General features: G+C 60.5%; 43 protein-coding genes and 7 pseudogenes (2 of these 50 only partly in view). 23 read left to right on the top strand and 27 right to left on the bottom strand.

The genetic code is table 11. The annotated features are described in order from the left end of the window. Both L0U84_RS43750 and L0U84_RS43745 read left to right on the top strand, forming a co-directional pair. Window positions 1-75, top strand: the 3' end of a protein-coding gene (locus L0U84_RS43750; RefSeq protein ID WP_326491262.1) for a flavodoxin family protein. Its footprint begins 957 nt before the window's first position; only the last 75 of its 1032 coding nucleotides appear in the window; its start codon lies off the left edge, out of view; its stop codon occupies window positions 73-75. Between the two features lie 56 nt (window positions 76-131). Next, window positions 132-1409, top strand: a complete 1278-nt coding sequence (locus L0U84_RS43745) for a phosphatidylserine decarboxylase family protein (RefSeq protein WP_233860372.1) — start codon at window positions 132-134, stop codon at window positions 1407-1409. Window positions 1410-1528: 119 nt separating this feature from the next. Here the strand turns inward: L0U84_RS43745 and L0U84_RS43740 are convergent, their stop codons facing one another. The 8 genes from L0U84_RS43740 to L0U84_RS43705 all read right to left on the bottom strand — a co-directional run bounded on the left by L0U84_RS43740 (window position 1529) and on the right by L0U84_RS43705 (window position 10668). After that, window positions 1529-2665: a glutathione-independent formaldehyde dehydrogenase gene (locus tag L0U84_RS43740; protein ID WP_233860371.1), complete on the bottom strand. Its 1137-nt coding sequence runs from the start codon at window positions 2663-2665 to the stop codon at window positions 1529-1531. Window positions 2666-2768: 103 nt separating this feature from the next. Next, window positions 2769-3269 carry a flavin reductase family protein gene (locus tag L0U84_RS43735; protein WP_233860370.1) on the bottom strand — a complete coding sequence of 167 codons (501 nt, stop codon included), beginning with the start codon at window positions 3267-3269 and terminating at the stop codon, window positions 2769-2771. Window positions 3270-3389: 120 nt separating this feature from the next. Next, entirely contained in the window at window positions 3390-5147 is a 1758-nt protein-coding gene (locus tag L0U84_RS43730; RefSeq protein ID WP_233860369.1) for a glycoside hydrolase family 15 protein, read from the bottom strand. Between the two features lie 2 nt (window positions 5148-5149). Next, complete coding sequence (locus L0U84_RS43725) at window positions 5150-6154, bottom strand: SDR family oxidoreductase (protein WP_233860367.1); 1005 nt, start codon at window positions 6152-6154, stop codon at window positions 5150-5152. 46 nt (window positions 6155-6200) lie between these two features. Next, a complete protein-coding gene (locus L0U84_RS43720; RefSeq protein WP_233860366.1) occupies window positions 6201-7844 on the bottom strand; it encodes a GMC family oxidoreductase in 1644 nt (547 codons plus the stop codon). Continuing rightward, on the bottom strand, window positions 7834-8481 hold the full coding sequence (locus L0U84_RS43715) for a gluconate 2-dehydrogenase subunit 3 family protein (RefSeq protein WP_233860365.1): 648 nt from the start codon (window positions 8479-8481) through the stop codon (window positions 7834-7836). Before L0U84_RS43715 ends, L0U84_RS43720 begins: the two co-directional genes overlap by 11 nt. Next, window positions 8478-9440 carry a hypothetical protein gene (locus tag L0U84_RS43710; RefSeq protein ID WP_233860364.1) on the bottom strand — a complete coding sequence of 321 codons (963 nt, stop codon included), beginning with the start codon at window positions 9438-9440 and terminating at the stop codon, window positions 8478-8480. Before L0U84_RS43710 ends, L0U84_RS43715 begins: the two co-directional genes overlap by 4 nt. An 85-nt stretch (window positions 9441-9525) precedes the next feature. Further along, a complete protein-coding gene (locus tag L0U84_RS43705) occupies window positions 9526-10668 on the bottom strand; it encodes an enolase C-terminal domain-like protein (protein WP_233860363.1) in 1143 nt (380 codons plus the stop codon). Window positions 10669-10836: 168 nt separating this feature from the next. Here L0U84_RS43705 and L0U84_RS43700 point away from each other — a divergent pair, with 168 nt between their 5' ends. From L0U84_RS43700 to L0U84_RS43665, 8 genes and pseudogenes are all read left to right on the top strand, one after another. Continuing rightward, window positions 10837-12630, top strand: coding sequence for a thiamine pyrophosphate-requiring protein (locus L0U84_RS43700; protein WP_233860362.1), 1794 nt, complete (start codon window positions 10837-10839; stop codon window positions 12628-12630). 404 nt (window positions 12631-13034) lie between these two features. Further along, window positions 13035-14030 (top strand): cytochrome c oxidase subunit II, encoded by a 996-nt coding sequence (gene coxB, locus L0U84_RS43695; protein ID WP_326491261.1) that lies wholly within the window; start codon window positions 13035-13037, stop codon window positions 14028-14030. Window positions 14031-14069: 39 nt separating this feature from the next. Then, window positions 14070-16073, top strand: a complete 2004-nt coding sequence (ctaD, locus tag L0U84_RS43690) for a cytochrome c oxidase subunit I (RefSeq protein WP_233860359.1) — start codon at window positions 14070-14072, stop codon at window positions 16071-16073. A gap of 1 nt (window position 16074) precedes the next feature. Next, on the top strand, window positions 16075-16701 hold the full coding sequence (locus L0U84_RS43685; RefSeq protein WP_233860357.1) for a cytochrome c oxidase subunit 3: 627 nt from the start codon (window positions 16075-16077) through the stop codon (window positions 16699-16701). Continuing rightward, window positions 16698-17174 (top strand): hypothetical protein, encoded by a 477-nt coding sequence (locus L0U84_RS43680; protein WP_233860356.1) that lies wholly within the window; start codon window positions 16698-16700, stop codon window positions 17172-17174. Before L0U84_RS43685 ends, L0U84_RS43680 begins: the two co-directional genes overlap by 4 nt. A 5-nt stretch (window positions 17175-17179) precedes the next feature. Beyond that, entirely contained in the window at window positions 17180-18544 is a 1365-nt protein-coding gene (locus L0U84_RS43675; protein ID WP_233860355.1) for a c-type cytochrome, read from the top strand. A 149-nt stretch (window positions 18545-18693) separates the two neighbouring features. Continuing rightward, window positions 18694-19479: an SDR family oxidoreductase gene (locus L0U84_RS43670; protein WP_233860354.1), complete on the top strand. Its 786-nt coding sequence runs from the start codon at window positions 18694-18696 to the stop codon at window positions 19477-19479. A 465-nt stretch (window positions 19480-19944) separates the two neighbouring features. Next, a pseudogene (locus tag L0U84_RS43665) lies at window positions 19945-22292 on the top strand (PAS domain S-box protein). Between the two features lie 439 nt (window positions 22293-22731). Here L0U84_RS43665 and L0U84_RS43660 read toward each other — a convergent pair. From L0U84_RS43660 to L0U84_RS43650, 3 genes are all read right to left on the bottom strand, one after another. Continuing rightward, window positions 22732-23625: a CHAD domain-containing protein gene (locus L0U84_RS43660; protein WP_233860353.1), complete on the bottom strand. Its 894-nt coding sequence runs from the start codon at window positions 23623-23625 to the stop codon at window positions 22732-22734. A gap of 211 nt (window positions 23626-23836) precedes the next feature. Further along, window positions 23837-24160, bottom strand: coding sequence for an NIPSNAP family protein (locus L0U84_RS43655; protein ID WP_233860352.1), 324 nt, complete (start codon window positions 24158-24160; stop codon window positions 23837-23839). 11 nt (window positions 24161-24171) lie between these two features. Further along, entirely contained in the window at window positions 24172-25611 is a 1440-nt protein-coding gene (locus tag L0U84_RS43650; RefSeq protein WP_233860405.1) for an alpha/beta fold hydrolase, read from the bottom strand. A gap of 350 nt (window positions 25612-25961) precedes the next feature. Here L0U84_RS43650 and L0U84_RS43645 point away from each other — a divergent pair, with 350 nt between their 5' ends. Beyond that, window positions 25962-26822, top strand: coding sequence for a DMT family transporter (locus L0U84_RS43645; protein WP_233860351.1), 861 nt, complete (start codon window positions 25962-25964; stop codon window positions 26820-26822). A gap of 720 nt (window positions 26823-27542) precedes the next feature. Here L0U84_RS43645 and L0U84_RS44350 read toward each other — a convergent pair. Further along, window positions 27543-27750 (bottom strand): annotated as a pseudogene (locus tag L0U84_RS44350) (IS110 family transposase); the annotation flags it as partial. Between the two features lie 1047 nt (window positions 27751-28797). Between L0U84_RS44350 and L0U84_RS43635 the strand changes: the two are divergent. The 4 genes from L0U84_RS43635 (at window position 28798) to L0U84_RS43625 (ending at window position 30467) form a co-directional block, all read left to right on the top strand. Next, the gene (locus L0U84_RS43635) at window positions 28798-29085 is read left to right on the top strand and encodes a hypothetical protein (protein ID WP_233860403.1); all 288 of its coding nucleotides are present in this window, start codon (window positions 28798-28800) and stop codon (window positions 29083-29085) included. Between the two features lie 36 nt (window positions 29086-29121). Beyond that, window positions 29122-29355 (top strand): DUF6723 family protein, encoded by a 234-nt coding sequence (locus tag L0U84_RS43630; protein WP_233860349.1) that lies wholly within the window; start codon window positions 29122-29124, stop codon window positions 29353-29355. Between the two features lie 224 nt (window positions 29356-29579). Then, window positions 29580-29930, top strand: coding sequence for a response regulator (locus tag L0U84_RS44345; RefSeq protein ID WP_442794141.1), 351 nt, complete (start codon window positions 29580-29582; stop codon window positions 29928-29930). Between the two features lie 204 nt (window positions 29931-30134). Beyond that, complete coding sequence (locus L0U84_RS43625; RefSeq protein ID WP_326491260.1) at window positions 30135-30467, top strand: hypothetical protein; 333 nt, start codon at window positions 30135-30137, stop codon at window positions 30465-30467. An 11-nt stretch (window positions 30468-30478) separates the two neighbouring features. On the opposite strand, the pseudogene L0U84_RS43620 reads toward L0U84_RS43625, so the two are convergent. Further along, window positions 30479-30964 (bottom strand): annotated as a pseudogene (locus tag L0U84_RS43620) (ATP-binding protein); the annotation flags it as partial. A 300-nt stretch (window positions 30965-31264) separates the two neighbouring features. Here L0U84_RS43620 and L0U84_RS43615 point away from each other — a divergent pair. Both L0U84_RS43615 and L0U84_RS43610 read left to right on the top strand, forming a co-directional pair. Continuing rightward, the gene (locus L0U84_RS43615) at window positions 31265-31432 is read left to right on the top strand and encodes a hypothetical protein (RefSeq protein ID WP_011493047.1); all 168 of its coding nucleotides are present in this window, start codon (window positions 31265-31267) and stop codon (window positions 31430-31432) included. After that, complete coding sequence (locus tag L0U84_RS43610; protein ID WP_233845960.1) at window positions 31413-33470, top strand: recombinase family protein; 2058 nt, start codon at window positions 31413-31415, stop codon at window positions 33468-33470. The genes L0U84_RS43615 and L0U84_RS43610 overlap by 20 nt, the downstream gene beginning before the upstream one ends. Before the next feature lie 28 nt (window positions 33471-33498). Here L0U84_RS43610 and L0U84_RS43605 read toward each other — a convergent pair. Continuing rightward, window positions 33499-33840, bottom strand: a pseudogene (locus tag L0U84_RS43605) (ATP-binding protein); the annotation flags it as partial. Beyond that, entirely contained in the window at window positions 33837-35336 is a 1500-nt protein-coding gene (istA, locus tag L0U84_RS43600; protein ID WP_233856269.1) for an IS21 family transposase, read from the bottom strand. The pseudogene L0U84_RS43605 and the gene istA, both read right to left, overlap by 4 nt. Before the next feature lie 162 nt (window positions 35337-35498). On the opposite strand from istA, the pseudogene L0U84_RS43595 reads away from it, so the two are divergent. Next, window positions 35499-36035: pseudogene (locus L0U84_RS43595) on the top strand (transglutaminase-like domain-containing protein); the annotation flags it as partial. A gap of 336 nt (window positions 36036-36371) precedes the next feature. Here L0U84_RS43595 and rpsU read toward each other — a convergent pair. From rpsU to L0U84_RS43555, 8 genes are all read right to left on the bottom strand, one after another. After that, entirely contained in the window at window positions 36372-36584 is a 213-nt protein-coding gene (gene rpsU / locus L0U84_RS43590) for a 30S ribosomal protein S21 (RefSeq protein WP_233860347.1), read from the bottom strand. 185 nt (window positions 36585-36769) lie between these two features. After that, the gene (locus L0U84_RS43585) at window positions 36770-36985 is read right to left on the bottom strand and encodes a hypothetical protein (RefSeq protein ID WP_230561998.1); all 216 of its coding nucleotides are present in this window, start codon (window positions 36983-36985) and stop codon (window positions 36770-36772) included. 71 nt (window positions 36986-37056) lie between these two features. Further along, window positions 37057-37296, bottom strand: coding sequence for a hypothetical protein (locus tag L0U84_RS43580; protein WP_233860346.1), 240 nt, complete (start codon window positions 37294-37296; stop codon window positions 37057-37059). Window positions 37297-37372: 76 nt separating this feature from the next. Beyond that, a complete protein-coding gene (locus L0U84_RS43575; RefSeq protein ID WP_233860345.1) occupies window positions 37373-37663 on the bottom strand; it encodes a hypothetical protein in 291 nt (96 codons plus the stop codon). Window positions 37664-38169: 506 nt separating this feature from the next. Then, window positions 38170-38394 (bottom strand): hypothetical protein, encoded by a 225-nt coding sequence (locus L0U84_RS43570; protein ID WP_233860344.1) that lies wholly within the window; start codon window positions 38392-38394, stop codon window positions 38170-38172. Window positions 38395-38671: 277 nt separating this feature from the next. Further along, the gene (locus L0U84_RS43565) at window positions 38672-38875 is read right to left on the bottom strand and encodes a cold-shock protein (protein WP_233860343.1); all 204 of its coding nucleotides are present in this window, start codon (window positions 38873-38875) and stop codon (window positions 38672-38674) included. A gap of 1078 nt (window positions 38876-39953) precedes the next feature. Continuing rightward, window positions 39954-41954 (bottom strand): kelch repeat-containing protein, encoded by a 2001-nt coding sequence (locus tag L0U84_RS43560; protein ID WP_233860342.1) that lies wholly within the window; start codon window positions 41952-41954, stop codon window positions 39954-39956. Between the two features lie 1404 nt (window positions 41955-43358). Beyond that, window positions 43359-43739: a response regulator gene (locus L0U84_RS43555; RefSeq protein WP_233860341.1), complete on the bottom strand. Its 381-nt coding sequence runs from the start codon at window positions 43737-43739 to the stop codon at window positions 43359-43361. Between the two features lie 1085 nt (window positions 43740-44824). On the opposite strand from L0U84_RS43555, the gene L0U84_RS43550 reads away from it, so the two are divergent. Further along, window positions 44825-46035 (top strand): IS3 family transposase gene (locus L0U84_RS43550; RefSeq protein WP_233860401.1). Its coding sequence is split into 2 segments (ribosomal slippage): window positions 44825-45131 and window positions 45131-46035, totalling 1212 coding nucleotides; the frame shifts between segments, so codons are not numbered across the junction. Window positions 46036-46279: 244 nt separating this feature from the next. On the opposite strand, the gene L0U84_RS43545 is transcribed toward L0U84_RS43550, so the two are convergent. The 3 genes and pseudogenes from L0U84_RS43545 to L0U84_RS43535 all read right to left on the bottom strand — a co-directional run bounded on the left by L0U84_RS43545 (window position 46280) and on the right by L0U84_RS43535 (window position 48658). Further along, on the bottom strand, window positions 46280-46558 hold the full coding sequence (locus L0U84_RS43545) for a hypothetical protein (RefSeq protein WP_233860339.1): 279 nt from the start codon (window positions 46556-46558) through the stop codon (window positions 46280-46282). Window positions 46559-46693: 135 nt separating this feature from the next. Next, window positions 46694-47527 (bottom strand): SDR family NAD(P)-dependent oxidoreductase, encoded by an 834-nt coding sequence (locus L0U84_RS43540; protein ID WP_233860337.1) that lies wholly within the window; start codon window positions 47525-47527, stop codon window positions 46694-46696. 218 nt (window positions 47528-47745) lie between these two features. After that, window positions 47746-48658 (bottom strand): annotated as a pseudogene (locus L0U84_RS43535) (GDP-mannose 4,6-dehydratase). Between the two features lie 443 nt (window positions 48659-49101). Here L0U84_RS43535 and L0U84_RS43530 point away from each other — a divergent pair. Both L0U84_RS43530 and L0U84_RS43520 read left to right on the top strand, forming a co-directional pair. Then, window positions 49102-50038: pseudogene (locus L0U84_RS43530) on the top strand (two-partner secretion domain-containing protein); the annotation flags it as partial. A 724-nt stretch (window positions 50039-50762) separates the two neighbouring features. Further along, window positions 50763-51893, top strand: coding sequence for a sensor histidine kinase (locus L0U84_RS43520; RefSeq protein WP_233860335.1), 1131 nt, complete (start codon window positions 50763-50765; stop codon window positions 51891-51893). 810 nt (window positions 51894-52703) lie between these two features. On the opposite strand, the gene L0U84_RS43515 is transcribed toward L0U84_RS43520, so the two are convergent. After that, entirely contained in the window at window positions 52704-55445 is a 2742-nt protein-coding gene (locus tag L0U84_RS43515; RefSeq protein ID WP_233860333.1) for an ATP-binding protein, read from the bottom strand. 695 nt (window positions 55446-56140) lie between these two features. Here L0U84_RS43515 and L0U84_RS43510 point away from each other — a divergent pair. Together L0U84_RS43510 and L0U84_RS43505 are read left to right on the top strand one after the other, a co-directional pair. Next, a complete protein-coding gene (locus tag L0U84_RS43510; RefSeq protein WP_233860332.1) occupies window positions 56141-57004 on the top strand; it encodes a branched-chain amino acid ABC transporter permease in 864 nt (287 codons plus the stop codon). Then, a protein-coding gene (locus L0U84_RS43505) for a branched-chain amino acid ABC transporter permease (protein WP_233860331.1) crosses the window boundary here: on the top strand, window positions 57001-57671 show its 5' portion. The gene runs 307 nt beyond the window's last position; only the first 671 of its 978 coding nucleotides appear in the window; the start codon lies at window positions 57001-57003; its stop codon lies beyond the right edge, outside the window. The genes L0U84_RS43510 and L0U84_RS43505 overlap by 4 nt, the downstream gene beginning before the upstream one ends.

Genomic DNA, 57671 nt, shown 5'->3' with positions numbered 1-57671 from the left:
GCGACCTGTGTCGAACAGATCCGTAACGGCCGAAAAGAACCCGACGACGGTCTTGACCCGCCGCGCGCTAAATGACTTGCTTGACTTCTCAAGCCGCTATTCCCACTTCAACCAACCTGGAAAGGCAACGCATGGCAGACGACGCAGCGGATACCCAGACACAGCGGCGCAGGCTAGGGGAGTGGTTGCCGCGGGACGAAGCCCACCTCGCACGCTACCGGTGCGATCTCGCAGCAAAAGCGCGCGAGCGGGCGGACAATTCGCCGCGCACGCGTGCCGTCGACGAACTTGCTGCACTCGTGCAAGGTGATCCCGTGCTTAGGATGGATATGACGCGGGCCATTGCTCAGGCGCAGGAAGCGGGCTATGTGCTCGGCTATGCGTCGATCGACGAGTTGATGACGATCGTCGACTACTTGATGACGTACGCGCCGCCTTTTAGCGAATCAGGCCTGATTCATTGCCCCCTGAACGCGGTGCTCGATTGGCCAATGTGCATGCCATCCGGCTATGCGCTGTTTCGCGATCCGGCTCTGAACGCGCAACTCAAGCACGTGCTGAACTGCTGGTGCGGCTTTCTGAGCGGCCCGCATTCGCGCGAACACCTGAACACGTCGTCGCCGGACGGATGGTTTTGTGCCGAAGCCGATAGACGCATAGCGCTGTCGCAATTCGTCTGCGATCCTCGTCAACGCTATTGGGGATTCACTTCGTGGAACGACTTCTTCACGCGACGATTTCGCGCTGGAGAGCGGCCTGTTGACGAACCGGACGACGATAGGGTGATTGTCAGCGCGTGCGAAGCCGCGCCGTATAACATCCAGCACGACGTAAAACTCTCGGACACGTTCTGGATCAAATCGCAGCCGTATTCGCTGCAGGACATGCTGACGTTGCATCAGCCCGAACTGCCGCGGCGTTTTGCCGGCGGTTCCGTGTACCAGGCATTTCTGAGCGCATTCAATTATCACCGCTGGCATGCGCCGGTAAGTGGCGTGATTACGCACGCTTATGCAGTCGACGGTAGTTATTATTCGAATGCCGACAGCGAAGGCGAGGACCCAAGCGGTCTGAACGATTCACAAGGCTATATCACCGCGCTCGCCGCGCGCGCGGTAATCGTCATCGCTTGTGACGACCCGGCAGTCGGTCACGTGGCCTGCGTATTCGTGGGCATGGCGGACGTGTCGTCCTGCATGATCGAGACGCTGCCTGGCCAGCATGTCAGGAAAGGCGACGAACTGGGCTTCTTCCAGTATGGCGGCTCGACCTGCTGCCTGGTTTTCGAGCCCGGCGTGATAAGCCGCTTCGTTGTCGAACCGCCGTTTGACGACAACGGCCCGCCGGTCAGGGTGAATGCGACCATTGCCACCGCGGCCGGTACGCGCGATCCAAGCCGACAGGAATAGGGCGTATTGGGGCATCCCCAGTCGCGCGACCGGGCAAGGTTACGGTTTCTTGCCGTGAGCCGTTCCAGCCTGCGCCGAAACGGCGATGTCTGTTTGAGCGCAGGTCGTCATAGAGTCCCTTAAGCCGCGGGTTTGAGCACCACCTTCGTCCAGCCATCGTCCCGTTCGTCGAAGTGCTTATATCCATCAGGGGCGCTCGCGAGCGGTAACTCGTGAGAGATGATCTGCGACGGTTTCGCCTTGCCCGCCGCAATCAGGTCGCGTAGCTTGCGGTTGTAAGCCTTGACGTTCGCCTGGCCGGTCGCAATGCGCTGTCCCTTCATCCACAACTGCCCGAAGTCGAGCGCAAGTTGGCCTTTCTTCTGCAACGGATCTTCGGCGTGGGGATCTTCGGCGACGAACACGCCGACCACGCCGATTCCGCCTGTGGGACGCACCGCCTTGATGAGGTTGTTCATCGTCAGATTCGGCACTTCGTGGCCTTTGCAACTGCACTGATAGCCGACGCATTCGCAGCCGCGATCGGCGCCTTCTCCGCCGGTCATCTCGAGAATCCGGTCAGCCGACGATCCGTCGCTGTCATCCACGGGTATCGCGCCGATCTTCTCCGCGAGCTTCAACCGGTCCGGATGGCTGTCCACCACCATGATCTTGCTGGCCCCCTTGATCGATGCTGAGAGCGCGGCCATCAAACCCACCGGCCCTGCGCCGTAGATCACAACGCTATCGCCGGGTTCGACACCGGCAAGCACGGTTGCGTGATAACCCGTCGGAAAGATATCCGACAGCATCACATAGTCGTTTTCCTTTTCTTCGGCGTCGGGCGGCAGAACGAGGCAATTGAAGTCGCCGAACGGCACGCGCAGATATTCCGCCTGGCCGCCGCTATACGGCCCCATACCGGCAAATCCATACGCCGCGCCTGCGACACCGGGATTGGTCGTCAAGCAGAACCCGGTCAGACCCCGCTCGCAGTTCTTGCAAAAACCGCAGCCGATATTGAACGGCATGCACACCCGATCGCCTGTCTTGATGCGCTCGACAGCGTTGCCCACTTCGACGACGCCACCGAGATTCTCGTGCCCGAGAATCCGGCCCGATTCCATATTCGTGCGGCCTTCGTACATATGCAGGTCCGAACCGCAGATATTGGTGGTCGTGATCTTCACGAGCACATCCGTCGGTCGCTCGATTTTCGCATCCGGCATTTCCTTCACGACAACTTTGCGTGGACCTTCATAAACCAGTGCTTTCATGCTGAACTCCTCGAGAATGGCGCGGCTCGTCGGTTGACTACCGTGCTCGGGTTCGAGCAGCACGCATGCCCGGTGAGCGAGAAAAGCGAACGGCAGATCGCTCTCAGGAAAACGTTGCGGGGTAAAGGCCCTCGCTGCCGTCGAGATTACCTGTCTGCGCATAGACGAGCGGCTCGCCTTCGGGACTGACAATCGCGCCATTCAGCACGCGCCCAACGACCAGCCTGTGATCTCCCGCTTCGACGTCATTGACCACCCGGCAATCGAAATGCGCAAGCGCATCGAGCAGAAGGGGCGCCCCCGTCATACCTGGCTGCCAGCGCGTCGATGCGAGTTTGTCGACAGTGCGGCCCGACTGCGTTCCGAAGTGGCGCGCGAGATCCTGTTGCTCCGCTCGCAATACGCTGATGGCAAATCCCTGTCCGTGTTCAAGAAGCTTGTAGGACTCGTGAGTCGGGCTAGTCCCGATTGCAATAAGCAGTGGAGAGAACGAAACCTGCATGACCGCGCTTGCCGTGAACGCGTCGCGGCGATCGCCGTCTGAAACGCCAATCACGTACACGCCCGCCGTCAGGTGCCTGAAAAGATCGGCGATGCTGCTCATAGCTCCTCCTGTCTGTCGTGATAGGGCGGATCGCACCGGTGGTCGGCTTAGCGCGGGAAGCTGGAGAGATCAGGGCGCACTTTTATGGCTTGCCGGCAAAGCGTGGCGACGCTGCGGGTGTCAGCCCAACACGATCGCCGTATTGATCAGCGCGACATGGGACAGCGTTTGCGGAAAATTGCCGCATTGGCGCTTTGCCCGGATGTCATATTGTTCCGCGAGAAGCCCCACGTCATTGCGCAACCCCAGCACGCGTTCAAACAGTGTGCGCGCGTCATCGTGACGACCTTGCAAGTGCCGGACCTGCGCGAGCCACAGGCTGCATGCGAGAAACGCGCCTTCGTCCGGCTCATGCTGAGCCCTCCCGGATGGGCCGCTGCGATAGCGAAACACGAGCCCATCCGCCATCAGTTCCCGCTCGATGGCGCTCACCGTTGCCTGTATTCTCGGGTCCTCCGCAGGAAGAAAGCCGAACAAAGGCATCAGCAGCAGGCTCGCGTCGAGCGGTTCGCTGCCGTAGGACTGGGTGAACGCGTTCACGTGCTGATTGAAACCGTGCGCCAGCACGTCGTTGCGTATCGTAGCGGCAAGCCGTCGCCATCTGGCAACGGGGGCCCGGTGATGAAACTCTTCCGCGCAGCGAATCGCACGATCTACCGCGACCCATGCCATGACTTTCGACAACGTGAAGTGCCGCGGCGCGCCGCGAAACTCCCACAGGCCGCTATCGGCGGCGCGCCAGATGGCCGCGACATGATCGATCAGGCTGCGTTCGAGCAGCCATGCATCCTCATCGGGCGGCAAGCCATGCTGCCTCGCGACATATAGCGCATTCATCACTTCGCCGTAAATGTCATGTTGCGACTGGTTCACGGCTGCATTGCCGAAACGTACCGGGCGCGAACCTTCATATCCACGCAGCGATGAACATTCCCACTCGACAATGTGGCGCGCGCCATCCGTGGTGTACATGATCTGGGTCTGCGCCGGATGCCCCGCGATGGCACGCACCAGCCAGTCCCGCCATGCCTGCGCTTCTTCGCTGACACCGCTGGCGGCGAGTGCCAGCATCGTGAAGCTCGCGTCGCGCAGCCAGCAATAGCGATAATCCCAGTTCCGGTCGCCGCCTATGCGTTCCGGCAACGAGCCGGTTGGAGCCGCGACGATACCGCCAGTCTGGCGATTCATCAGTCCTTTGAGCGTGACCAGCGATCGTGTCACTGCATCGTTATAGCGCCCGTGTACAGGTTGCGCTGCGGACCATTGCTGCCAGAAGGCGAGCGCTCCATGTAGCGACTCGGATACGTGCAACCGTCTCGGTGGAGGTTCGTGAGACCGGGTGCAGGTGAGTACGAAATCGCAAACCTCGCCGGCCGCGAGTTCAAACGCGCTGTATATGCGCGCGTCGCGAATGGACGATGCCTGCTTCGTATCGAACCAGATCGTCCAGGGTCCGCTGACCGCAGCGATCCGGTCGTCCAATGGACGCAGCCAGGGAAGCGCCCGGCCGTAGTTGGAGCGTACAGCCAACTCGCTCGTGATCCGCACCCGGCCCGATACGCATCGCACGCGCCGGCAAATGCGCGGCGGCGCCGCGGCCCATTCCATCCAGTCGGTCAGTTCGAGCGTGCCATTTGCGGCTTCTTGGGTCGTCTCAAGGACCAGCGAAGCGTCGAGGTAGCGACGGCGCGCGGACACGACGCCAGCATCGGGCGCGATCCGCCAGAAACCGTTGTCGGGCTCGCCGATCAGCGCGGCGAAGCAGGGGCTCGAATCGAATGCGGGCCAGCATAGCCAGTCGATAGAACCATCGAGGCCGGCGAGGGCTGCGCTTTGACCGTCGCCGAGCATCGCGTAGTCTTCGAGGCGCAACGCCATGATCAGATCCGGCGGCGCAGCACGCCCACACACAGCGTCGCCAGTGTCGCGATGGCGAGCATCGCGAAGCCTCGATGCGTGTCCAGCCAGAGCGCGGGACTGGACGACGACGCATCGGCGTCGAACCTGCCATGCACGCGATGAAGAGCCGTGACAGGCTCCCACAGGTTCGACGCGTGCTGCGCTCCACGGGCTACCGAATCGTCCTGCTGGGCATCGACACCGGTACGCCCGAGATAGCGGTCGAGCCAACCCGGTATCCACTGGTTGGCCACGATCGCCTTGATCGACGACGCGCCGACCCACACTTCGCGGCGTCGGTGCGTCGCCGCCCAATAGACCGCGCGTGCTGCGACTTCCGGCTGAAAGATCGGCGCCACGGGACGCGGCGCGAGCGGCATGCCGTTTTCGGCCCACTCGAACTGGGGCGTGTTCAACGCGGGCATCTGCACCATCGTGACGTGCACACTGCTGTGGCGATGATGTAACTCGCAGCGCAACGCGTCCGTGAAGCCGCGTATAGCGTGCTTGGCGCCGCAATACGCAGATTGCAGCGGAATCGACCGATAGGCGAGAGCGGAGCCCACCTGAACGATCACACCGCGGTCGCGTTCGAGCATGCGTTTCAACGCTGCCATCGTGCCCCAGACGAAACCGTGATACGTGACGTCGGTCACCCGCGCAAAATCCTTGTGCGAAAGCGCGTCGACGGGGGCAAACACCGTCACCATCGCATTGTTGACCCAGACGTCGATGGGCCCGAGGCGCGACTCGACGGACGCCGCCGCGGCATCGACGGCTTCGGCATCGCTCACATCGACCTGGATCGACAGCACACGTACTCCAGCGGCGCGAACTTCCTGAGCGGTTTGCTGAAGTGCATCGACGTCGCGCGCGAGGAGTGCCACGTCGGCGCCATGCCGTGCGAATTCGAGCGCGGTGGCGCGGCCCAGGCCAGCCGTCGCACCGGTGATCACGACCGTTTGCGGTGTGTGGCTCTTCTTCATGGCTTATATCTCCCCGGCGTTCATGCGGCGGCGTGCGTGCGTGTGTCTACAGTTCGCCCCGCGATGCCAGCACGGCAATCCTGTCCGCCGTGCGACAGGCGATCGCCTGAATGGTTAGCGACGGATTCACACCGCCTACGGTCGGAAACACCGAACCGTCGCAGATCCATAGGTTCGGAATATCCCAGCTGCGGCAATCCGCATTGACGACGCTCGTATGCGGATCATCGCCCATGCGGGCTGTGCCGTTCAGATGGCAGGTATCGTCGTGCTGGGCCCAGATCCGCGTCGCGCCGGCCGCTTCGAGCGCCCGCGTCATGAACGCGAGGCTGTGCGAGATCAGCCTCCGGTCGTTGTCGCAATAGCTCCAGCTCACCCGCGCGATCGGCAGTCCGTACTGATCCTTTTCATCGGCGAGCGTCACGCGGTTGCGTTCCTGCGGTAGCGTTTCGCCGACGATCTTGAGCCCGGCCTGATGGTTGTACATCTGCATTTCGTCGAGCAGCGGCTGGCCCCACAGGCCACGTCCCAGTTGTGTCTGCGCCCAGACCACTGGCAGTGGCCCCTGGCTCATATACGCGTAGCCGCCGAAGAAGTCCTTGCCCTTGTCCGTGTAGTTCCAGTGCTCAGTGATGGACAGCGAAGGCGGCCCCTTGTACCAGCGTACCTCGTCCTCCATTACGCCCCACACCGCCTGATTCGACTGCACCATCAGGTTCTTGCCGACGAGGCCAGAACGGTTGGCGAGTCCGTCCGGAAACTGCGCGTTGGCTGACATCAGCAACAGCCGTGGCGTTTCGATCGCATAGCCCGCGACGACCACATGACGCGCGCGCTGGAATTGCCACTGGCCTTCGCGCAGATACTCGACACCGGTTGCACGACCCGCGGGGTTCACGTCGATGCGTCCGACCATCGCGAGGTCGCGGATTTCGGCGCCCGCTTTGACGGCGCGCGGAATCCACGTGACGAGTGCGCTCTGCTTCGCGTTGGTCGCGCAGCCTGACACGCAGAAGCCGCGATAGACGCACGGATGCGCGTTGCCGCGCGGCGCCGATACGGTGGCGAGGGGCGTCGGGCTCCAGGCGATACCAAGTGCCTCCGCCCCTTTTGCGAGCACCAGCGCGGCTGCATTCATTTCATGCGCGCGATACGGATAGCGTGGCCGCTTCGGGCCCCACGGATAGCTGACCGGTCCGGCGATCTTCAACGCGTCTTCGACGTACGCGTAGTAGTGCCACATTTCCCGCCAGTCGAGAGGCCAGTCCGCACCGTAGCCGAGCAACGTGCGCGCCTTGAACCATTCGGGCCTGAAGCGCAGCGAGACCATCGCGAAGTGCACCGTGCTGCCGCCGACTGCCTTGCCGCTGTTGTTCGCGCCGAGCACGAGCGGATCGTCGCCGTCGACGATCCGCTCGTCGGTCCAGTACAGCTTCGACTGATGCGTTTCGTCCGAGGCGAACTCTTCGAGCGGCCGCCACCACGCACCCGCATCGAAGGCGACGACCTTGAAGCCCTGTTCGGCAAGCCGGCAGGCGAGCGTGCCGCCGCCCGCTCCCGTGCCGACAATCGCGAAGTCGACTTCCTCATGGCGCGGATACTCGCGCATCGGCAGCCAGCCGCCGCGCGTGAAGACGTCCGGGGCGCGGCCGTCCTTGCCGCGGGGATGGCGAAGGGCTTCATCGAGCACGCGTGGTCTCCTGCGATCCGGTTGCCTGCGAGGCCTCGACGGCTTCCCACGGGTCGCGACGGTTGAAGTACATGCGCACGTAACCACGCGGATTCGCCGGGCCGCCGAAGCCGATCTCGCTCCACGTCGATGGATGCGAATAGTAGGTCGTGCAGATGTCGTGCAGTACCCGCTCCCTGAAGAACAGGTCGCAACGCATTGCCTGCCACGCGTCGCGAGTCAGCGTTCCATGCTCCATCGCCTGAATGAGGCTGATGCGCGTACGCTCGTCGAGGTCCGCGAATCCGGCGCGATAGTGACGCAGACCTTCGTCCTCGAGCGCCGCGAGGCCGATGCGCCAGGCCTGCTGCAACGGTGGAAGCTGCGCGTTGCGATAGCCATCGCTTCGGCCTTTCGCGATCTTACGGTCCACCAGCGCGGCAAGCGGCACGCGCGGCCGGCTTGCCGGCTGCGGGACGATTGCATCGCACAGCGCATGCAGCGTGCACCATTCAGCGGGACTGCACCATGCGGGCGCGTCGGGAGTGCCGATGCGATCGTCGATGACGGTACGCGTCGCCTCGTCCCATGACGGCGTATCGCGTTTGTCGAGAACGTCGTAGTCCGGATAAGCAGGGACAAAATCGCCGTGGCTCATTTTTCCGTCTCCCTCATGCGCAATGCCGCGAGACCGGCCATCGCCAATGCAGTGAAGCCCGGCGGTGCTGGCAACGGCGGACCGGCGAGCACGTTTTGCGACCAGTTGCGCCAGCCGCCCTGGCTGCGCGCGACGCCGCGCGCGTGGAACAGGGCGCCGACCAAACCGAGTGTCGCCGTCATGCGCAACCATGTGCGCGTGAGCCAGCGCGGCTGCGGCGTGCACAGCGCAGCGTGCGTAAGCAGCACCGCCGCGACCGGCGGGACCGTTACCGGTACATACATCGCGCGATGCTGGAATGCCCCACGAAAATGAAGCAACGCGACCTCGGCGACGGTGCCCACGAGGCCGATGCTCGCCGCGAGCGCAAGCGCTTTCCCCGCAGGCATGCCGAACAGCTGGGGATCTTCGGCAGGCTCGTTGCGCAGCCGTTCGCCGACCGCGCCCAGCGCGCCGGACAACAACAGTGTCAGTGGTGCGCCCAGTGGCGCGCCGTAAAACAGGTTGTGCCAACTCCATCCACCCGGACGTTTGGTGACGTTGTACAGATGGAATGCGGTACCCGCCACGCCCGTCGATACCGCCGCGAGATAGACCGCATGCCGGACCGCATGGGAGGCCTCGGTTCTGTCCACGCCGCCATGCAGACCGGCGAGCAACGCGCAGGTCGCGGTGGCGAGCGGCGCATACATGGCGTTGTTGTCGAACGAGCCTCGATAGTGTTCGACCGCGCTATCGGCCAGTGCGGAAAAAGCGAGCAGTGCCGAACTGTGGTTGAAGCCACGCGCGGCCCTGATGTGTTCGTGCTCCGCTCCAGGTATCGCCGGTGACGCGAAGGGCGGCCGTGCCCGTGGCCATGCGCCTTCGCGGACCTCGCCACGCTTCCTCGTTGCCGCCAGCGCGGCGGCGCCGGAAGCCGCACACAGCGCGCCAAGCATATATAAGGTTGTCTGTTTCATCGTCAGCGGATCGGTTTATCAATCACTTTGTGGGCAAGCGGCCGATGGGGCACTGGGGCACTGGGCGTCGCGGGTCAACGTTTGCTCATGGCACGCCGGTCGCAAAGCGTTTCGCGTCCTCGTGCTTGAAGTCGAGGCCGCAGCCAGAGCGGGATAGATCCGGCGAGATGCTGCCTTGCATGACGCACGGTGCCCCGTCGAACAGCATCGACTCGATGCGCACGTGGTCGTGAAACCACTCCTGATGACGCAGGCCAGGCACCGCAGCGGCCACGTGCAGATGCAGCGCGGGGGCGCAATGCGCAGACAGCGGGATGTGAAAGGCGGACGCCAGTTGCGCGGCTGCGATGAATCCCGTGATGCCGCCGCAACGGCTCGCATCGGCCTGCAGCACGTCCACCGCACCTCGTTCGAGCATGCGTCTGAAATAGTCCGTGGTGTAGCCATACTCGCCCGCGGCGATATCCATGGCGGCAGGCGCACGGCTTCGGATCGCGGACAAGCCTGTCAGGTCGTCGGAGCTCACAGGCTCTTCGAACCATTGCACGCCTTCGCTCACGAACTCTTCGGCGAAGTGTTGGGCGGCCGTGATGTCGAACGCGCCGTTCGCATCAACGAAAAGACCGGCTTCGGGACCGATTGCGCTACGCGCGCATCGCACGCGCGACGGATCGCGCGCCGCGTCGCTGCCGATCTTGATCTTGACCCAGCGGCATCCGTCGTTCTGCACCCAGCCGCTCAACTGCTCAGTCATCTGCGCGTCGGTGTACGTGGTGAAGCCACCACTGCCGTACACCGGCACCCGTTCGCGCGACTGACCCAGCAGCTTGACGAGAGGAACGTCGAGGCGCTTCGCGTGCAGATCCCACAACGCGCAGTCCAGCGCAGAAATAGCAGTAGCCGCGATGCCTTCGCGACCCAGATTGCGTACGCGGCGCTGCATCTTTCGCCACAGATACGGGAGCGCGGACGCTTCTTCGCCGAGCAGCACCTCCGCCAGCGTGTTCCGGATCAGCATCGCCGCACAGGTGTCGCTGTAGGTGTATCCGAGGCCGCGGATTCCGCCCGCCTCGACCTCCGTCACCACGAGTGCCGTCGCGTTCCATTCGAAGGTGCCGTCCGCCTCTGGCGCGTCGGTCGGAATCGTATACGCGTGCGCCGTGATTTCCGTGATCGGAGCCGCGGCGAAACGATCGGAGTTCGAGTGGGGGGCTGCGTGGTTTTGCATGGTCGTCGCGCGTTGGATTGATCGCGAGGTTGATCTGTTATCCGCTTTGCTCTGCTAACGACTGCCGCAGCAAGCGCTATGCCTTACGGCGGCATTTCATCCGTGACGGGGCGCGACTCTTGCTGATTGCCTTGCATCGCAGGCCACTTCTTATGGCGGGAGACTCTCATGGCGACGACGGTAGGCGACTTTATTGTGGACAGGCTGCATCACTGGGGCGTGAAGCGGATGTTCGGCTATCCAGGGGACGGCATCAACGGCGTATTCGGCGCGTTGAACCGTGCGGAAGGCAAGATCGAATTCGTGCAGGCGCGGCACGAGGAAATGGCCGCCTTCATGGCGAGCGCGCATGCGAAGTTCACCGGCGAACTTGGCGTCTGCATCGCGACGTCCGGGCCTGGCGCGTCGCATCTGATCACGGGCCTGTATGACGCGAGGATGGACCACATGCCCGTGCTGGCGATCGTCGGCCAGCAGGCGAGGGCAGCGTTGGGGGCGCATTATCAGCAGGAACTCGATCTCGCGGCGATGTTCAAGGACGTGGCCGGCGCGTTCGTTCAGCAGGCCAGTGTGCCCGCGCAGGTGCGCCACCTCGTCGATCGCGCGATTCGCATTGCACTGTCCGAGCGGCGCGTGACGGCGCTGATCCTGCCGAACGATCTGCAGGACCTCGAATACGAGTCGCCCGCGCGCAAACACGGCACCGCCCATTCCGGCATCGGCTATTCGCGGCCGAAAATCGTCCCCATGCAGGAAGACCTGCAACGGGCGGCGGACGTGCTGAACGCGGGACACAAGGTCGCGATGCTGGTGGGCGCGGGCGCATTGCAGGCCACCGACGAAGTGATCGAAGTGGCGAACCGGCTCGGCGCGGGCGTCGCAAAAGCGCTGCTCGGCAAAGCCGCGCTGCCGGACGACCTGCCATGGGTGACGGGGTCCATCGGTCTGCTGGGGACGAAGCCCAGCTATGAAATGATGAACACGTGCGACACGTTGCTGATGGTCGGCTCAGGCTTTCCCTACTCCGAATTTCTGCCTAAGGAGGGCGACGCGCGAGGCGTGCAGATCGACATCAAGGCGGACATGCTGAGCCTGCGTTATCCGATGGAAGTCAATCTGGTCGGTGACAGCGCGCAGACGTTGCGGGCACTGCTGCCTTTGCTGAAGCAGAAGGACAGCAATGCCTGGCGAGGCCGCATCGAGCGCTGGACCTCGCGCTGGTGGGAGACGCTCGACGAGCGCGCGCATCAGCCAGCCAGCAACGGCGTGAATCCGCAGCGCGCTTTTACGGAACTGTCACCGCGTCTGCCCGATAACGTGATCCTCACGAGCGATTCCGGCTCGTGCGCCAACTGGTATGCGCGCGACCTGAAAATCCGCCGCGGGATGATGGCGTCGCTTTCGGGCGGCCTCGCGTCGATGGGCGCGGCAGTTCCGTATGCGATCGCCGCCAAGTTTGCCTATCCGGGCCGCCCCGTGATCGCGATGGTCGGCGACGGCGCCATGCAGATGAACAATATGGCCGAACTGATCACGGTGGCCAAATACTGGCAGCAGTGGGCCGATCCCCGCTGGATCTGCATGGTGCTGAATAACGAGGACCTGAACCAGGTGACGTGGGAGCAACGCGTGATGGAAGGCGACCCGAAGTTCAATGCTTCGCAGCAGCTCCCGAACGTGCCTTATCACCGGTTCGCGGAATTGGTGGGACTTACCGGGATCTATGTCGACAAGGCGGAGCAGTTGCAGGACGCGTGGGAGGCCGCGCTGGCCGCGCGGCGACCCGTCGTGCTCGAAGTGAAAACCGACCCGGAAGTCCCGCCGTTGCCGCCGCATGTGACGCTCGCCCAGGCGAGGGCGTTTGCGCGGACGTTGATGGAAGGCGATCCGAAGGAGGGCAGCGTGATAGCGAATACCGCGCGGCAGGTGCTGGGGGCGGTCATTCCCAACGGAAAAGGTTGAACGCGCGACGTGGCTCTGCGAGAAGAATTTTGTAAATATCACATTGTGAGTAAAACCTACAGCCGGGCGAGCGCTCACTGAAAGAGTGCTGTGTCGTGCTCGTGCAGACGGAGCGGTCCCCGGGGGCACAACGTGTCGGTCCCTGAGTCGCCGCCAGACGGGCATGTCGCTTCTGGTCAGCGTTGGCTTACCGTTGACAGAATGTTCCCGGACCCGTCGGCGAGCGCGCTCGTTTCTTGCTATGAGACTTCTTGCTACGCGAGGTCGGAAGAGTGGCTGGCCAACACGCAAGCAATGGAACTGGGAGCACGCCGATGCAATACAGGCCGGTTGTCCTGGATCGGGACCGGACAAATACACGCGATCGCGTCACGCTTGCTCGTTCCATTGCGCTGCCGATTGGTTTGAGCGTCGTCCACGCCGATTCGCAAGGTGCGCCGCTCAATTATTTCCTGCATGCGGCGGGTCCTGCCGCGGGGCCGACGATGCATCTCGGTTGGGCACTCGCCGCATTATCGATGGCCGTAATCGTGATCGTCGCCGTGCTGCTAGGCATTGCAATGACGCGACGCGGTCATTGCGAGCATGCCGCGAGCCTCGTGACAGGCGAAAAGGGCGCGTTGCGCTGGGTCTATACGGGCACCGCAATCTCGTCGATCTGCCTGATCGCGGCACTTGCGTACACGCTGGTTACGCTCGAATCCGTCGCGGCACCGCCCCATGCGCCCTCGGTGGTCCTGACTGTCACCGTGTATGACTGGTGGTGGAAGATCGAGTACGGCGACGCAGATGGGGGCCCGGCGTTCGTCACAGCCAACGAGATTCACATTCCGGTCGGCGAGCCGGTGAAGGTCGTGCTCAAGAGCGCCGACGTCATTCACGCGTTCTGGGTACCGCAACTCGCGGGCAAAACGCAGACGATTCCCGGGCAGATCAACGAACAATGGATTCAGGCGGACGCAGCCGGCGTATATCGGGGGCAATGCTCGCAGTTTTGCGGCGCGCAGCACGCGCATATGGCATTCGAGGTTATCGCGCAGGACCGCGCTGCTTTCGATGCATGGCGCGTCGCGCAAGCGAAGGCCGCCGCGCCGGAAGCCGCAGCAGAAGCCGGCTCAGACAGCACCGCCGTCACGCACGGCGCGCAAGTCTTTCAGTCGCATTGCGCAGGCTGCCACACGGTACGCGGTACCTCAGCCGACGGTACGCAGGCGCCCGATCTCACTCATCTCGATTCGCGACGGCTGATTGCAGCGGGAGCGTTGACGAACACGCCTGAGCATCAACTCGACTGGATTCGTCACGCGCAGCAGATCAAACCCGATTCGCTGATGCCAGACATCGTGCTGACGACGAACGAGACGGCGGCGCTAACCGCCTATCTCGCGACGCTGCATTGACTCCTCCGATCATGTGACATTCGTGCGACACACCTGCCGATGACCGACACCACGACACCTCCTTCTTCTCAGGCGCGGTTGCGATTGGATCGGCCCCTGGAGTGGGGCGAAGTCCCACGCGACAGCGCAGCCGAAAAGCAGTTGCGCGAGCTATGGGAAACGCCGCCCGGCTGGCGCGGCTGGCTCTCGACGGTCGATCACAAACGCATCGGTCTGCGCTATCTGGTCACGGCATTCATCTTCCTGATCGCGGGTGGCGTCGAGGCGTTGATCATGCGCGTGCAACTCGCACAACCGAACGCGACACTGCTGACACCCGAGCAGTACAACCAGCTGTTCACGATGCATGGCGTGACGATGATCTTCCTGTATGCGTTACCTGTGTTGTCGGGCTTCTCGAACTATCTCTGGCCGCTGATACTCGGCGCGCGGGACATGGCGTTCCCGCGTCTGAACGCATTCTCGTACTGGATCTTTCTGTTTGCCGCGATCTTTCTCTATGCCAGTTTTCCGCTCGGCGAAGCGCCGAACGCCGGCTGGTTCAACTATGTTCCGTTGTCGAGCCTTCAATACGACACCGGGCCGAATATCGACGTATACGCGCTCGGCATGGTCCTGCTCGGTATTTCGACGACCGTCGGCGCGGTCAACTTTGTCGTGACGTTGTTGCGCATGCGCGCACCCGGCATGTCGCTCGACCGCGTCCCGGTGCTCGTCTGGGGCACGATGACCGCGTCCTGCGGCAATCTCGTCGCGGTGCCGTCTGTGAGTCTCGCGTTTCTGATGCTGTGGATGGACCGTCGCCTCGGCACGCATTTCTTCGACGTGTTGAATGGCGGCCGCGCGTTGATGTGGCAACACCTGTTCTGGATCTTCGCGCATCCATGGGTTTATGTCGTCGTGTTGCCCGCAATGGGCATCGTTTCCGACGCACTTCCGGTGTTTTGCCGCAGGCCGTTGGTCGGCTATGGACCGGTTGCATTGTCGACCGTCGCGACGATGCTGATCGGCTTCGTCGTGTGGATCCATCACATGTTCGCGACAGGCTTGCCTGTGCTCGCGTTGTCGCTGTTCGGCGCCGCCAGCATGGCAATTTCCATCCCGAGCGCGATCGCGACGTTCGCGTGGATCGCGACCATGTGGTGCGGGCGGCCCGTATTCCGCGTGCCCTTCTATTACTTCGCGGGCTTCGTGCTGCTGTTCGTGATCGGCGGCGTGTCGGGCGTGATGACCGCTGCCGTGCCGTTCGACTGGCAACTGACCGACACGTATTTCGTCGTCGCGCATCTGCACTACGTGCTGCTTGGCATCAACGTGTTCCCGGTCATCGGCGGCGTGTACTTCTGGTTTCCAAAGTTCACGGGACGCATGATGAGCGAGCGGATCGGCAAACTCGCTTTCTGGGTGATGTTCACCGGTTTCAACGTGGCGTTCTTTCCGATGCACATTGCGGGACTGCTCGGCATGCCCCGCCGCATCTACACGTATGCGCCCGATATGGGCTGGAGCACGGTGAACCTGATTACGTCCGCGGGTTCGTTCGTGCTTGCCATAGGTATTCTGATCTTCCTCTGCGATCTGCTGTACAGCGCGCGGCATGGCGCCCCTGCGGGTTCCAACCCGTGGGACGCCGGCACGCTCGAATGGTCGACGACGTCACCGCCTCCTCCGTACAACTTCGCTGTTGTGCCAACCATTGCGAGCCGGCATCCGCTGTGGGAAGGGCGGGGCGAACCGGAGGAGCAGCATGAGGCGCGATCGTCGCTGCAGGAAGGCCTCATACTCGATCAGGGTAGGGAGGCCCTCGGAACGACGATCATGGAAGCGCAACCCGATGTGATCCTGAAGATGCCGGAAGACACCTGTACACCCTTTGTACTGAGCGTGTTCGCGACGCTGTTCTTCGCGGGTCTCGCGTTGCTCGAATGGTGGTTCGCGGCGTCGATGCTGGTCGGCTGTGCGGCGTCGATCATCGTCTGGCTATGGCCTGAGCGCAGCCTGATCCAGCGCGAACCGCAGCATGTGCAGGACGCCGGGAGCTGACATGAGCGACGCGTTGCGAGACGAGGCTTATCGCAGTCCGGCGCGCCTGCCGGTGGGCAGTGCAGGGCAGCGCTCGGGCGGCTGGTTCGGCTGTCTAGCGTTGATCGTCACGGAAGGCTCATTGTTTGGATATCTGATCTTTTCATATCTGTATCTGGCATCGCAAAGCGGCAACATGTGGCCGCCCGAAGGTTTGCCGAAGCTGGGACTCGGCGGAGCCAACACGGCGATCCTGTTGTCGAGCAGTGTTTTCGTCTGGTTATGCGAGCGCTGCGTGAAACGGCGGCGCATTCACTGGGCCGTGATAGCGATGAGCGTCGCACTGGTGCTCGGCGTGACCTTCGTCGGCATTCAACTCAAGGAGTGGCGCAATCATCCGTATGGCCCAACCGCGCATCTGTACGGATCGCTGTACTTTACGATAACGGGTTTTCACATGGCGCATGTGATCGTTGGTCTGGTAGTGCTGACGCTGCTGCTGCTGTGGACTGCACTCGGCTACTTCGACGAGAAACGCTGCCTCGCGCTGACGATTGGCGGACTGTACTGGCACTTCGTCGATCTTGTCTGGCTGTTCATTTTCACCACGCTCTATCTGTCGCCTTTTCTGTTGAGGGGACGAGCATGACCGGCGCTCCGTCACGGGCAGAGCGCAACGGCGGCGGCGACGGACATCGCACGGAAAATGCCGACCGCAACGAGGCGCCGCGCTTTCAAGTGTGGCGGCTGCTGATTGCCACGTTCGCGACGCCGCTTGCATGGTTTGCGCAAATGCTCATCGGAGAAGTGCTGGCCGCGCAGTCCTGCGCGCTTTCCGATGCGAATCAGCCGGTGACGCAACCGTGGTGGGTAACGACCGCACTGATCGCGCTGAGTACCGTTTGTTTCGTAGTCGGCGTCGCGGGGACGGTGGCCGCGTGGAGGACCGTTGCTTTTACGCGCGCGCAATTGCAGCAGCCGTTGCAGGGTCGACCGCGCCGGGTTGCCGAACTCGAAGCGTTTCTCGCGCGAATCGGCGTGCTGTGCAGTGCGATTTTCATGTTCGGACTGGTCGTCACCTCGATTTCGGTGGTGATGGTCACGCGTTGTGGCCCATGGTGACGGCAATGAACCAGCGAATGTTTTTCGCCATTGGCATCGCCGCCATTGCAGGTGTGATGTTCGTTGCGGCCGATGAAATCCCGCGCCGTGCGAATGCTGCCGCTAATGCGCAAACACCTGGTCTCCCTCCCGATAGCGAGCAGAGTGTGCTGATCGCCAAAGGCGAGTATCTCGCGAAAGCCGCCGATTGCGCCGGTTGCCATACGGCGCCGCCAGGCGGACCGTCGGGCAAGGAACCCTTGCACGCGTCAGCGCCATTCGCGGGCGGCCTTGCGATCAATTCACCGTTCGGCACGATCTGGTCGTCGAACATTACGCCCGATCCCGGTGCGGGCATCGGACACTACAGTTATGACGATTTCCAGCGGGCCGTGCGAGAGGGCGTGGCACCCGGCAACCGCCGGCTCTATCCGGCGATGCCTTATCCATCGTTCGCGAAGATCAGCGACGACGATATGCACGCGCTCTACGCGTATTTCATGCACGGCGTCGCGCCCGTTGCGCAAGTGCCGCCGCGTACGGCGTTGCCGTTTCCGTTCAATCAACGTTGGGCGCTGGGCCTATGGAGTCTGACGTTTGCGCCTGACCGCAGGTTCGTACCGGAACGACGTCGCGACGCGCAATGGAATCGCGGTGCTTATCTGGTGCAGTCGCTCGGGCACTGTGGAGCGTGTCATACGCCGCGTGGGCCCGCTTATGAGGAGCGCGGTTACAGCGAGAATTCGCGCCTGTACCTGACAGGCGGCGAGAACGATCACTGGTTCGCGCCGAATCTGAGCGGCGATAACGCGTCGGGCCTTGGCCGCTTTTCAGAGGACGAGATTGCCGCTTTCCTGAAGCGCGGACATGGCGGCGGACTGGTGACGTTCGGCAGCATGGTTCAGGTCGTCGAGGACAGCACCCAGTATCTGTCCGACGACGATTTGCAGGCAATAGCACACTATCTGAAGAGTTTGCCTGCGCGCGAGCCGTCCGGACACTACGATGATGGGCGCACCGCGACGCAGATGGTGCGCGCAATCGATGCGGGAGAAGTTGAACTGCCTGGCGCGGGGATCTATCGGGGATTCTGCGCCCGCTGCCACCACGCGGACGGATCCGGCGAAGCGCTCCGGTATCCGCGTCTCGCGGGCAATCCAGCGGTGTTGAGCGCGAACACCGACTCGCTCGTCAGGCTGCTGGTCGAGGGTGGCGAAGCACCGCATACGGAATCCGGCCCCCAGCCGAAGAAAATGCCCTCTTTCGCGGGCGATTTGACCGATGCCGAAATGGCGCACGTGCTGACCTTTGTACGCAACGCATGGGGCAACACAGCAGCGCCTGTTACGACACGCGATGTGGCTAGTGTCAGGCGATCACTGGGCAAATAGAAGCGGGAAGTACGAATTTCCCGTTCGGATTTTCGCGGGTCTGGAGCTTGCTCGATCATGGACCAAGGAACTATACGGCGACGGACAGGGGAGAAGCGGCGATCAAATCGCAACATACCCTTGACCAAACTTATCAGCGGAGGAAGAAAGTGGACCTGCAAAACAGGACTGCGCTCGTCACGGGCGCGGGCTCCGGCATTGGCAAGGCGAGCGCGTTGCATCTCGCGGCTGCGGGCGCCAAGGTGATCGTGCACGCGCACAAAGACGACGAAACGAAGGCGACCGTCGACGAGATCGTTCAGCGTGGTGGTGCGGCGTTCGGCTTTACTGCCGACATACGCGACGAGCTCGGCTTCGGACAGGAACTCGATCGCGCGTTTTCTCAGACGGGTTCACTCGACATTGTCGTCGCGAACGCGGGGATCAATGGCGTCTGGGCGCCGATCGACGAACTGAAGCCGGCCGAGTGGGACAACACGATCAACACGAACCTGCGTGGCGCCTATCTGACGCTGCATCTAACCGTGCCGCATCTGAAGCGTGCGGGCGGCGGCTCGATCGTCATCATTTCGTCGATCAACGGCACGCGAATGTTCAGCCATGGCGGTGCTTCCGCTTATTCGACGACCAAGGCGGGACTGCTGGCGCTCGGCCAGATGACTGCGCTCGAACTCGCGAAGCACCGGATTCGTGTGAACATAATCTGCCCCGGCAAGATCGACACCGAAATCGACGCGAACACGCAAGCGCGATCGAACGATGAGGCGTCGGAGCCGGCCAATTATCCGCAAGGAAAGATCCCGCTCACTGACGGCAAGGCTGGTAGCGGCGACGATATCGCCGAGATGGTGGTGTTCCTCGCGTCCGATCGTGCGCGGTTTATTACCGGCACGCCGGTTTGGATCGATGGTGGGCAGTCGTTGCTGGTCGGATAGCGGGGATTTGACGCGATGGCGTTTTCGGCGTGAAAAACCATCGGCACCGCGATATGCGGAGCGCTGTCGAGGCGGCTGTCGTTGCACCTGACTCGCGGACTACAGAATGGCAACTGCCGTGCTTCAGTTTCTTCGGTTTCAAAACTGTCCTCTATGCTGCCCCTCATCGGGAGCAAGGGTTAGGTCGACTGACGCCTGACGCGGCGCCGACCTTCCTGGAACCCGCTGCGATCTGGAACTCCGTTCGGGCATAATCGGGTAATACAACGACAACGCGCGGCATGCAGGGCGGTCGCTACTGCAGATTATCAAGGCGCCGCACCTGCTGCCGCGCGGTCGCATGGAATGCCCAACCGAGTTGCGGACAGGCGCTGCCGGCTTGCCGGAGCGCACTACGTTCGACGGCAACGTCAATCGAGGGGTCTGATGGACGGCGAGCAGAACCAGAACATCGATTCATCGTGGATGCAGTCCCTGATTGCGAGGGTTTCGGAGTACGCGATCTTCAGGCTCACGGGGCAAGGGAAAATCGCCAGTTGGAACCCGGGCGCGAGGCGCATCAAGGGCTACGAAGCAGATGAAGTCATCGGGCGGCACTTCTCCCTGTTTTACACGGAGGATGACCGGCGCAAGGGCGTCCCGGAGGCGGCACTACGCGCCGCGCGCGAGCATGGGCAATACGACACGGAAGGCTGGCGCGTGCGCAAGGACGGCACATGCTTCTGGGCCAGCGTGCTCATTACCGCTCTTTGTGGCGCAGACGGCACCTGCACCGGCTTCGGGAAGATCGTACGCGACACGACTGACAAACGTCTCGCCTATGAAGCGATGACCGAAAGCGAGCGGCGGTTCAGGCTGCTGGTACAGGGCGTGACTGATTACTCCATCTTTATGTTGTCGCCCGAAGGGCACGTGACCAACTGGAACCTCGGGGCAGCACGTATCAAGGGCTATGAAGCGACCGAAATTATCGGAAGGCATTCCGGCGGTTCTATACGCCTGAGGATGCGGCAGAGGGACTGCCGGAGCGCAACCTGAATACGGCCGCCATGGAGGGGCGTTTCGAAACCGAGGGATGGCGGGTCAGGAAAGACGGCAGCCGGTTTTGGGCCAATGTCGTCATCGACGCAATCCGCGACGAACAGGGAGAACTGATCGGCTTCGCCAAGATCACCCGCGACGTGACGGAACGCAAGACCGCTCATGAAGAGCTCGAAAAGGCGCGCGCGGCGCTCCTTCAATCGCAGAAGATGGAAGCGCTCGGCAAACTGACCGGCGGGGTGGCGCACGATTTCAACAATGTACTGCAGGTTTTACGAGGTAACCTCGAACTGCTCGAAGGACGGCACGGTCGAGATGTCTGGACCAGAGAGCGTCTGAACAAGGCGATCGAAGCAGTCGAGCATGGGGCAAACCTCGCATCGCAGTTGCTAGCGTTTGGCCGCCGCCAGGCGTTGCAGCCGATCGTGGTGAACCTGGCCGTCATGCTGCGCAGCATGGACGACCTGCTCAGGCGGGCGTTGGGCGAAATCGTCAACGTGGAAACGGTCATTGCTGGTGGCCTATGGAACACGCTGGTTGACCCGAATCACCTCGAGAATGTCGTCCTGAACCTTGCCATCAACGCTCGCGACGCCATGCCGGAAGGCGGCAAACTGACGCTCGAGTTATCGAATGCAATGCTCGACGATCACTACAGTGCGCTCGCCGCGGATGTTCTCGAGGGGCAATACGTACTTCTGGCGATCACCGACACCGGGACGGGTATGCCTGCCGAGGTGCTTGAGCGCGCTTTTGAACCGTTCTTTACGACCAAGCCAGAAGGGCAAGGCACCGGGCTGGGGCTGAGCATGGCGTATGGCTTTATCAAGCAGAGCGGCGGTCACATCAGGATTTACAGCGAGCCTGGACACGGAACGACCGTGAAGATCTATCTGCCTCGTTCGATGGAGAGCGCTGCCGAATTCGAGCCCGTGCAGCCCGTCGCCCTCACGGGCGGGTCCGAAACCATTCTCGTCGTCGAGGACGACCGGCGCGTACAGGCAACGGTCGTCGAAACGCTCAGGCAGTTGGGCTATACGGTGCTGAAAGCCGAAGATGCACAAAGCGCACTTGCGATCGTGCGAAGCGGGGTGCATCTCGATCTGATGTTCACGGACGTCGTGATGCCCGGACCGATGCGCAGCACGGAACTCGCGAAAATCGTGACCCGGATGCTGCCACACATGAAAGTTCTTTTTACGTCGGGCTATACGCAGAATGCGATCGTACATGGTGGCCGGCTGGATCCGGGCGTTCACCTGCTGAGCAAGCCTTACAGCCGGGAGCAGTTGGCCTCGAAGATCCGCCGGTTGCTTGGGCCGGCTCGCACGAAGGACGCGGACACTTCGACGGGAGGACAACCGGTTGGTCGTGCGCCGTTGGGAGCGACTCAGGCGCCAGCAAGTCTCTCGATTCTTATCGTGGACGATGACGGCGCCTCGCGGGAGGCGGTCAGCGAACTTCTGGTCTGCATGGGCTATGACGTGCAACAGGCCGCCAACGCAGAAGAGGCGATGCCGATGCTGTCGACAAAAAGACCGGATGTGCTACTCACGGACATTCTGCTTCCGGGACAGTCGGGCGTTGAACTGGCAAGAGTTGCGCTCGAGTTACATCCGGGAATCAGAATCGTGTTCGCGTCGGGCAGTGAAGCTCCGGCTCCTGAAGAGATCGGATTCGAATGTACGTCAATCCGCAAGCCATTCAGTGCAGAACGATTGCATGCGCTTATCGCGTTGATGCACGGACAGGCCAAAATGAATAGACAATAGTGAGGGCGAAGCCAGGCCCGCTGCAAACCCTTGGCGATTGTCCTGTCCATTTTTTTTGATGGCGTCCGCTGTGCAACCGACAGTGACCCCTGACGCGCGATCAACCCGATGACTGCAATGGCCGAAATTTGCCTGTAGGTCCCCGGGCGGCATTCAGTTGATCACCAGCCGTCCGAGCGGAAGGTATCATTGGATCGCCAAAAGGCAACGGCTGGTCGGGTCGGGTGCGAATCCCGGTCAATTCCGCCCAAGGCGGGCATTGAGGTCGCGTACCACAAACGAACTCCCATCATCCCTGTGGGAGACTATGACGAAAACCGAACAATCATCAGAACGGTTTCAAGTTCATCTTTGAGTTCTCGACCGTTACAACTAAAGCGGGTCCACCTGAAGGGGCGAGGAAGCCGTCCAGACGACTGTTGACGAGTGGCCGGCATACTCAGAAAGGCGACGGTTGCGTCAGCATGTTTCCGTTTTCCTTCGCAGTAAATCGCTGTCCTGAATCAGCGCAGCAAGCTGGCGGCCGAGCGAAGTTTTTTTTGCGCTCCTTTTCCAACGCCTTAAGAGCCTGTCTTGCGGCACTGTCACTGGCGAACAGTGCCCGATTGTCATTGAGCAGTTCCTGACTCGCCACCACGTCGTTCAGCGCGCCAAAACGTTTCTGGATCTTCTTCAACGCTTTCACCGATTTCAGTTGCTTGTGACCAAGCATTGGTTCAAAGAAATCGAGCAGGTAGCGCACTTTCTTGCCCGCTTTCCGGACTTCGTGATAAGCCTCGTAATCGGAACCAGTGCTGCGGGAAGCCGCGCGCATGCGTTTGTGCAATGTCCTTTCCGCTGATTGGAGCCGCTTTTGTGCAAATTTCTTCAATGGCATATGCCGGTGTGCATGGCTCAATGCGACGTCGGAGCTTTTCAAGGCATCATCCAGCTTCGCGCTGATTTCGGCGTGGCACAACGTTGCCCGACTTCTGTCGGAGGCCGCCGCCCGCGCAGCACGCAGGTGATCGAGAGGAATATTTTTCTCGGCTGAGACCTTGCCCAACAAATCGATAAGGATATCCCAGTCGCGCGTCTGGCCGGCCGCTGCAGCGAGGTCTTTGAAAAGCGCTCGTTGCCGGTCGTCGACTTCCTTATCAAGCAAAGGACGATACGCCCAAAGAAGTGACCTCAGACGCCGAAGTGCGACCCGAAGTTTGTGCAGCACCTCTGCGTCGGGATGCGTCTGCAGGGTGGCTGCATGGGAGACAGCCTGATTGATCAAAGGCGTGGCAAATACGGCGAAATGCGCTTCGGCGGTATCGGGCAATTCGCTGTTCGCATAGGGGCACATCGCATGTCACCTCCGCTGTAACTCCAACGACGCAGCAAGCGCGATTCCCGCGCACCGGTAGATGGGAATTGCGATGGCGGAGACAGATCTCTGCGCCGTCAGGTGAGGCGTCGCGACTGCCGAGAAGTATCTAAAAAATGCTCTCGTGAAACCGCCCCTCGTCACGACTTTGGAACGCTTTCGTTCGGACCGTTCGGACGCTGGCCCACCCTTAGCCCTCTATTCCATCGGAAGTGCGCTCGATGATCGAGCGCTCCATGCTGAGGACGGCGCCGCTCGGGGTGAGTTCGTCTGCGTTACGCTGATGGAGCGGATCTTCGGCCAAGGCTTTGCGGTATTGCTCATAGGACGCAAGCGTCAGGAAATCGATCAGGCCATAAGCGATATTGGTTGGCCCGGCGAAATCGGTCGGCAGCCAGTATCCAATGATCTTGCCGCCGGCATTGCGGATTGCCTGAAGCTCATGCTCGACGTAATGGCGAAAATGCTTCAACCTGTTCGGATCGAGCGTATAGCGGATGCATAACGTGTACACGTTTGGCCTCCTCAGAAATCGCCCGGGTTCATGTAGGGTTGCGCCCAGAGCGTGACTTGCAAGATCATCGATTTCCACCAGGCGTCCTGCATGCGCTGTACGACTTCAGCAGAATGGCCACCATTCGCCAGAAAGGGCCGCATCGGCGCGACCGTCGCGGCGGCGAAGCCTAGAACGTCGCGGCCGCGGATGTGAGCGGCAGTATTGGCGTGATCCGTGACATTTTTCTTGGCTCGGTGATGGCGGAGGCCGATTTCAAACTGATAATCCAGCCATTCCTGGTCGTATTCGGCCCGCGCGGTATCGAGCACCCGTTGGGCGAAGCGTTTGCCGACGGCAGCGCCGTACTCTTTGTCAGGCTCACCGGTATCGCGGTCGAAGCTGTAGCTGGCAAGGTGCACATGTTGCGCGATGATGCCTCGCCACATGGTGACAAGATCCTCGGCCTGGTCCTTAAGTACCTCGTAGCTTAGCCGCAAATAAATAATGTCCTCGTCAGTGAAGAGGCAGGTCGCCTTGAGGTCTCTGAGTTCGTCGAGGGTGATCGGCGATCTGGCGACTTCGGGCGAGCCGGGGTTGTAGCCGGCGATGTCCTTGCTCTCATGGTGATCCTGCATGACAGTGTCTCCTTGGGTTGGCATTGCCGGAACGGTGAAGTTGTTGCCTGCGAGGAAGGCGATGCTTTCGCGCCAAAGCGCAGTACGCATTTCTTCGAGATGCATGAGGTGCGTGCCGCGAGCGATCGTGACAATCCGGCGTTCCGCGGCGCGGGTGAGACGGTCGAACAGCCAGCGCAGGTCGGACTCGCTTGAGACACGGTCCCAACTGCCGCGAATGATTGCGACCGGTGCGGTCACTGCCTCCGGCTCCCAGGCAAGTTCGCCGTGCCAGGCGCGAAGAATCTCAACCAGTGGGCCTGTCGGCGTTTTCACCGCGGGCGGGTCACGTTCGCGCGCACCGGGATCACTGTCGAGATAGGCCTCGCCCCAGGCAGCGAAATCGCCGCGCGCCAGAACGGGATGCTCGCCCGGTGGCACATCCTCGACAAACCGGGCGTATTGGTCTTCGTTGGTAACGAATTTCCAGGCTGGGAGTGAGGGACGCGGCATGTAGCGTGGCCCTTCGCGGCGCCCGAGCGGCGCGAACATGATCATGCGGTCGACCAGCGTCGGGTGCTGAGCGGCGAATAGTCCTGCGGGCATCGAGCCCCAGCTGTGGGTAATGAGGGACACGCGGCCGCATCGACCGGCATCCAGAATGAAGCGGACTGCCGCCTCAACCTGCCCAACCGCCTGCGCTGCGAGTCCCAGCGGCGCTTGGCCGGTCGCGGCGATCTGCATCTCACGATAACGGTCCGAACCGCCAAACCCGAGAAAGTCGAGCGTCCAGACGTCAAAGCCATCGGCGCATAGCGCGTCACGCCACGACTGGCCGTTAAAGCGATAGGCAATGGAGAGCGCCGACGGGTTGCGCCATGCAGATAGAGGACCGGCGGACGGCTGGAAGGATTTCGCGGTGCCAATCGTCGCAGGCAGTCGCCGTCGCTATCGACCAGGAAAGTCTCCTCTCGAGGATCGAGTTTGGCCCGGTGAGCGTCCATGGGCAAGATTACCTTTGAGTTTCGGGTTCGCTAAAGTCGCGTCCGCATGTTTTGTTCCCGGTCGGACCATCTTCGGCTGGGGGAGACAAACCGTGATTCGAGTTCAGCTGCGGCAGTTCGACGAAACGTTCGACCAGCGAATTACTGAGCAACCTCATACTGCGAGACCGTGTTAGGTTGATCGCCTATAGGGGGTGCCTTATGTCCGTACTGTTTGGCATCGGCGCGGCGATGTGCTGGGGTCTGGCTGACTTTCTCGCGAAATCGATGGCGGAGAAGGGCGGAGTTGCCGGGACGATGTTCCTGTCAAGCGCGATTGGGCTGACCACCGTTTCTGTATGGCTGGGCATTCAGCCCGGTGCGATGCGGCCGCTTGTCGACGCGAGCGGCTCATTATCCATTGCGGCAGCGACGGCAGCATCAGTTTCCGCATCGTTCTGCCTCACGAGCGGTCTCGCTATCGGTCAGAGCGCGGTCGTTGCCCCGATCGCGATGTGCTACGGCGCGGTGACTACAGTCCTTTCCCTGTGCTCGGGAGAGTCGCTCACCGTAAGAGCGACGACCGGAGTGCTCATTTGCCTTGGTGGGATACCCTTGGCAGCAGGCCTCAAGCTTCGAGGTTCGGAGTCGCGCACAGGACGGCGCGCATTGATGTTTGCGTGTGCAGCAGCCATTCTTTACGGCATCGCGTTCTGGTTGCAAGGGCACTATGCGATCCCTCGACTCGGAACCTTGACCGTATTGTTAGCTAACTATGGCGTCACGTTTTGCGTGTCGGCTCTCGGGTGTATTCGTAAGGTTTCACAGACTGGAGGGTTGGCCCGCTCTCCCGTATTCATACTGCAATCAAGCACAAATGTCTGCGCATTGTGCTTTTTGGTTCTTGGGATGAGGCATGGGGGAAGCGCCGTAGTGACCGTTCTTAGCGCGTTGTCAGGTGGTGTGACTGCGATGTTCGGTCTCGTGCTTCGTAGAGAACGCCTGAGCCGCACTCAATGGGCTGGCGTTTTCACAACCACTCTCGGCGCCGCGATGATCGCCGCGTCGTCCAGGGCTAGATGAGCCGATGACCCGACACCGTCGTCAGCAAAGGTCGAGCGCTGATTTTGGTACTCGAGTAACCGAGCGATCGCTGCATCTCGAAGCCGCTCAAGGAATCGACGCGACTCGACAGGCCGCCACGGGCGAAGTTCGCCATTTGTATCGCCGTTGGCGGCCGTATGGGCGCCCGACGTGGCAGCACGAGTGGCCGTTGCGCCTTTGGAAGCGGTCTTCGAGCGATAACAACCGCGTATGTCCGAAGAGGGTCGCGAAGACTCACTCGTCACGAGAGAGGAGACATTCGTTGGCACGGGTTTGCGAAGGTCCGTGAAGCGAACTTCAGCCGGCGCACAGGCGTTGATCGGCGACCGTCAGCTTCTATGGGGAGTTGTTTGTCAAGCCGTGTTCGATCGTCAGGTAGACGCATCAGATTTCACCCCGGCACCTTTGTGTTGCGAGTGATGTGAAACGGTCGTGTCGCACGGTGATTCGATCTTGATCTGAGGTCGGGGGTGGCGAGCGTTCCAGTCAGTGCCGAAACGAACTTCTATCCGTGCAGTGCAAAGATGGCCTGCACCTCATGCAGCATGCGCGCAAGGCGCACTGGCAAATCCCAGTTACCGGCGCGCCCCATCTTTGGCTTCGGTCACCGTGCGGTGACCCGCCGACGGTACGGGTGTGTCGACCTCTCATCATGATGCGTTCCTTGCCAGACTAGGCGAACGATGTTGACCCGGCACTTCAGGGGACAACAGGGTTGAGCGAGGCCCCGGCCGGGATCTCGGCGTGTTCCAGGTAGCGCCATAGCGCAAAGGCAAGGCGCCGTGCCAGCGCGACGATGCCCACCCGTCGTTCGGCTGCCGTTGCCCGCAAAGCGCCGGTTGAACCACTCAGTCAGGAGGCTGCCTGGCTGGAGGCGCAGCCAGCGCCATCCCAGTTCCACGAGCAGACCTGCGGCATGCTGCAGGGCAAGCGTCCTAGCGAGGCCCTGACTTCGGACTCCAAGGCAGTCGTGGCGCCCCAAAGGATCATGTCGTGAGCGCAGTGCATGGATAGCGCCGGGCTTGAACGCCTGTGTCGCCGTTCGCGCATCCGCTGGCTGCAGACGCGCCTGCCTTGGGGCCTCATGTGAGGGGTGCGGCAGATCGCAAACAGGTCATTCGCGCCATGACTCGGCTGGCAAGTTGTCGGCCATAGGAGACGCTCAGGTGTTGGCATTGGTCGGTCAGCTTCGGAACACTCTCCGGCCGTTCGCACCTCAGCGATCGTGAGTGACGCGTCTCGCCGTCGCCAACGCGTACTTGCGACCCGCTCCGGTCAGACAACGTTCTCCAAACCGGTCAGTCAGCCAAATTCGGGATCTGCAAACTGGAGTGCCAGTAGGCGGCCGTTGGCGACCTCACCCAATCGGCCACAATCGGTCATTCAACATCGACGGCCGGATCGCTGACAATCGTAAGCACTCGATTCATCCCGCCACAGGCATATAGATGTCCAACACCGCGGCGCCCAGACGGGGGGCTCATCGAAGTTATTCTTCAAACTCGAACAGATCATCCTAGATCACGCATGTGTTGCCGGAGCGCGGCGATGTCGTTGGCTATGTTGTGAAGGACCCGTGGCGGTCGAACTACGCATCCGGAAGCATACTCTGACAACCGGCCGACTGATCTGACGCTTCTCAAAAGAGCGGCCCACTACTGGGTTGGTGATACACTAGACGCATCGCTTCCAGCTTCCTCCCATCGCCTGTCGTCCATTGGAGTGCCCTTGGGCGTCACCCGGTCCCGCCTAGTCCTGGTTAGCTTTCTGCCTCCTCCAGAGGAAGCGATATTCCGTCTCCGGACGCCGATCCCGCACGCTTCGCCGCTGCGATAACTACATTGCGGCCAGCAGGACGCATTGCATCGCCTTTTCGTTTGCCGCACCGCCCATTTGCCGCATGCTGGGCGGTCCCGATTGCTTCCCATCATGACACACAGCCTTGGACTACATCATGAGCGAGTGCATCAGAACTTACAGGGGGTTGGAGATTTATCCCCTCGTCTATCCCCACAATCCCCGCGGAGCCGTGGGATCTTTCGACTACGGTGGGGGGGGCTTCGACGCTGCTGTCAGGATTTGTCGCCGAGGCACCAACCATACATTGACGGCCAGCCGCGTATTTCGCGTTCCACATCGGTTGCCGTTTGGTGAGGCGGGTGAGGCGCGCAAGGCGTCAAGCGAATATGCCGAGCAACTGATCGACGGTCAGGTCGACGGGCAGTCGCTGCGCGATCTATAGGCGTGCAGAACATCTCACGATCGCGAGGACACACGAATGCAGCAATTGAAGCGTGGAAGCCAGCACTATGAAGTCGCTGCATCGTTTCGTCGGACAACGGTTGGCGTTGTTCCGACGTTGAAGGTGATCCGTCTCTCCGACAAGCGGGTCATTTATCCGTTCGACGGGTGTGCAGACATGCCCGTATGCAAAGATCCCCAGAGCGCCAAGGACTTCGCCACGGCCTACGGTTGGAAACTGGTAAGCGGCGATATTGCCGTTCCAGAGTGATCTGATAGCCCGAGGAACGTCGCCGCATAACTGTTATGGGCTTGCATGGCGCTAGTTATTAGCTCAAGCGCCTATTTTATGCCCTGCTCGGGCACAGTAATTGCGGCGGTTGATGGCTGTATGGGGTGACGAGGTATCTGACCTCCCGCGTGCAATGAACATAACTCTGCACATCCGGAATAGGACTCTTTGTTGCGTCTTGACGCACGTTTTCCGGGCTAATTGTGCCAACTATCCTTATCGTCGACGACGATCCATCTTTGCGCTCCGCGCTTGGGACAATCCTACAGCAGGCAGGTTTCTCCATAGACATTGCAAATGATGGAGCGCTTGCACTGGCGTCGGTGCATGCGAAAGCTCCAGATATCATAGTTTCGGACAACATGATGCCTGTAATGGGAGGGATTGAGTTGTGGCGGTCGCTGGCGACACATCCGGTCTACTCGCGTATTCCTTTCCTGCTGCTATCGGCGATTGATATGTTTCCAAGTGATGTCCGGCCCACCGCATTTCTTCGGAAACCCTACTCGCCCACTAAGCTTCTCGCGCTTATGGCAGACTGGACGCACCACTAATCAGACGCGTTGTTTGCCGCTTACTGGTCGAACCCGGGACAAGTCCGTCGGTCATCGCGTCGCGCCGCGTCCGACCAGTAGCCGCCGTTTTCCGTGCTGCTGCTTTGAAATGCGCCGGATGCCATGAGCCGTGGAGTGAGCTTTCGATGCTCCTCCGCAATATCAGGCAAACGCCCCGGAAATCATGCGAGCCAAGGAGAAATCATGAAGCTTCGCGTCGGATATGATCTGTCATACGAGTGCCCGCAGGTTACGCCGATGATGCTGATGCTCAATACCCATTTTTCGCATGCCAAAGACATTATCCTGGCGGATTTGCTCCTTACCGACCCGCCGTTATCAATCAGCCAGTATCGCGATCTGTTCGGTAACCTGTGCAGCCGCATTGTCGCGCCCATCGGACGAGTGGCGTTGCGCACTACGGCGCTGCTGAACGTGCCAGATGCCATGGAAACGCGCCCCGACGATGGTTGGTGGATAGCGTCAAGCAGGAAGTCCGGTTTACCGACAAACATCTTGGCCGGTCGGCCGAGGTGATTGTCGCTGCGTCAGGGGGTCATGGTTGTCGCTCCGTTCGGGGTGTCAGTGGGTAATTGACGGCGGCGCTCTTTCTGTTTGTCGCTGGCTGTGCGGCGCCGATAGCTTTCGACATTCAGCTCAAAGATGGTCGAGTGATGGACGAGCCGGTCGATGGCGGCCACCGTCATGCCGGGGTCCGGGAAGACGTCGTTCCAGCCGGAGAACGGCTGGTTGGCCGTTATCAGAAGACTTTTCCGCTCATACCTCTCGGCGATCAACTCGAACAGCACGCTGGTTTCGGCCTGGTCTTTCCTCACGTACGACAGATCATCGAGGATGATCAGGTCGAACCGGTCAAGCTTCGCCAGCGCCGAAGGCAGCTGCAGACTCTGGCGCGCGACCTGGAGCTTCTGCACGATTTCGCCGGTGCGCGTGAACAATACGCGATAGCCGGCGTCGATTAACGCATGGCCGATGGCGGACCCCAAGTGACTTTTCCCGCTGCCGGGCGAACCCACTACACACTGCCCATCATCATTGCGATGATGTGATCATCCGCTATCCGTTTCACCCTCGCTGCGGTGAACGGATAACCGTCATCGGGATGAACAATTACCGGGGCGAGTCGTATCTGACTATCAGGCAGCCCGATGGCACTCTGACGCATCTTCCGCCGTGGATGGCAGGCGAGGATGCTGCCCGCATGTCTGTCGTCGTCCAGCCGGAGTTGCCTCATGCGGTGCTGATCGAACTTCTGCGCCTGGTCGACACGGCGTTATCGTGCTTTGCGGCGGTAACACCTGAGGGAGGCAAAGATGCGCAACCAGATGACGAGGCAGAAGGATCTGTTCGAGGAAACTGTGCCGGAGGCGTTAGTATCAGAGGAGATGCAAGCCGAGCTGGTGACGCAACTGGCGCTGCTGATGTTCGCGTTGATCGACGTCATCGAAGCGGAGGCGCGTGATGAGCAAGATCGGCGCTGAACACCTTTCCCGTCGTGCATACGTGTACGTCCGTCAGTCAACGCTGGATCAGGTCCACCACAATCGCGAGAGCCAGTTGCGCCAATACGGGCTTGCCGATCGCGCACGCGGACTTGGCTGGCCAGATGCGACGGTTATCGATGACGACCTGGGTCGCTCCGGCTCTGGCAATCATCGTCCCGGATTCGAGCGCCTATTGGTGGCACTGTGCAGCGGCGAAGTGGGTGCCGTATTCTGCATCGAAGCCTCGCGTCTTGCGCGCAATGGTCGTGACTGGCACACGCTTCTGGAATTCTGCCGTCTTGTAGGATGCCTGCTGATTGACGAAGATGGAATTTACGATCCGAGACAGCCTAACGATCGCCTCCTGTTAGGCATGAAGGGCACGCTTTCCGAGATGGAGCTTTCGACGTTTCGCCAACGCTCACAGGCGGCTCTTGATCAGAAAGCCAAACGCGGTGAACTGTTCACGTCGGTGCCAATCGGTTATGTGCGTGCACAAGGAAATCGTATCGAGAAGGATCCTGATACCCGCGTCCGGGAAGCGCTCGATCTGGCGTTCCGGAAGTTTCGCGAGTTTGGTAGCGTCAGGCAGGTCCTCCTATGGATTCGACAGGAATGCATTGAGCTACCCGCGGTGAACTACGGCCCGGACGGTCGCCACATTGTATGGAAGCTTCCCGTCTATAACACCCTTCTGCACATCCTGACGAATCCGACTTATGGCGGCGCATACGCGTTTGGCAAGACCCGGACTATTGCTCGCATTGTGAACGGACGCAAGCGAGTGTTTGCGGGCAACCCCCTTCAGCGCGAGGAATGGCAGGCCTTGATCATCGAGCACCACGCGGGCTACATTAGCTGGGACGAGTACGAGGCGAACCGCAAATTGATTACCAATAACGCGAACATGAAGGGCAGCATGGTCCGCGGCGCTGTCAAGCGCGGGAGCTCGCTTCTGGCGGGACTGCTTCGTTGCGGTCACTGCGGGCGCAAGCTGCACGTTGCGTATTCCGGCACCAAAGGCACCGTCGCGCGGTACAACTGTCAGGGCAGCATGATCAATCATGGTGGCCCTCGCTGCATTTCGTTTGGTGCGGTTCGTGTTGATCAACGCGTTACTGAAGAAGTTTTGCGCCAACTTCAACCGTTAGGTATTCGTGCATCACTCGAGGCCATTGAACGTACACGAACAGAGCAGGACGAACGCGTGCGGCACAAGGAGCTGGCACTTGAACAGGCGCGGTATGAAGCTGCGCGAGCACGTCGGCAATACGATGCGATTGATCCTGAGAACCGGCTGGTTGCGGCGGAACTTGAGCGACGGTGGAATGAAACGCTGAAGACGCAGGTGCAAATACAGACCGAACTCGACCTCCTGCGCGAACAGTCATCGAGGGCGCTGAGTGCGGGCGCGCGTGATGAACTTCTGCGACTCGGTGAAGACCTGCCCCGGCTATGGCACCACCCGGCCAGTTCGGTCGAGATCAAGAAACGCATTCTTAGGACGGTCGTCAAGGAGATCGTTGCCACAAAGCAGGACGACACGATTCGTGCACTCGTGCATTGGCAAGGAGGCGATCACACCGAGATCGTGTTCGAGAAGAACCACACAGGTGAGCATCGCTGGGCCACCGATGTCGCAACGATAGACATCGTTCGCGCGTTGGCGAGAACGTTGGCAGATCAAGGCGTAGCGGCGGTCATCAATCGACTAGGCAAACGGACGGCGAAGGGCCACACCTGGACCGCCGCGCGAATCTGCACGCTGCGGAAGGACCATCGAATCCCTGCATATCGCGAAGGCGAACGGCAGGAGCGCCGCGAACTGACGGTTACAGAAGTAGCCACCCTGCTGGGTATCAGTGCGCCAACCGTCATCCGCCTGATTCGAGTCGGGAGGTTGCCGGCGTCACAGGCTTGTCTGGGTGCGCCATGGATCATCCAGCAGGTGGACGTCGACAATTATCTGGAGCGACGAGCTGCGGACCGTCCGCAATCAGATAACTCAAATCAATTATCCATTGATCTTCAATGACATAGGGAGGTGAGCATTATGTCTCGTGCCCGGGTGGACCGAACATCAGGATCGTGGCGCCTTTCTCAAGCCACGAATCGCCGGTGGCCAGCGCCATCACATGCGCCTTCGAGACCATCGGCACAACGCCGAAGTCGAAGGTGGCGAGCGTCTTGGTCAGATCCAGATGTGACTCGGTACGGTGACGCTCGATTCTTCGTTTGGCCCGCTCGGCGAGTTCATGTTCGAGCAATGCGCCGAGTAACCGGGACGCCTGCCAGCTTTCCTTGTCCGAGCGTTCAGCGAAGTCCGGCCATAATCGACTGATCGTTGGCAGGCGCAATTCGTTGAGCATCAGCGCGATACGGCCAGCATCGTAGGCGGTGTTCATGCGAGCACCTCCTCATCGAGCAACGTGTCATAGAGCGCGGCGGACGGCATCTCGACGACAACCACCGGACACTCGGCCTGGCGCGGCGCGAACTCAGCGAACAGCGCCTTCAGATCGGGCAGTTCACCGAGTTCCAGCAATGCGTCGAGTCTCTGCGCCAGTTGCGCCTCGACGCCGTGGTTTCCTGCCAGCTCAAGCAAGCCCACGATGGTCTTGCATGCGCTGCGCGGCGTCAGCGCCTCCTCCAGGCGCTCCCAGGTCCGTCGGTAGGCCTCACGCGGAAACAGATCGTCACGGAACGCGAGACCCCTGAAGGCCTGCGGCTTGCGTTTGAGCGAGTCGATGAAGTGCCGGTAGTCGATGCCGCGACCGCGCCGTTTGCTCGTGTGCGTGGCTCTCGCCGTGCTGTGCACGAGCGCGCCGGACAGATAGCAATCGAGCCGGTCACTGTAGAGGCGTACCTTCAGGCGATGACCGATCAGCCGCGACGGGGCGCTGTACAGGACGCAACGCACGGTGAACGTGCCGCAGCGTGTCACGCGTGCTTCCTCCTCGGCGAAGTCGGTGGTACGGTGCTCAGGCAGATCCAGCAGGTGTTCGCGCTCGATCTGGAACGCTGCAGCATTGCGCCGGTTGCGGCGCATCACCACCCCGCGCACGAACTCGTCGTACGCGGCCCGGTCCGCGAAATCGCGGTGACCGCGCAACTCCAGAGCCTGATCGACCTGATCCTTCAGATAGCGATGCGAGGATTCGACGCTGCCATTCTCATGACCCATGCCACGGTTGTTGCGCGTGCCTTCCATCCCGTAATGTTCGAGCAGTGCCGCATAGCGAACCGTGAAGTCTTCCTCTTCCTGCAGGTTTCTGAAGGCTGCCGACAGACTGTCGGAGCGGTGTTCGCGCGGGCAGCCGCCGGCCTGCCACAGCGCATTCTGCAATCCCGTTGCGAGCGCCTGGAAGCTCTCCCCGCCATCGACCACACTGGCGTACTCCCAGCGCGAGAACGCCAGCACGAAGTGATAAAGCAGGTGGTTAAACGGGACGCCGCCGATCGTTACACACAGCTTGTCCATGTGTGTGAAGTCCGATAGGCCTCGCGCGCCCGGCTGATACGTTTGAGGGAAGAATACTTCCTGGTTCGGCCCTTCGAGCGCGCGCCACTGGCTGACATGCCGCTCAAACGTGCGACGCATGCTGTCGGGAAAGCGCTCGGGATGGTCCTCCTGCAATTTGCGCAGCAGGGTGATCGCCTTCAGCCTTGGCGACGAGCGCAACAATGGGACGACTTCGATCTCCCACACGTCGGCGAACGGATCAGGGCGCGAGCGCCAGTAGCGCCGGGGCTGCTGTGACGGTAGTCCGGCTTCACGTTCGACGCGTCGCGCCGTGCGCTCGCTTATGCCCGACTTCGCTGCAGCGAGCTTCTGTGGATGAAGTTTGCGGTGGTTCATGTAGAGGCGGACCTGTTGGTCGGTAATGCGGGTTCCAGACATGGGCTGACCGCCTCTTTTTAGATTCAGTCAGCCATCCTAGACCTCGCCGACCCGGCGCCGCCGGCAGTTCGTCGTCTGCGGCGGCTACGCCGCCTCCGACTCCTCACTACCGGCCAAGATGAATGTCGGTACACCGGACGAAATCATTGTCGCCCCCCAGGTTGGGGACATCCGGTGGAACAGTTGCCCGACGATACGCTCGTTTTCCTGCTAGGGAGCCGCTATTGCGAAACGGATTTGCTGGCCGAAACCGCCTGGCAGATTTTTGGCCAATGCACACCAGGGCGCGACACTGTGCTGGCAATCTGCAACTTCGTACACGGGCACATCGAATTCGACTACGGGCATGCGCGGCCCACCAAGACCGCGTGGGATGTATATCGGGAGCGCAAAGGGGTATGCCGCGATTTCGCGCATCTCGGCATCGCGCTGTGCCGCGCAATGAACATCCCGGCGCGCTACTGCACCGGCTACATCAGTGACGTGGGCTTGCCGCCCGTTGCTGCGCCGATGGATTTCGCAGGGTGGTTCGAGGCCTATATCGGGGGTGCCTGGCAGACCTTCGATCCACGAAACAACGCGCCGCGCATTGGGCGTGTGTTGATGGCGTACGGTCGAGATGCCGCAGACGTTGCAATCAGCAACGCATTCGGGGCCGCCGCACTAACACACTTCGAGGTCCACTGCGACCAGGAATGACCGGCCCGTATTTCAAGCCGGCAGAGTCTGTGCGTTGCCCAGCGCGAGAGGCGGCCGCAAAGACGTTCAGTGTGCAGGCATCTTAAAGAGTTGCTACGTCCGACCTCGTCGAATGACCGATAATCAGGCCTCGCAGATGTCCCTTCCGGGTCGGGCCGCGTCCGTCCGCTCCTCAAATTCATAGCTGAAAAGCAGCCAGTGGGATTCCGCTGCCCCGAAGCGGCCACTCGGCAGTGCGTCCTCCCGACCCCATTGCTGTCATCCAGACCGCAGAGCCAACAACGACTGCTCTGGGATGTACAGCCGCCGCTCGCTTACCCGCATCACAACTTCGGCTCAATACAGCTTCCTCGGTGGCAACGACCGTTTGATCTGTTTTCCGAGTCGGGCCACAGCGGCAGCCTTTTTTCGTTTGCGTTTCGCAGTCGGTGTTTCATAAGCTGTTCTGGCCCGCAGTTCCTTTATCAAACCGGTGCTCTCGATCGAACGTCGGAAGCGGCGCAACGCGACCTCCACCGGTTCGTTCAGCTTGGGAATTACAGTAGTCAATTTTCTTCCTGGTTGTGAGTTTGCGCGGTGACTCGTCTGGACGTCCGCGACGAGGTTCGCTGCTCGGTTTCGTTGCGATGAATGTCATCTGATGCAGGGGTAGAGACACGATCGGTGCTCCTTGTGGCCCGACGCCTTTGCTCCGGTGGTGCGTACCATAACCCCTTGTCGATGTGAGACTCCCTTCAGCCAAAGCGCACGTCCAGCCACTCCTGCGCCCATTTTTTCGCATGGGCAATGGCGTCTTCGCGCACGTCGAAGCCCGCGAGATCACCACTTAGATGAACGGCGTACTGGCTCCCATCCGCACGGCTGCTACTGATGCGGGCATGAGCCATGTATTCGCCATCAGCCCTGCGGGGCGTCGGGTCGATGATGAATCGCGTCGAATTGAAGCGCACTGTCGTTCCTTGTTCGTTTGCCGCGCCGCGATCACCGTTGCGCCAACGTCGCGTGACTGGGATGGGCTGCGTCACGCATTCAGCAGGGCCATGATCCGGCCGGCCTCGCGATCCGAATCGCAGTTCGCCATGCCGTCCTTCCGCAGCAGTGCGCGAACTGACACAAACATCAGATAAGCATCCGCGTCGACCTCGTGGCGACCGTCGAGGATCACCTCTTCGAGCTCGGCGCGGGCCCCTGACGGCAGAAACCGGTCGACAAGTCCAGAGCCGTCGCGTCGAATCCACTTCAAGAGATCTGCTCTTTCCATGTCAAATCTCCGATGTTGCCTGCGTGTCCCGCCACGGACGTGTGGCGATGGGTTCCGGTGTGCAGCGAGGTGCGAATTACAACACCAGATTGAGGATGTTCGTGTCTTGGGAACACGTGTCGATGAGGCGTTCCGCATAGGCAGTCGACGCACGCCGCGCGTCGCCGGCGCTCTGGAAGGGCCTTGTCACCGCAAGCCGGAATACGCGGCTGCGGGGCGCTTCCCCTGAGCTTGCCGGCTCCAGGATACGCACGGCGGCGTCGAACCCTTCGTCGTAGTTGTGTCCACCTCCGGGCTCGGTGGCACGATGTGGATAAACCAGTGGACAAACTTCCAGTCCACGGTAGTGACGGAAACCGGTTGTCATGAAATTCCTTCAAGGCCGCGTCAACACGCGACGAAACGGGAAAAGAGTGTGAGCGACTGAGTTCAGTCTTCACATGATCGGCCGTGTTGTTCGGCCTGTGATGAAAGTGAGCGGCCCGATTCCGTTGGAAAAGGCAACTGGGGAGGTGCAGAGAAGGGCTGTGGGTCAATCAACGCTTTCATGCTACACCCATTGCCCTATTTGTACAGCGAATGTTTTGTTGTCTCTGCTTCGTTCACGAAGTCGGGAAAACGCATCACTGCGGGCATGCGCGTGGTGCCGCGTCAGCGGCGGCGAAATGCGGCCCGTTGCGTTGTGCCACTACTTTTTAGCTGAAAAGCTCATGTTGAATAGGTCCTCTGCCGAGGACGTCAGGTCAACATGAATCTCGAAACCCCGATCTGGGATCATCCGGTATATGAGGCGCTCCGTCTATTGACGAACCAGGTGCGTCGTCGACCTGGTGTCTCACATGTGTTGGTTGTCTCGAACCGGTGCGTCGCCTTTTAACCGCGCGTGTCGACCCAGTTGCGTGCCCAGTGTGTCGAGTGCTGCAGCGCCTGCTCTTCACTCGTGAAGTAATCGAGCGAATAGAACTGGTAGCGACCTTCGGTGCGCGCGCTATCGGTGCGTTCGAGCAGCAGGTTGGATGAAAAACTGCCGTCGGGCAAACGATGCACCGAGGCTTGGACGGCATAGCCGTTGTATTGTTGAATTTGTTCGTTGTGCATTTTAATTTTAATGATGTTCGATTGAGGGCGTGCCGTGCGAAATGTGCACGGGTACACCGATTCAAAGCTCTTGCGAGCAGAATCTGACGCAGCCGGAAAGCGAAAAGAGGCGTTGCGGCCGGAGGGAAATTGAAGCGTAACGAGGCGTGTAGCGCCTGGTAAGCTGATGAACAAACAGGTGCAACTAAGAGTGATCGCGCCAACTTTAGCGGACGAAGCTCCGCGCGGGTGTCGCTGCAACCCGGCCTCCATCGCGGGAGACCGGGCCCTTCAAACTTTACAGCGACTTGATGTTAGCCGCTTGCAGACCCTTCGGGCCTCGCTTCGTTTCAAAGCTGACCTTCTGATTCTCAGCCAGCGTCTTGAAACCGTCGCCGCTGATTTCGGAGAAGTGCGCGAATAGATCGTCTCCGCCATTGTCTGGGGTGATGAAGCCAAAGCCTTTGCTGTCGTTGAACCACTTGACGATACCGGTATCCATGAAGATTCCTTGAGAAAAAATAGAGAAATTTGCTCTGTTAAGGAGCGCGTGAAGCATCAAGGAGGGAGAGGACAAGGAATACCGCTGAGGAGCGAGCAATTGATGAACAGCAATCGAACTTCTTGAAGTTCAGACGACACCGTACCCGTCGGATGCTATCAGCGTCAATAACTATCTTGTAACTGTTTCACCAGATGGCCCGTTCTGCAGACAAAGCGACTGGACCTGCGTGGCATGGCGCGCAGGTTAGACAGGCAGTGGCCGGCAGGCGCAAGCTTGGGGCGGCACCGCACCTTCTGCGAGGGGATCGAACAGACGGAACTGCGCACCGCCTTTCCTGAATTTGCATCAGATCAGCGCACTGACTGGCCGTTTCCAAAGCGCAGCCGACGCCGGAATTACTGCGCGAGTTCAAAGTGAAGGGCGGCTCATGGCCGCGTTGAGGCAGTGCCCACCGGCAATTCGCTCGCCGGAAACCGGCCATTGAGCATGGGCGGACGAGACCTTGGATATTCAAATTGGAGGGTGACCTTGACCGACCGCTGGTGGCCGAGAGCACCAGTTCGATCAGCGTTCCCCGGATTGGACGTTGGAATCCCCAGCGGCAGCTTTCGGGCAATCTGTGTGAACAGGTACTACCGGCCACAAGCAGTCACCGAGCAGTCCAACAACCCCGACGTTCGGAGGTCTCCTGACCATCCATGAGGAGACAGTCGTCGAACTCCCGCGAGCGTTCGACGTGGACCATCGGGTACGTTCACGCCAACTCAGACGTCCGGCATGGGGCAACTCACCCGGATGCGGCTTTGCGCGATCGCTACGACTGCAAGAAAGATCCGCCGGCACTGCTCAGTGGACCTTGGATACCTGTCGTCGTTCACGAGCCGTTTCTGGATCTCGGTCGCCACCGTTGCCGGGGCATCCGCGCCGCTGGTGCGCGTTCAATGGAACAGCTCAGATGAAGTCAGGTAGCCTCCTCCCGCCGCGAGCACGCGCCCATCTGGGAGCAGTGTAGTGTGGGTCGACATCGCGCATTGAGCATCTATTGCCACCACAGGTCGCGATCAGCATCCTCGTATCAGTGGAAAAGTTCGGCGTGAGCGAATATTCCGCGACCGACTCCCCCGGCTATGAGCACGCTACCGTCAGCTAGCAGCGTCGCCGTATGCTGCTCGCGCGCCAGGCTCATGCTGGCTGTCTGCGTCCAGGTGCCCGTAGCGGAATCGTAGAGCTCATCAGAGTAGAGATCGCTCCCGGCCGCCAGACCGGCAGCGGCAAGTACTCGGCCGTTGGGCAGCACCGTGGCAGTCAGGAAGTCGCGCGCATGGATCAAGCTGCCGGTCTGCGTCCATGTACCGATGGCGGGGTTGTACCGTTCGGCTGACGACAGCTCGGTGTTTCCGTCGGTTCCCGCTATCGCCAGCACCGTTCCGTCAGGTAGCAACGCGGTGGCGAAGTCGGTGCGCACCTGACTCATGCTACCCGTGGGCGACCATGTCCCGGTTGCCGGATTGTAGAGTTCCGCCGAAGAAAGGATGCCTGAATCGCTCGTCCCGCCCACGACGAGGACGAGGCCGTTGGGTAACAGCGTGGCAGTATGGGAAAAGCGTGCTTGCGTCATGCTACCTGTTGGCGACCAGTTTCCCGTAGCCGGGTTGTACAGTTCGGCCGACGACAGGGCTCCCGCCTTGCCCTCGCCACCCGCTACAAGCACGAGGCCGTTGCGTAACAGCGTGGCCGTGTGCAGATCACGCGCATCGGTCATGCTGCCGGTGGACGACCAGCTACCCGTGGCCGGATCGTACAACTCTGCCGACGACTGTTCACTGCCCACGCCCGTTTTGAATCCGCCCGCCACGAGCACGCGGCCGTCGGAGAGCAGCGTCGCCGAGTGGGATTGGCGCGCCTGGCTCAGGCTGCCGGTCGATGTCCAGGTGTTGGCGGCCGGATCGTACAGTTCGGCAGAGGCAGTGGCTTGCTTTCTTGTTCCCCCGGCGACGAGAACCTGGCCGTTGGGCAGGAGCGTGGCCGTGTGCCGGAACCGTGCCTGATTCATTGAGTCAGCAGGTGTCCACTCTCCCGTCACGGGGTCGTCGACACCGATGACGATCTGCACCGTGACGCTGCCAGCGCTGTTGCCGCCGGTAATCGTATAGGTCGTCGGCGGCTGCACCGCGGTCGGCGTCCCGCTGATCGCGCCCGTCTGCGGATTCAGGCTCAATCCGGCAGGAAACGCTGGCGACACCGAGAAGAAGGTGATCTCGTCGCCAGTGAATAGTGGCTCGTCGTATGAGATGGGGTGGCCCACGACATAGACCGGAGCCAGATCCCAATAGCTGAGGCTCGCCGGTGGCTGAGTTACAGCGTGCACCTCGATCGTGAGCCGGGTCTCGACAGAATCGGCGCTGTTGCTGCCGGTCACCGTGTAGACGGCCGGTGGGCTGACTGCCAGGGGTGCTCCGGAAATGACACCGGTTTGCACATCGAACTGAAGCCCCACGGGCAGGGCCGGCGAGATGCTGTACAGGGTGATTTGTCCGCCGGTAGCGATCGGTGTGTTGGGAATGATCGGTGCGTTGGTCGTATAGATCACAGCGGCGTTCAAGTAGCTCAGGCTTTCCGGGGCGACCGCTTCGGGCTTGACCTCGATCTCGACCCTGATGGACTCGCTACCCGCCGCATTGCTGGCGTTGATCGTGTAGATGGTGTCGGGAGAAACGCCGTTTGGCGTGCCGCTGATTGCGCAGGTCTGCGGGTCGAGCGATAGCCCCGCGGGCAGAGGCGAGGACACGCTGCACTGCGCGATGGGGCCGCTGATGCTGCTGCTGCTACCGCTGCTGCTGCTGATATCGCTGAGCGTATTGGGAATGATTTCAGTGCCTTGCGCATAGACAACTGCTACATCGCGTTCGGTCAACCCGGCCGGCGCCACCAATGCCGTGCAATTGCCATTGCCATTGCCATTGCCATTGCCATTGCCATTTCCGTTGCCGTTGCCGTTGCCGTTGCCGTTGCCGTTGTCGAGACCGTTACCGCCACCTTGGCAACCCGCCGCCAGCATCGCGGCAAGCAGAAGCACGCAAGTCACGACTCGTCTGATAAGCATGGATTCGACCCTCGCTCACTTTTATCAGCTTAGGTCACGTGGAGAAAAAATCAGACAAAATTGCAGCGAGCGCTTGATGGCTTATTTGTCTTCTCTTCGCGTTGCCCACTGTGGGTGCTCAACTTTTTTTGCTTCTGAACGGACTATCCCAGCTTGCCTCGGTTCCGTTGGCTCCTTCAGAGATTCCGCGCTGGCTGCGCGGATACCCTGTGGTTAGGAAACAAATTGAAGGGCGGTTGTACCTCGCAAGCGCTAGGTGACGACCGACCGTTGAGGGTCGGTCCGTGACATTCGAAATCCGAAGACCACTGGCACATCCGGTGGATCTCCCTTGCCAACAGCAGTCCGCGAGCGGCTTCCGGCTCGCCAGGCAGACCCTTGCCGGACATTCCTGCGCGAAAGCGACCCCGACTCTGTATCGGAACCGAGCACGCAACCGGTAACGGTCAAAAAAAATCGGCCCGCTAAGGGCCGACAAACACGCTTATCCACACTCGGAAACGCTGTCCGCGTCCCGCGATGATTAGAGCCGGCGAATCCGAAAATTGCAAGCGCCCCCGCAATTGATGCGCCGCACATAGCGGCGTGCGGTGGACTGGCGGAATTTCACTAATCGCGGTGCGTGACGCACAAGGGGCGCGCTGCTTACACTTTGTTTGCCGGGTGCGTGTGTGTTCCCGGCAAGTCGGGTAGTCCACTTGAACGGCGCACCGTCGACTGGGCGCCGTTTTTTTGGCCCCAGCCTCCTGACGTCCCGCATGTCCGTGCGGAAAAGCTCGCGCTGAAGTCGCTGGAATCCCTTGTGGTCTCAACACACTACCCGCATCTCACGAGCGGTTCTAGCTCGCCACGTGGATGTCTGTCCGTCACCGTGTGAAGGGCAGGATTCCAGCATGTCACTCTGTGTGTTTCTGAGCCAACTCTTCGGCCACGTAAAGGCCATTTTCTATCGCAGTATCTTCCGTCTCGTAGGCGATTCCAGGCTGGTAGCGCCTTTCACGGGAAACGTCTCCGGAACGGTCAATATGAACGATCTCGAACGTGTATCGTCCCTCCGCCACGCCGATGGTGGTGACTCGGTATGTGTGGCTGCCTCTGACAACTGTACAGCCCGGCATCCCTTTCTCCGGTTCGTAGGTTGAGGCTGACATATTAACTACCTGCAACATGCGGACGCAACAGGGGCTCCTGGGGCACCAAGACGTGGTGAGCCGGGCCGCAGAAACGATGTTCAGTTGTTCGCCCGCTCACTCGGCCGGACATTCAAAAGTCACTTTCATGCTGAAAGCTGCCGCTCGTTTTGCTCCGTGACCGGAAGAGGCTTGCCGCTGAACCTCCGACTGTGGGTTGCGTGCGCTTCCGTCCACAACAGTTTGTCTAGGCGGCCTGGAGAGTATCCGTATCGCCGCTACAGCGAGCGTCTTCGATGGCCTGCATGAGTGCCTCGCAGGAGAACGGCTTCTGCAGACAGACATCGAAGAGCCGGGCAATGTCTCCCTGACTGTCAGCGTCTCCCGTCATTGAGACGAGAAAAGCTCCGGAGCGAGTCGGCGTTTCCCTCAGCGACCGTGCGACAGCACTGCCTTTGATGTCGGGCAGGTTCTCGTCAAGGAAAGTGATTTCAAAAGCGTCGGTACGAAGGAGCGTGAGCGCAGTTTCGCCATCGTAGGCCACAGCAGCTTGGTGGCCATAGCAGTCCAGCAGGAAAGCGAGACTGTCCGCGACAGACTCATTGTCGTCAACGACGAGCACGTTCATTCAATATTTCCTATTACGAGTCCGCACGAACTGTCATAAATTCTTCGAGTACCGACGCTCTCAATCGAGTGGGCGCTTTCGCCTACTCGACTTGGCTCGCCGGACGAGATCGGTTAGGAGCCACTTCGCGACCACGTCCGGGCGATCCATGCCAAACGAAGCGACCTTGATCTACCCTCCGTAGTTGACGATGACCGACCCTGTCATCACCCCATACGTGCCGTGTGCCTGGCGCCGTCGAAGAGGATTTCGAGGGGAGTCAGAGATTCGTAGGGAATACTCATGCCTTTAGCCCATTTGCTACGTGTCACCATATCAAATCAAATCCGTCCTAACATGCGCCGGTTCGATCGCGCGGATCCCGAGAGTCCGCCCGGAATGACTTTGTGAAACATCGGTTTCTCTATCAAAGTTGATTTGCATCATTGCAAAGTTGACAGTTCAACTATATAGGATGATGAAAGCAATTTGTATGCGTCAAGGCGCCGCCAATGCCCGTTTAATTCGCGCAGTCCAAACTATGCCGAGTAGAGTGAGACGCTTCCGAAAAGGCTGACCATGCGCCCGCAATCTTGGGGAGATGCGCGGGCTGTTCTACTCCGGGAAGCAGCCATTGATGTCCCGACAACTTGAGCAGCAGATGTGGGTCGGCTGCTGCCCGATGCGGAGGCATCATCGGTGGAGCGCACCGTCAGTTCATCGTCGGACCGGGTACGGCCACAATCCGTCATTCACATGCGTCGTCGGTCGGACGTTCAGGCGTCGGCTTTGCCCCGTAACCGGCCATCCGAGTGTCGAAGACGAACGCTCCTTCATCGGCCTTATGTGAAGCTTTCCATAAGGCAGAGGGATTTTTGGTTAGCGATTGCGGCTACGAACCTATGAGCGAATCCGTATAAGGCGCACCGCAATCGGTAACTAAAAATCCGTTTGCGCTGAACCGCTCCGCAGGCGGTCGCATTTATGGGCATTGAATGATCGGCGAGCTCGGTGGAACGGCCCCCTGAATCACCGGACACAGTCTCCCACTTAAAATAGCGGGTAGGCATACGACTGTGTTTTTGACTAACAACAAGCAAGAAGTGATGGAAGTGTTGACGGGGCCGGAGCGCCGGCGGCGGTGGTCAGCGGAAGAGAAGCTGACGATGGTGCGGGAGAGTTTCGAGCCGGGTAAGTCGGTCTCGGTGGTTGCACGCCAGCACGGCGTCAATCCGAATCAGCTGTTTCATTGGCGCAAGCTGTATCAGGACGGCAGCCTGTCGGCCGTCAGTGCCGGCGAGGAAGTCGTACCGGCTTCGGAGTTGAGCGATGCACTCAAGCAAATCAGGGAGCTTCAGCGACTGCTCGGAAAAAAGACCATGGAGAATGAGATTCTTCGTGAGGCAGTGGAGGTGGCGAAGTCGCGAAAATGGATTGCGCGCTCACCCTCATTGCCAGGGGACGACCAGTGAAGCGGGTCTGTGACGTTCTCGGTGTAGCGCGCTCGAATGTGGCGGACAAGCTGGCGCGTCCACCTGACTGGCGCGACGGGCGTACGGCTCGAAAGACAGGCGACGCCGGTCTGGTGGAAGAAATTCGACTAGCTGTTGCTGATTTGCCTAGCTATGGCTACCGTCGTGTGTGGGGCCTGTTGCGTCGGCAGCGAGAGAGCCGTAGCGCGGCGCCCGTCAATGCCAAACGGGTGTACCGGGTGATGCGCGTCCACGGTTTGCTGATGGAACGCCGCGCGGCACCGCCGCGCCCTCAGCGCCGACACGATGGCACGGTCGCCGTGGCGAAGAGCAATCAACGTTGGTGTTCTGACGGCTTCGAGTTTCGATGCGACAACGGTGAACCGCTGCGTGTCACGTTCGCTCTGGATTGCTGCGACCGCGAAGCGATGAGCTGGGCGGCAACGACCGGTGGCCACAGTGGCGACGTGGTGCGCGATGTCATGCTGGCCGCCGTTGAGAACCGGTTCGGTAACGTCCTGAAGGCGCCGTCGGAAATCGAATGGCTGACGGACAATGGCTCGGGTTACACAGCAGAGAAAACAAGGACCTTTGCTTCAGACATTGGCCTGAAGCCATTGACCACACCGGTATGCAGCCCACAAAGTAACGGCATGGCGGAAAGCTTCGTGAAGACGATGAAGCGCGACTATGTTGCCTTCATGCCAAAACCAGACGCAGCAACCGCAGCGCGCAATCTAGCCGTCGCGTTCGAGCATTACAACGAGCAGCACCCTCATAGCGCGCTGAAGTATCGCTCGCCACGCGAGTTCAGGCGCAGGACCGATTCATCAACTCAAGTGTGAGGCGGTGTCCGGAGGTACAGGGGCAAATCCACTCGGCTATGAGCTCGCGCTAAAATGAAGTGGGTAATTGCAAGCACATCGACACGCTTACAAGCTAACGGGTTTTGGGTGGCGTTTGGAAGTGGCAACTTCTTTCATTTGTCATGTTCGACTATCCGAAGCGCCGAACGAATTCGCAGCTCTCGCGCGGGGCAGAGGGTTCAGATTTTTGTCATCGTTGTAAGGCCTTCGCGTGTATCGATGTCTATTCGAAACGGCCCCACACGATGTGCGCACGCACAGAGTCGAGCGGCGTCGAGGGGCTGGCGTCGTCGCCGTCCGCTGTCTTACCGACCCACAGCGCACGACCCGCGACCGTTTGATCCGACCACAGTCGGCAGTGAAAGAAGACCTGCGCGTCCTTCCGGTAACCGTCCTCGTCCAGATACATGACGTCCGAGCCAGCGTTATGCAGGCGCACAGCCTGGATGTAGTCGCAGTGCATCAGGGAATGGATTTCCCGCAGTACACCTGGGGCGTCCACTGCGGTACGCCCTACCTCTTGCACTGTGCGCGTCCACGGATCGATGAGGTAGGCGATCCTGATCATAGCTGGAGGCCCTCAAAAGATTGGAGAGAAGGCCGTCCGGCACCGGGTTCAAAGACCCGAGCACGGGCGTCAAAGATAGCCGTTCTTTCTCGCATCGCTGATCGTGACCGCCCTCGCAAGCGCGCGTGACAGACGCTTCAAGTGATACATCGGCTTGGCGCAAGGACCAACCAGAACGAGCGAGCGCCCGCTTCGCACCGCATCTACGATCGCCTGCGCAACAACGTCCGCAGAGGCACCGGTCCTCTCATAGTACGCACGAAGCTTGTCGGTCTGGGCCACGGAAATGGCCGATGAGATTGCGCCTGCAGCGGTTGTGATCGGTGTATTGATGATGCCGGGGCAAACGGCTGTAACGCCCACCTTTGAATTCGCCAGCTCCATCGACAGAACATCGGATAGGCCCATCACAGCATGCTTCGACGCTGCATAGGCACTCGTGTTCGGTGTCGGCGCAATACCGGCGAGCGACGCGACGTTGACAATCTGCCGCGCACCGCCAGCATCCACCATACGTTGCCCGAAAACGTGACAGCCGTGCACGACTCCCATGACGTTGATATCAAGCACGCGCCGCCACGACTTCAGCGGGCTATACAGGAAGGGCCCATGGTAACCAATGCCAGCATTGTTGATGAGCACATCGATGGCACCGATCCTGACGTGCACCGCGTGGGCGAACCTCAGCATTGCCGCTTCGTCGGCAACATCTACCTGGAATGCAAGGCATTCGAGTCTCAGCCGGGCTATCGCCAGGCCAACTTCATCGAGCGCTTCCGGGTTGTTGTCCGCGATCACGAGTTTGGCGCCAAGGCGAGCAAACGCCATAGCCGTTGCCCGGCCAATGCCGGAACCCGCGCCCGTCACCAATACCCACTTGTCTTTCAGTTGTGGAACGGCCATGGCTGTCGCCCATCCCTTGAAGGTAGAGAGATCCTTCGGCGTAATGCCCACTCCAGCTAGCACGGCGACCGCAGCGCGATCGTGATCGCCTCGCCACACGTGCATACGTCAAGTGTCAGAAATTGCATGAGAAACACGATTGCTCCGATGAACAAACGCGCGCGCACCAGCCTGCGACAAACAATACAACGAGGGATCTCCGGATCGCATGCCGCCCGTCATGCTGCGAGCATCCATCGCAACGTGTCGACGAAGGGGATGGACTCGACGGCCGGCACCAGCGAGCGCAGCTTGGCCGCCGATCCGGCGAGCATCTTCACCTCGGTTTGTCGGACCAACGCAGGGTTCGCATGGATTTCCATTTCATGGCCCGTCAGATCGCTCGCCGTCGACAGGATGTCGCGCAGGGAATAAGGCTTACCTGTGCAGATGTTTACTGTCTCCGCTGCAACCGGCGAATCGAGCAGTGCTTCGTACACGCTCGCCACGTAACGCACGTCGGAAAAATCGCGCGCCACGTCGATATTGCCCAGTTCGATTCGACGGCTCACGACGCGCGAAATGTTCGACGATCTTCGGTACCAGGAACTCCGAGGCTTGCCCGCGACCGGTGTAGTTGAACGGCCGCACGATCAGGATCGGCAGTCGGTCGAACCAGGTGCGCACCATCTTTTCCATCGCCGCCTTGCTTGCCGCGTAGTGATTAACCGGCCGGAGCGGGAAGGTTTCGTCGATCGCGTCGCTGGTGACATTGCCGTAGACGTTCGCGCTGCTCGAAATCAACAGCTTGCGCGGCGTATGACCGATGTGCGCGCAGGCTTCCAGCAGATTCAGCGTGCCTACCACGTTCGCACGATAAAAGTCCTGAGGATCGCCGTGTCCGACGAAGCTGATCGCGGCCAGATGCACGATGCAATTGGGTCGCACGTGATCAATCGCGCGCCGGCACGCATCCGGCGACGTGATGTCTAGCCATAGCCGCATCGGCGTTTCCGCTTCGTCGCGGGCGTGTACCGTCTCGATCACGGTGTGGCCACGGGCGCGCAATATCTCGACCAGATAACGGCCCGTGAAACCGTTCGCACCGGTAACCAGCGTGCGGGTTGGCTGCAACGCCGGAAAAAACGACATGCTTTCCTCCTCCACGGAGATCGTCCTTTCATACCACTTACTACCTTGGCCGCCCGCTGTTCTACCTCAATCGTTCGCAAACGTTAAATTCGAAAGCTGAAGGTTTTCTGAAGACGTTGTGACCAATATGTGGCCGAGGACACATATGCCTCTCAAAGGCGAGTGGAGACATGACGGTCATCGAAAGCTCACTTCGAAACCGACACGGCAGAAATGCAGTCCTTGATGCCTTTACGCAATCTGGCGTCGGATCTTGTCAGCGTGCACCATCGGTTCCGCAAAGAAACCGGCACAAAAGTCCCACAAGAAGGCGCTAAACGCTGAGATATCGGCATGCATCCGCGGTTCCACCTGCTATTCTTCAGACGCTGCGACTCACGCGTGTCAGGCTGGCTCTGCGGGTCGTCGGCAGCCATTCCGCGCGCACGCGGAAAGGGGGCTGTATGTCACATCCAGGACTACCCCGGCCCGCGCGACGCGCACTGCACCGGCAGACGTCGAGAGCACGCATCTGGTTCGTCATCGGCATTTCGCTCACTGAGCTGTCCTTGACATCAGCGTTCGCGGCAGGACCCCTTCCGCAAGGCGGCGGTTACGTCGCCGGCACGGGCACGATAGCCGCCCAGGGCAACGGACTGCTGATTACCCAGCCAGGTTCGACGCGTGGCGTGATCGACTGGAACAGCTTCTCGGTCGGCAGGAACAACAGCGTGACGTTTGATAACGGCTCCGGTGCGACGCTGAACCGGGTGTGAGGGGGGCTCGCCGTCCGCCATCGTCGGCAGGCTCAGTGCAACGGGCAGCCTGTATGTGATCAATCCGCAAGGCATCGTCGTGGGTCCATCGGGCGTGATCAGCACCGGTGGCCGTTTCGTTGCGTCAACACTCGATGTCTGCGACGACGCGTTCATGCAGGGCGGTGGTTCCCTCACGCTATCGGGCGACCGGGACGCAAGCGTGGTCAACCTCGGCAAGATCAGCTCGAGCGGCGGCGACGTGTTCCTGATCGCGCGGGGCGCCGTGATCAACGCGGGCACTATTACGGCGCCGAACGGCACGGCCGAACTGGCCGCGGGCGACACGGTGCTGTTGCAGGACTCAGCCAGCAGCAGGCAGGTGTTCGTGCAGACGGGCAGTCAGGGCAGCGTCGTCAACAAGGGGCAAGTCGAGGCTGCGCAGATCAGCCTGCAGGCGGCCGACGGCAACGTGTATGCGCTCGCAGGCAGCGGCACGCGTATCCGCGCGACGGGCACCGCGAGCCGCGATGGCGACGTCTGGCTGGTCGCTGACAGCGGCCGTGTCGAGCAACTCGGCAAGATCGCTGCAAGCAATGCGGACGGCAGCGGCGGAACGGTCGATACGCAGGCAAGGCACCGGGCAGTGAATCATGCCATCGCACTGACGCTCGTATGAGCATCAGACGCGTCGCACGACGCGGCAGACGAGTTCTTCGCGAGTTCCGCGTTGCCGTGGTCGTTCTTCCTTCGGGATGCAAAAATGTGACAAGCGCTGAACGCGTGCGCGGCGGCAAGCGCCCATGTTCAGAAGCTCGGTTCTGCCCTCAAGCGGGGGATAGATTGAAGGAGTTTCACGAGTCTTGCTCGCTGCTCCGGGGTCAGGCCTGGCGTAGCGCTCACCTGCTCGACACGTGCTCGCCAGTAGGTCCGGCTGAAAAGTGATTCTGCGCCATCAGCGGACAAGATCCGCTCGAGATGGGCAATCGCGGCGTCCGCCGTAAGGAACGTATATGGGCTCTTCATCTCTGCAAGCCCCGTTTTGACATTTGTCATCATCTGCTTGATCACCTCCGTCCGTCGAGAAGTGCCAGATCTTGCAGATCGGAAAGCAATCGGGATGCCCGGGCGGTCATTGTCCGTGCTGCTATGTGATTCCGGTTTTTCCGGACGCAGCAGTGAATCGAGGACGGAGCCTGTCTGCCACCTCCCACGCCTGCAATCCCCTCAGCGCAGATGGCGAATTTGTCCTGGGTGGTAAAAGCTACAATGGCAATATGCCGGGTCCATCCGCTCCGGCACCAGCGCGAGAACGCGGCACTGGGCAACAACTTGCATATCGCTTGGCGCCGGTAAGCACCGGAGGAGCTATGAGCCTGTCGGACTTTATTGAAACCAATCTTTCTTCGCTGGTTGCGGACTGGACGGAGTATGCGCGGACGGTCAGCCTGAAGAGCAGCCATCTCTCCGATACCCAACTGCGGAACTCGGCTTGTGACATCCTGATCCGGATCGCGGCAGATATGCGCGAACTGCAAACCGATGCGCAGCAGATGGCCAAGTCGCGCGGCGGCCGGCACGATGCAGAATCTGATTTCAACAGGGTCGCCCGCGAGCACGCAGACGACCGTCTCGCGCATGGCTACGGGATCAACGATGTGGTGGCGGAATACCGTGCCCTGCGGGCCAGTGTGCTGCGGGGATGGCTGCCGACGTCGCCGAACGACGCTACGGCTGCGCAGGAGATGATCCGGTTCAATGAAGCAGTTGATCAGATGCTCGCGGAATCAGTCCGGCAGTACGCGCAACGCACGGAGCGCATCCGGGATCTGTTTGCCGGCGTGCTGGCGCACGATCTGCGTTCCCCACTGAGTGCGATACTGAATTCCGCGGAGGTCGTCCTGCATGACGACGGCCTGTCGTCATCCAGCGCAAGAGCGGCTGCGATCGCGCAACGCGGCGCTGTGCGCATGCAGCGCATGATTGAGGATCTTCTCGTCTTTGCGCGTGCCCGCCTGAGTGACACGCTTCCAGTCGATTTCACGCCGCAGAATGTCGGGCGCATCTGCAACAATGCGGCGGATGAGGTACGCGCTTCGTATCCGAGTGCATCCATCGACGTGCGTGTTGCGGGCGAGCTTGATGGCAGGTGGGACGGCGCCCGTATCGGTCAGTTGGTGGTTAACCTCCTCGTGAACGCAGTCCAGCACGGGTCAGGAAATATAAGCGTGAATGCCCTCGGTCACGACGGGCAGTTGACTCTCGTCGTGTCGAATGGCGGCAACCCGATACCGGCGGCCGCGCTGCCCACGCTCTTTGATCCGTTGACGCGGGAAAACCAGTTGCCCAGGCGAGGTGGACCATCTTCGAGCATGGGGCTGGGCCTTTACATCTGCCGGTGCATCGCACGTGCACATAGCGGCACCATACAGGTCGAATCGACAAAAGGCGGGACCAGCTTCACGGTGCAGATCCCCCGTTTTCCATCGCCCGTGCTCTGACATAACTGCCTTCCACCACGGAGTTGTCAGCGGAATTTGGCGCTCATGCTGCCATTCCAGATCGGTCGCCGACCGGGCCCGTGCTTCGAATGGCCGCTGTACTCAAAAAGCTGACTCGCTGTGGGCGCGCCGTCGAACGTCGGCTGCGGGTCGAAACTGCGCCTACGCCCGCGTGAGACCTGACATTCGCGGTTACCGAGGGGCGAATGTCGGGAAAGCGACGTGCTGCCGCCTCACGGGCGCCGATGCCTGAGTGTCGGGAATGGCCGAGAAAGTTACTTTCGTCTTTGCAGTCCAATGGACGTTTGCAGAGCTAAGCCGGCGCCTGAACGTCCGACCTTTGGTACCGCGAATGGCCCCGCTCATGGCCCGGATTCGGACTGTTGCAGGCTGCAGACCGCTGGTCGTCGCGGCCGATCATCATGCCCGCGAGCGAGCGCCTTACAATCGCGCCCAACTGGAACGACGACAGCGACTAACGGGTGCCATGCGTCCAACCCTGCCGCTGTCAAATAAGCGGGTCGCCCACTATCTCGAACAGGGTTCCGGCGAGCCGCTCGTTCTAGCTGCTCGCGTTCCTGATTGGTCAACAGGAACTCCTTGCTCAAAAGACGGCGAGGCAGGTCGCGGGCAAGACGCAGATCGTTGCGCGTCTGATGGTCGAGGAACTGCCGTTCTATGGGCTGGGCGATTTCCAAACCAATCGCAACGCTGCATTTGTGCAACACGCAAGTGTCGATGTGCGCAACACTGTCCTCGACGCCCGGGACGCTGACTATCCGCTAGTCCGCGTCCAGCGCATCATTTGCCCTATTGCCTGGGGAATGCCATTGCAGTCACCTGCTCGACACTCAGCTGCGCTCCCTCGCTGGCCAAACGATCGCGTTCCTCACGCGTGAATGCGGAGTCGACAACGTTTCGCGCTTGTTCGTAGCTAAACACCGCATGCGGCGGTATCCAATCGCGGTAGTCGTTGTTCGCCTGCAGCCGCCGGTTGTCGATCCAGGCTATGATCCTCGCGGCGTCGGCAAGACGGCCTTGCCGCACGAGTAACTGCGCCACATAGCAGTAGGGACAGGTCATCGGACCGCTTGCATGCATCGATAGCGTGCAAGCACTGCGCAACGCAGGTTCAGCCGCCTCGATGTCGCCGAGATGAACCAGCGCCGCGCCGCTCATAATCAGGGTTTGTGACCGCAGCAGGACACTCTCCGTCACGCTCGAGCTGTCAAGAATACGGTTACAGTGCCGCAACGCAGAAGCAAAGTCGCCTTCCAGCAGGTCGCAAGCGGGAAGCATGAGTTCACAGCGGTCGCCGAAGAAGCTGTCGCCACACCGATGGCCCTGCAACGCCGAATTGGCGATTCTTTTCGCCTCCCCCGGCTTGCCGTCGATGTAGTAGGCGAAAAGCACCCTGCACAAACTGATTGAGGTTTGCAACCACGACGGCCACGCGTCGTCGCACAGGGCTTCCGCCTCGGTCAGTGCTGCTTTCGCCGCGTCGCGATCGGCCAGCATGGCAAACTGGTACACAGCAAGCGTCATAGACCTGAAGACTCCGAATCGGTCGTTCAGGCATCGAAATAGGTGAGCAGCCTTGAGCGCCGACGCAGCCTGGCGCCTGGTTTGGGTGCGCATACGCAGGTCCGCTATGGCAAACCAGAAGCGCGCCGCCAGTCGAGTCGGCATCGACTCGTTCACCCAGGGCTCGATAGTGCGGTACAGCCGCGCACCCTCGTCGTTGAAGCCTCGTGCATCCCATAGCATGTCCGTCGCAGCAGCCAGTTCTACCGCAATCTGGCGGTCGCCCGTTGGCCCCAGTGCCCACGCCACGGCTGCGCGTACGTTGTCCAGGTCGGGCGCGATACGACGGATCCGCGCCAAAGGCTCCTCGAAGGGGTCGTCTCCGGTAAGGCTCTCCGCCAGCGCTTCGGCGTGGCGCCGGCGCGTCGCGTCGAGCGAACCAGTGCTGGTCAGCTGCTCCAAGGCAAAGGCCCGGCTGCTTTCGAGGAGCCGGTATCGCGGCGTCTCCCCGCCTTCAACCATCACCAGGGATTTGTCCACGAGCGAAGCCAGGTGATCAATGACTGCCCAGCTATCGATTAGCTGGTCGCTTGCTACGCACTGTGCAGCTTCGAGCGAGAAAGTGCCCATAAACACGCCGAGCCGATCGAACACAGTCTGTTCGGGTGCCGTCAGCAGCCCATAACTCCACTGCAGCGCGCCCCGCAAAGTTTGATGGCGGGGCAATGCGGTTCGCCTTCCGCCTGCGAGCAGCCTCAACCGCTCGTCGAGTCGCCGCCTCAGCCCTTGTATTCCGAGGACGGCGCCGCGCGCCGCTGCGAACTCGATCGCCAGGGGGATTCCATCGAGCCGCTGGCAGATCTCGACCACGTCGCTCGCATTGGATCTGTCGATCGTGAACTCCGGGTCGGCGGCCTGGGCACGTGCGACGAACAGTTGAATGGCGCCATAATCAAGCGCCGCAGTCTCGTTAGCACTCGTGGGCACCGCCAGTGCATCGAGCCGAAAGATCTGCTCCTGATCGATGTGCAGCGGTTCCTGGCTTGTGACCAGCGCCCGCACGCCCGGTGCCGCCGCCACAATCTGCGTGACCAGGTCCGCCGCCTGCTCGAGCACATGCTCGCAGTTGTCCAGCAACAGCAGCAGTCGCCGATCCTTGACCAACTGCACCAGCGACATAAGTCCGGTTGCTCCGAGCGTTATCTGGTGTCCAAACACGCGCGCTACAGTCGGCACGAGCAGCTGGCCATCCACAAGCGATGCCAGTTCGACGAGCCACACGCCGTCCGCATAGTCGTCGCGCAGCACGTGCGCTACTGCCTTCGCCACCCGTGTCTTGCCGATGCCCCCCGGGCCCACCACACTCACGACTGGGGACACCTGCAGAAATCCCTCCAGCGCGGCGATGTCTTCGGCACGTCCATAGAGCGGTGGCATCTGGGCTGGCAGATTACCGGCCGCCCTTGCCGATCGCGGCGAAGAAGCGCGCTCTGTCCCAGTCGACCCAGGGTTCAAAGAAGCCCCTCTTTTCGCGACCACATCGACCAGACCGCCAGGGGAGTGCTCAGGCACGGCTTCGCGAACCCATTCCGGCGAGACAACATCGCCGTTGAACGCCCGCGATCGTGAAGGTGCCGGCAGGTCCAGGCCTTCGCGGGAAACCGACCCGATGGGCCGCACATCGAAAATATAGCCTCGGCGCGGCACCGTTCGAATCAACCGCTGGTTCCGATCGCACAAAGCCGCGCGCAATTCACTGACGCACTGAACCAGGGAATCGTCGGTGACTACAACGTCGCGCCACACGGCCTCGATCAGCTCGCTTCTGCCAAGCAAGCGACCAGGATGCCGCGCCAGATGCAGCAATAGCGCAAAGGTCTTCGGTCTGAGCGCCATCGGCCGTTCCTCGACGAGTAGTTCGCCGCGACCTATATCGATGTCGAATCCTGGGTAGTGCAGTACGGATACGACGGCGCCGCTGACGGAGTCCGCCATCGCTACGAATTTCGATGATCGTTCAACGTTCATTCGGCTTATCGTCGCGTGAGTCGACGCCTCCCTGACCACCGGTGTGCGTGTCATCTATTGATCGAGCATATGATGACAATGACTCGGTCGCCAGTGTTTGACGTCATTTCGGACGTATTGCGTCTACCTGCTGAACACGCAGATCAGCGCGACGTCGTTCCGGCACCTATTTATTTTGTTGCCGCGCCGCAAATAGCCCGGACAAACACGTCTGCAAATGTGCCTTCGATCGTCGCCCATTGCCCGCTCTGTGAAAGACAATCTTTTATTGGAAAACTTGATTCAAATTGAACGATGGAGACGCTTGCCATGATCGGTGACAGATGCGGATAGCGAAGAATGATTGAGCACATCCGATCTCGACGTGTGTGACCCGTTTGGCGGATTTTGACTTCCAAAATCGCGGTCGTTTGCCCAGCCTATCAACTATTATGATTGGGACGCTTCCATTGTTGATCGGTGCTGTTGGCAGGACAAGAAAGATCGTTGGCTTGCACTCTGGTTCAATCTTGCAGGGCGTATGAACGAATCTCGACGAGCTTGAACCTTACGATTAACCGACTCGCTCCAGTCCTTAAGCTTTACTTTAGAGTGACATTCAACGAATACGGGTTAAAACGTCACTGAATGGAGGAAGCTATGACTTGGGCCGCTTCATCCGCAGAATGACCGGTTAAAGACAGGTCACTGGCGACATGGTCAGTCTCTACGCAATGCAGGCCCTCCACGGCCTGGTCTATGGGATGCTTCTCTTTCTGGTTGCGTCCGGACTGACACTTATCTTCGGGTTGCTGCGCGTTCTGAACATCGCTCATGCGGCCTTCTATATGTTAGGTGCTTACCTCGCCTATGCAATTGTCACACTCACCGAGAACTTCTGGCTTTCTCTGTTCGTTGCCCCCACTATCGTGGGATTACTTGGCGCCGCGGTGGAATACGGGCTGTTGCGGCGCATTCGTGGTCATGGACACGAATACGAATTGCTTTTGACTCTCGGTCTCTTTTACATGATCTCCGATGCGACGCGGTGGATCTGGGGCAACTATACCTTGGAAGTTCCGACACCCTCGCTTCTGGTCGGATCAATTCCCCTTTTGGGCGGTCTATACCCGAAATATCGCCTGTTCATTCTCGCATTCTCGGGTCTGATTTGCGTGCTGATGGGAGTCGTCCTCAAACGCACGCGGCTTGGCATCGTCATTCTTTCCTGCGTATCGGATCGCGAAATGGTAAGTACGCTGGGCATCGACACGGCCCTTGTGATGACCACCGTTTTTGGCTTTGGTTCTGCGCTCGCTGCTATCGCCGGAGTCGTTGCGGCTCCATTCCTGCAGGTCGATCCATCCATGGGACAGGCAATTCTCGTCGATACTTTCGTGGTCGTCGTGATTGGTGGATTCGGCTCGCTTTCCGGAGCACTGATCGCTTCCATCCTGACCGGAGAGATAAAGTCATTTGGGATACTTTTTGTTCCACAGTTCGCCCTTGTTTTTCAATTTCTTCTTATGGCGGCGGTGCTGATAGTCAGACCACAAGGTCTGTTGGGGAATAAGCCGTGATCCAGCTTGCCGGATGGATATCAGCGCTGATGGCGCTCTACCTTTTCCCAGTGATTCTGGACGTATCTTCTCTGCGACTTGTTATCGAGATACTTTACTTCGGACTATTTGCTGCCTCGTTCAATCTTCTCTTCGGTTATGGTGGAATGCTTTCTTTCGGTCACGCTGCCGCATTCGGAGTGGGCGGTTACGCAGTCGGTCTGACATGGAAGTTTCTCGGTGCTGTTCCCGTTCCACTGACATTGATTGGTTGCGCGTTCGCTGGCGCATCTTTGGGGATCGTCGTGGGAGTATTTTGTGTGCGTGCGCGCGGGACGGCCTTTTCGATGCTCACGCTGGCGTTCAGTCAATTTCTCTATGCAGTCGCAGTGAAATGGCGGACCGTGACGAGAGGCGACGACGGCCTGAGCGTTCGTCCCCCTGACTTGAGCTTGCCCGGTGGAATCGTCTTGCACATGAACGAGCCACGGCACTTTTATTGGCTTGAACTGACGGTGGTGATGCTGTGCCTTGCTGCCATATGGCACATCAAGCGCACACCATTGGGCAACTCCGCCGTGACGGTGCGCGAAAACGACGAGCGGGCTGCATTCCTTGGGTACAACGTTTTTGCTACGAGACTGATCGTGTTTTGTATTGCGTCTTCGTTAGCCGCGGTCGCGGGCGG

The organism is Paraburkholderia sp. HD33-4 (genome assembly GCF_021390635.1).
In the GTDB taxonomy this organism is placed as follows: domain Bacteria; phylum Pseudomonadota; class Gammaproteobacteria; order Burkholderiales; family Burkholderiaceae; genus Paraburkholderia.
Note: the sequence above shows the minus strand (reverse complement) of the source record. Positions and strands in the feature narration are given on the sequence as shown.

Coding starts and splice junctions, on each gene's coding strand:
- L0U84_RS43745 (WP_233860372.1), top strand. CDS start 132: ATGGCAGACGACGCAGCGGATACCCAGACACAGCGGCGCAGGCTAGGG.
- L0U84_RS43740 (WP_233860371.1), bottom strand. CDS start 2,665: ATGAAAGCACTGGTTTATGAAGGTCCACGCAAAGTTGTCGTGAAGGAA.
- L0U84_RS43735 (WP_233860370.1), bottom strand. CDS start 3,269: ATGAGCAGCATCGCCGATCTTTTCAGGCACCTGACGGCGGGCGTGTAC.
- L0U84_RS43730 (WP_233860369.1), bottom strand. CDS start 5,147: ATGGCGTTGCGCCTCGAAGACTACGCGATGCTCGGCGACGGTCAAAGC.
- L0U84_RS43725 (WP_233860367.1), bottom strand. CDS start 6,154: ATGAAGAAGAGCCACACACCGCAAACGGTCGTGATCACCGGTGCGACG.
- L0U84_RS43715 (WP_233860365.1), bottom strand. CDS start 8,481: ATGAGCCACGGCGATTTTGTCCCTGCTTATCCGGACTACGACGTTCTC.
- L0U84_RS43710 (WP_233860364.1), bottom strand. CDS start 9,440: ATGAAACAGACAACCTTATATATGCTTGGCGCGCTGTGTGCGGCTTCC.
- L0U84_RS43705 (WP_233860363.1), bottom strand. CDS start 10,668: ATGCAAAACCACGCAGCCCCCCACTCGAACTCCGATCGTTTCGCCGCG.
- L0U84_RS43700 (WP_233860362.1), top strand. CDS start 10,837: ATGGCGACGACGGTAGGCGACTTTATTGTGGACAGGCTGCATCACTGG.
- ctaD (WP_233860359.1), top strand. CDS start 14,070: ATGACCGACACCACGACACCTCCTTCTTCTCAGGCGCGGTTGCGATTG.
- L0U84_RS43685 (WP_233860357.1), top strand. CDS start 16,075: ATGAGCGACGCGTTGCGAGACGAGGCTTATCGCAGTCCGGCGCGCCTG.
- L0U84_RS43680 (WP_233860356.1), top strand. CDS start 16,698: ATGACCGGCGCTCCGTCACGGGCAGAGCGCAACGGCGGCGGCGACGGA.
- L0U84_RS43675 (WP_233860355.1), top strand. CDS start 17,180: ATGAACCAGCGAATGTTTTTCGCCATTGGCATCGCCGCCATTGCAGGT.
- L0U84_RS43660 (WP_233860353.1), bottom strand. CDS start 23,625: ATGTGCCCCTATGCGAACAGCGAATTGCCCGATACCGCCGAAGCGCAT.
- L0U84_RS43645 (WP_233860351.1), top strand. CDS start 25,962: ATGTCCGTACTGTTTGGCATCGGCGCGGCGATGTGCTGGGGTCTGGCT.
- L0U84_RS43635 (WP_233860403.1), top strand. CDS start 28,798: ATGAGCGAGTGCATCAGAACTTACAGGGGGTTGGAGATTTATCCCCTC.
- L0U84_RS43630 (WP_233860349.1), top strand. CDS start 29,122: ATGCAGCAATTGAAGCGTGGAAGCCAGCACTATGAAGTCGCTGCATCG.
- L0U84_RS43625 (WP_326491260.1), top strand. CDS start 30,135: ATGAAGCTTCGCGTCGGATATGATCTGTCATACGAGTGCCCGCAGGTT.
- L0U84_RS43615 (WP_011493047.1), top strand. CDS start 31,265: ATGCGCAACCAGATGACGAGGCAGAAGGATCTGTTCGAGGAAACTGTG.
- L0U84_RS43610 (WP_233845960.1), top strand. CDS start 31,413: ATGAGCAAGATCGGCGCTGAACACCTTTCCCGTCGTGCATACGTGTAC.
- istA (WP_233856269.1), bottom strand. CDS start 35,336: ATGTCTGGAACCCGCATTACCGACCAACAGGTCCGCCTCTACATGAAC.
- L0U84_RS43580 (WP_233860346.1), bottom strand. CDS start 37,296: ATGGAAAGAGCAGATCTCTTGAAGTGGATTCGACGCGACGGCTCTGGA.
- L0U84_RS43575 (WP_233860345.1), bottom strand. CDS start 37,663: ATGACAACCGGTTTCCGTCACTACCGTGGACTGGAAGTTTGTCCACTG.
- L0U84_RS43570 (WP_233860344.1), bottom strand. CDS start 38,394: ATGCACAACGAACAAATTCAACAATACAACGGCTATGCCGTCCAAGCC.
- L0U84_RS43565 (WP_233860343.1), bottom strand. CDS start 38,875: ATGGATACCGGTATCGTCAAGTGGTTCAACGACAGCAAAGGCTTTGGC.
- L0U84_RS43555 (WP_233860341.1), bottom strand. CDS start 43,739: ATGAACGTGCTCGTCGTTGACGACAATGAGTCTGTCGCGGACAGTCTC.
- L0U84_RS43540 (WP_233860337.1), bottom strand. CDS start 47,527: ATGGCCGTTCCACAACTGAAAGACAAGTGGGTATTGGTGACGGGCGCG.
- L0U84_RS43520 (WP_233860335.1), top strand. CDS start 50,763: ATGAGCCTGTCGGACTTTATTGAAACCAATCTTTCTTCGCTGGTTGCG.
- L0U84_RS43515 (WP_233860333.1), bottom strand. CDS start 55,445: ATGAACGTTGAACGATCATCGAAATTCGTAGCGATGGCGGACTCCGTC.
- L0U84_RS43510 (WP_233860332.1), top strand. CDS start 56,141: ATGGTCAGTCTCTACGCAATGCAGGCCCTCCACGGCCTGGTCTATGGG.